A 56,702-nucleotide genomic window follows, 5' to 3' on the forward strand; every position below is an offset into this window, starting at 1 on the left:
CAGGTGCTCGGTGATGTTCGGCATGAACGTGGCGACACGTTGGCCGGTCTCCACCCCGACGACGTCGGTCAGTGCGTGGGCCAGGGCCGCGGCGCGTCCACCGACCTGGGCGAAGGTGGTGTCCTCGGGGGAGTCCCCGTAGTAGGTGCGCACCGTCGTCGTGCCGTGGACGACGCGTCCGTACTCCAGCACGGAGGCCATTGTCAGGGGGTACTCGTGCATCGTCGACACGGTCAGTGGCGCGGTGCTGGGAGCCGGACCTGATCTGGTGCGTGCGTCCATGTGGTGGGTGGCGTCCATGACCTCAAGGATAGGGGACGCACCGTGCGTCCTGCCGGACGACCTCCGCGCCGGTGCGTGGATTAGCACCACCGGTGTGCCGGGGTGGTACCATCGTCGACGAGAACCGACCACCGCCATCCCGAGGACCCCAGGAATTTACGGGGTCACCGAATCGGTCCGAGACGGTGGGCGGTCATCCGGAGTCACGGAGATCCACGCGGGTACACCGCACCGACATCTCATCCGCCGGGAGTGTTCGTCTGCCCCGGCGCCGGACCAGTTGTCCGCGCGCACCGTGACATCCATTCCACATAAACGACGACTCACTCGAGCACGTCACCTTCCATTGTCCTGCCGCCGTCTGGGACCGGTAACGCCCGTGGGGTGTGCCGGTCCGCGGGGACAGGGACCAGGCCGCGGTCACGACCGCGGGCGGGTGAGCAGGGGGAGGTGAACCGAAAGGACACCTGTGACTTTGCCGGACATCGTCTCCAGGGCACAGAACGACGGGCTTGCCTCCCTGAAACTGGCGGAACTCAAGCAGATCGCGACATCGCAGGGGTTGAAGGGGACCTCCGGGATGCGTAAGGGGGATCTGGTCTCCGCGATCGCCAGCGCCGGGATCGGCGGACAGCGTGGTCCGGCTGGCAAGGATGCCAAGGATGCCAAGGACGCCAAGCCGGCGAAGGACAAGAAGGACGCACCACAGACCCAGGAGGCGCCGATGACGCAGCAGGTTCCCGCCGAGAAGGACGCGGCACAGGCCGACAACAACGCGGCGAAGGCCGACAACACCGCGGCGGACGCGAGCGCGGGCGTCGACCAGGGCACGCAGGAGCGTGGCGACCGCAACGACCGTAACGACCGCAATGACTCCGACGAGGAGGGTGGCCGTCGTGGTCGCCGCAACCGTCGCAACCGTCGTAACCGGGGCAAGGGCGAGCAGGGCGGTGGCCAGGGGAACCAGGGTGGCAACCAGGGCGGAAACCAGGGGGGCAACCAGCAGAACTCCGACGAGCGCGGCGGTCGCAACCGCAACGACCGGAGCGAGCGTGGCAACCGGGGGAACCGCAACGACCGCAACGACCGGAACGATCGCGGCAACCGCAACAACCAGAACAACCAGAACGACGGCGGCAACGGCGGCGGCAACAACAACGGCGGCAACAACGAGCCTCCGACCCCGGTCGCCGGCATCCTCGACTTCGCCGACGCCAACACCGCCTTCATCCGCACCACCGGCTACCACGCCGGGCCGACGGACGTGTACGTGCCGATCCAGATGGTGCGCAAGTTCGGGATGCGCCACGGTGACGCGATCACCGGCACCATCCGTCCCGGCGCCAAGGCACAGCAGGCCGGTGGCGGCGGCGGACGCAACCGCAACCGTCAGAAGTACACCCCGCTCAACTCCGTCGACACCGTCAACGGACTCGCCCCGGGGCAGGCCGCACAGCGTCCGAAGTTCAACAACCTCACCCCGCTGTACCCCAACCAGCGTCTTCGCCTGGAGACCGAGCCGAAGATCCTGACCACCCGTGTCATCGACCTGATCATGCCGATCGGCAAGGGGCAGCGTGCCCTGATCGTCTCCCCGCCGAAGGCCGGCAAGACCACGATCCTGCAGGACATCGCCAACGCCATCACGGTGAACAACCCCGAGTGCTACCTCATGGTCGTCCTGGTGGACGAGCGTCCCGAGGAAGTCACCGACATGCAGCGCTCCGTGCGCGGTGAGGTCATCGCCTCCACGTTCGACCGTCCGCCGAACGAGCACACCGCCATCGCCGAGCTCGCCATCGAGCGGGCGAAGCGCCTGGTGGAGCAGGGCAAGGACGTCGTGGTGCTGCTTGACTCCATCACCCGTCTGGGCCGTGCGTACAACAACTCCTCGCCGGCGTCGGGCCGCATCCTCTCCGGTGGTGTGGACTCCAACGCCCTGTACCCGCCGAAGCGTTTCCTCGGCGCGGCCCGCAACATCGAGGACGGTGGCTCGCTGACCATCATCGCCACCGCCATGGTCGAGACCGGCTCCGCCGGCGACACCGTGATCTTCGAGGAGTTCAAGGGCACCGGCAACGCGGAGCTGAAGCTGGACCGCAAGATCGCCGAGCGTCGCATGTTCCCCGCGGTGGACGTCAACCCGTCCGGCACGCGCAAGGACGAGCTGCTGCTCGGCCCGGACGAGGCGCGCCTGCTGCACAAGCTGCGCCGCATCCTCTCCGCGCTCGACCCGCAGGCCGCGATCGAGCTGCTGAACAAGCAGCTGCGCAAGTCGAAGACGAACCGCGACTTCATGCTGCAGATCGCCTCGTCCGCACCGCTGGCCGGGGAGGACGACGATGAGTGACTTCGCCGGTTCCCCCTCCAAGGTCGACGACATCCTGTCGGAGTACCAGGGCCTGGAGATGCAGTTGGCCGACCCGGAGCTGCACAACGACGCCGCCGCGGCCCGCCGCGTGGCCAAGCGATTCAGCGAGCTGCAGCCGGTCATCCAGACCTACAACAAGCTCGTGGAGACCCGCGACGACCTCGAGGCCGCCCGCGAGATGGCCTCCGAGGACCCGGACTTCGCCGCCGAGGCCGACCGCCTCGCCGCGGACCTGCCGGGTCTCGAGGAGAAGCTCACCGACCTGCTCGCCCCGCGCGACCCCCACGACAGTGAGGACGTGGTCATGGAGATCAAGTCCGGTGCCGGTGGCGAGGAGGCCGCGCTGTTCGCCGGGGAGCTGGCACGCATGTACCAGCGCTACGGAGAGAAGCACGGCTTCACCTTCGAGGTCCTCGACGTCAACGAGACCGACCTGGGCGGCGTGAAGGACATGACCATGTCCGTGCGCGCCAAGCAGCCAGGCCGCGACGGCGCGTGGAGCGTGTTCAAGTACGAGGGCGGCGTGCACCGGGTGCAGCGTATCCCGGTGACCGAGTCGCAGGGCCGCATCCAGACCTCCGCCGCCGGCGTGCTGGTCTACCCGGAGCCCGACGAGGTCGAGGACGTGGAGATCGACGACAAGGACATCCGCGTCGACGTCTACCGTTCCTCCGGTAAGGGCGGTCAGGGCGTGAACACCACCGACTCGGCGGTGCGCATCACCCACCTGCCCACGGGCATCGTGGTGACGTGTCAGAAGGAACGTTCCCAGATCCAGAACCGTGCGCGCGCCATGCAGGTGCTCGCCGCACGCCTCCAGCAGATGAAGGAGGAGGAGGCGGACGCCGTGGCCGCGGAGGGACGCGCCGCACAGATCCGCACGATGGACCGTTCCGAGCGCATCCGGACCTACAACTTCCCAGAGTCGCGGGTCTCGGACCACCGCATCGGCTACAAGGCGAACAACCTCGACGCCGTCCTCGACGGTGACCTCGACGCGCTCTTCGGCGCGTTGAGCGAGGCGGAGCGTCAGAGCCGGCTCGAGGCGGGGGAGTAGGACCGCGGTGACGCAGGACGCTGCGAGCGTGTCGGCGGCGCTGCGGGACGCCGCCTCGGCGTTGTCCTCGGCCGGGGTGGAGTCAGCCGCACACGATGCGCGCGTGCTCATGGCCGCCGCCCTCACCCGCGAGTCGGGGGTGGACGTCGGCCCGTTGGACCTGGTCATGCGCGGCGGCGACGCCGTCCCGGCGTCCTTCGCCACGATGCTGCAGCGACGCGTTGAGCGCGAACCGCTGCAGTGGATCCTGGGGTACGGGACGGTCGCGGGCATCGACCTGGCGGTCGGCCCGGGGGTGTTCGTCCCGCGTCCCGAGACCGATCTGCTGATCGACTGGGTGGCCGGTGAGGCCCAGCGGCGTGTGGCGCTGCGCGAGGACCCGCTCTTCGCGCGCCTGCTGGAACCCACGTTGACCATCGTCGACCTGTGTTCCGGGCCGGGCACGATCGCCCTGGGGGTGGCCCACGAGCTTGGTACCCGAGGGATAGTAGATGCTGTCGACGCTGTCGACGCCGTCGGCGTCCGTGTCATCGGCCTGGAGATCACCGCGCAGGGCGTGGAACAGGCCCGTGACAACCACCGGACCTGGGTCGCCGAGGGCCACGTGGATCCGCGGATCGCCGTGGAGTTCCACCGGGCGGACGTCGCCACGCCGGAAGACGTCGTGGCGCTGGGACTCGTCGCCTCCGCCGACATCGTGGCGTCCAATCCGCCGTACGTCCCGGAGACCACCGAGGTCTCCCCGGAGGTCGCCCGTGACCCGCACGCCGCGGTCTTCTCCGGGACGGACGGCCTGGAGCTGATGCGCCCACTGGCGGAGGTCATCGACCTCGTCGCCGCCCCGAGTGCGGGCGTGGCCGTCGAACACGACGACTCCACCGGCGCGGACGTCCGTCAGATCCTGGCCGGCGTGGGCGTCACCGAGCTGGAGCAACACCGGGACTTCGCTGGCCGGGACAGGTTCGTCACCGGCCAGGTGCACCGCGATCCCGGCCACCGGCCCACACGGGGCTAGAGTGAACGGGTTAAGGTAAGCAACCAACGACACGAGAGGACGGACGGCGCGGAGCATGGCACAGACCTACGACTGCAACGAGGACGAGGGCAGGCAGAGCGGTGTCGCCGCCGCACTGAGCGCGGTGAAGGCCGGACGTCTGGTGGTCACCCCCACCGACACGGTGTACGGCATCGGTGCCGACGCCTTCGACAACGACGCCGTCGCCGCCCTGCTGCGTGCCAAGCACCGTGGCCCGGACATGCCGGTGCCCGTGCTCATCGGCTCCTGGGACACCGTCGCCGGGCTGGTCCGCGACTACAACGAGACGGTGCGCCTGCTCACCGAGGCCTTCTGGCCCGGCGGGCTGACCATCGTGACCCACCAGGCGCCCAGCCTGCCGTGGAACCTGGGGGACACCCGCGGGACCGTGGCGCTGCGCATGCCGCTGCACCCGCTGGCGATCGAACTGCTCCAGCAGACCGGGCCGATGGCGGTCTCCAGCGCGAACATCTCCGGTAGTCCGGCCGCACTCACCGCCGCCGAGGCACGCGGGCAGCTCGGCGACTCGGTGTCGGTCTACCTCGACGCCGGGGAGGCGTCCATCGGTACGGCCTCCACGATCGTTGACCTGTCCGGTCACCGTCCGCGCATCCTGCGCGACGGTGCCATCAGCGCCGACCGGGTCGGCGAGGTGCTGGGCGTGTCTGCCGAGGCCCTGCTCGCCGACGACTCCGCCCGGGGCAACTGAGGATGGAGCTGTCCGCGGCGTCCTGGTCCGGGGTGGGTGTGCCGTTCCGTGAGCTGGCGCTGATCCTGCTCGTGGGCCTGGTCACCACGTACCTGACCACCGGTGTGATCCGCATGATCATGATCCGGTTCGGACGCATGACCGCCCCGCGCTCCCGCGACGTGCACACGGTGCCGACCCCGCGGCTCGGCGGGGTGGCGATGTTCACCGGCTTCGTTGTCGCCGTGCTGGTGGCCAACCAGCTGCCCGCGTTGAACCGTGGGTTCCCCCCGGTGACCCCGGACATGGTGGCTGTCGTCGCCGCCGCCTTCGTGATCGTGATCGTGGGGGTGGTCGACGACCTCTTCGACATCTCCTGGGTGCTCAAGCTCGGCGGCCAGGTTGCCGGCTCCGTGGCGATGAGCCTGGCCGGTTTGTCGTGGTACCTGATCTACTCGCCGTTCGGCGACGGCACCACGTTGATCCTCGATCAGGTCCAGTCCACGATCTTGACGGCTCTGCTGACGGTGGCCATCATCAACGCGATGAACTTCGTGGACGGATTGGACGGTCTCGCCGCCGGCCTGGGCGCGATCGCCGCGGCGACGCTGCTGATCTACTCCCTGACGATCCTGCACGACCAGGGCGGCACGGTCAGCGCCTATCCGCCGGCGATGATCTCGGCCGGCCTGCTGGGCGTGTGCCTGGGGTTCCTGCCGCACAACTTCTCGCCGGCGCGGATATTCATGGGGGACTCCGGGTCCATGCTGATCGGGCTGCTGCTGGCCGCGGCGAGCGTCTCGGCGTCGGGTCGGATCAACATGGCGCTCTACGGCCCCGCGGACTTCCTGGCGTTGATGACCCCGGTGCTGGTGGTGATCGCCGCGCTGTTCATCCCGATGCTGGACCTGCTGATGGCGGTCGTCCGCCGGTTGAAGGCGGGCAAGAGCCCCTTCGCCCCGGACAAGCAGCACCTGCACCACCGGCTCCTGCGACTGGGTCACTCCCAGAAGCAGGTCGTGCTGGTGCTCTACACGTGGGTCGGCGTGGTCGCCCTCGGGGCCGTGGGGTCCACGGTGCTCCCGTTGCCGATCGCGGCGATCGTCTTCGGGGTGGCGATCCTGCTGGCGACGGCGTTCACGGCCGTGCCGCTGTGGCGGGGGCGTGGGGACGCCTCCGGTGACGGTGCCGGCGGGAGCAAGGCCGTCGCGACCGGGTAGGTCGTCGCCGTGGGGGACAGCTAGGCTGTACCCCGTGAATGAGCAGAACAACGAGCAGACGACCGACCCCGCCGACCTCCCGGAGATCAACGAGTCGGACGGGGACATGGCAGACCACCGGCGCCCGTTGCTGAACGCGGCGCGGTCGGGGGCGATCGGCCTCCTGGTGATCACGGTGATCTCCCTGGCGCTGTGGGGCAACTTCCGCGGCCTCGAGGGGTTGTGGGGGGTGCTCCTCGGCGCGGCGATCGGCGGTGGTTTCGTGCTGGCGACCGTGGCGGTGGTGCTGTTGACCTCCAACACCTCGCCGCAGACCACGATGATCATCACGTTGGGTTCCTGGCTGATCAAGATCGTCGTCGTCCTGTGTGTGCTCCTGGTGCTGCGTGACATGGACTTCTTCGACCACACCGCCATGGGGGTCACCGTGATCGCCTCGCTCGTGGTCGCACTGGGGGCGGAGACCATCGGCATCATTCGGACGAATGTGACGAACGTGTGACACGGGGGTGGATCCGTGCAGGGTGGGGCATAGTCTGGTCCGCTTCGGGGGATCGGGGGGAGTTGGTTCGCGCACCTGCGCGGACTGCTGGTAATATCTCCCGCGGGTAATCAGGTAGGCGGACCCACGTGCTCACGCGTGCCCGCGAGCAATCCTGGTATATCACCCCCGGTACCGTGCGGATGTGCGACGGAGTCCACGGTTCCGGGAACTCCTGACATCCTCCATCGCACCGCCTGACCCACAATCACGCGGCCCAAACCACGGGAGAGAACGCTGAGCGTTACAACCTTGGCCATGAAGGGCGAATTCCACGCGCCTTCTATGGAGCATGAATTCTTCCCGGGGGAAGTGGATCCCAGCCAGCTCTGGTTCAGCGACTTCGCGAACGGCATCTTCGCAGTAGACCGCCTGATGGTCATCCGTCTTCTGATGATCGTCATCCTGGCGGCCTTTTTTCTGTATGCCTTCCGCAAGCCGAAGCTGATCCCGAGGGGTGCGCAGAACGTTGCAGAGTATGCGGTCGACTTCGTCCGCATCCACATCGCCGAGGAGATCCTGGGGAAGAAGGAGGGGCGTCGGTTCCTGCCGATCATCGCCACCATCTTCTTCGTGGTTCTCATCGGTAACCTGCCTGCAGTCATTCCTGCACTGAACATCTCCGCCAACGCCAGGGTCGGCATGCCGATCGTGCTGGCGGCGGTGGCGTACATCGCCATGATCTACGCAGGTGCCAAGCGTTACGGTTTCGGCAAGTTCGTGAAGTCCTCCGTGGTCATCCCGAACCTGCCGCCGTTGCTGCACGTGCTGGTCGTCCCGATCGAGTTCTTCTCCACCTTCGTCCTGCGGCCGGTCACCCTGACCATCCGTCTCATGGCGAACATGCTGGCCGGCCACATTGTTCTCGTGCTGCTGTTCGGCGCCACGAACTTCTTCTTCTGGCAGCTCAACGGCTGGACGCTGTTGGCCGGAGGAACGCTCGTCGCCGCACTGGCATTCACCTTGTTCGAGATGCTGATCATCTTCCTGCAGGCCTACATCTTCAGCCTGCTGACGGCGGTCTACATCGAGCAGTCGCTGCACGCGGACGAGCACTGACCCCCGACATCCACACATAATATTTCCGCCTCGCCAACCGGGACCACGACCGTGGACCAGGGCGGGGCACCACGAAAGGGAATGGAATCCTAATGAACGACCTGCTGCTCCTCGCCCAGGACACCACCACCAAGTTCGAGGGTCTCGGCACCATCGGCTACGGCCTCGCCGCCATCGGCCCCGGTGTCGGTATCGGTATCCTGGTCGGCAAGACCGCAGAGGCAATGGCTCGTCAGCCCGAGATGGCCGGCCAGCTGCGCACCACCATGTTCCTGGGTATCGCCTTCACCGAGGCCCTGGCCCTCATCGGCCTGGTCGCCGGCTTCCTGTTCTAGTGTGCGGCGTCCCGCCCGCGGGACTCTGTGACAAGACCTTCACACTCAAGAGCGAAAGCTGGAGACTATGACGAACTACCTCATTCTGGCAGCCGACGAGCTGCCTTTGGAGGAGCAGATCAACCCTCTGCTCCCCAAGTCGTATGACATCGTCTGGTCCCTTGTCAGCTTCATCATCATCTTCGTGATCTTCTGGAAGTTCGTTCTTCCCAAGGTCAAGCAGGTCATGGCTGACCGCACCGACCAGATCGAGGGTGGCATCGCACGTGCCGAGCAGGCACAGGACGAGGCCAAGGCCGCGCTGGAGAAGTACAACGCCCAGCTGGCCGAGGCACGCACCGAAGCCTCCCAGATTCGTGACGACGCCCGCTCCCAGGGTCAGAAGATCATCGCTGACATGAAGACGCAGGCGACCGACGAATCCAACCGCATCATCGAGTCCGGCAACAAGCAGCTGCTCGCGCAGCGCGAGTCCGTCGTCTCCGATCTGCGTAAGGAGATGGGGGAGAACTCCATCAACCTCGCCGAGCGTCTGCTGGGCGACCAGCTCTCGGACGACGTCAAGCGTTCCGGTACGATCGACTCCTTCCTCGCTGATCTCGACAGCGTCGGATCGGGGAAGTGAGGCCCGTGCACGCAGCGAGCAGAACAACCCTGGACCAGCTGACTGAGTCGCTGGACGGTGCACTGTCCGGTGCAACCGACACCGCCGCAGCCGGTGCTGCGACCGGTTCCGAGCTGTTCGAGGTCGCAGACCTCCTGGACAGCGACCGGTCACTGCGCACGGCGCTGGTGGACCAGACTGTTCCGGCCGACCGTCGCGCCGCACTGGCCGACGGGCTGCTGGCGGACAAGGTCTCCACGACTACCCGCGAGACTGTCTCGCAGGTCGTCACGGGCACCTGGTCCAACACCCGGGACCTGCGCCACGGGCTGGTCGAGCTGGGCCGCCGTGCCCTGCTGCGTGCAGCCCATGAGCAGGGTCAGAGCGAGAAGGTCGCCACGGAGCTCTTCGACATTGCCCGTCTCCTCGAGCGGGAGCCGGAACTGGAGATGCTCCTGGCCGACCGTCTGGCGTCCGGAGAACGACGTCGGGAACTGCTGGCGAAGGTCCTCTACGGCCACGTCAGCGCCATCGCCGAAGCCCTCGCGCTTCAGGTGATCGGCCGTCCCGTCGCGCGTCCGGTCGAGGACCTTGACGCACTGTGCGACTTCGCAGCCGGACTGGACGGACGCCGGGTAGCCCGCGTCCGTTCCGCCTCGGCTCTGTCGGAGGCACAGGAGCAGGCACTGGGTCAGAAGCTGGAGAAGATCTACGGTTCCGCGATGTCCGTCCATTCCGAGGTTGACACCAGCCTCCTCGGTGGTGCGGTCATCCGGGTCGGCGACGAAGTGATCGACGGTAGCACGGCTGGAAAGCTGGAGCGCATGCGTCGGGCCTTCGCCTAGGCCGCCCCGGATCGAACCTCGATCGACAAGATAGTTCACGTAATGCTGGAAGACGATACCGAGAGCAGGAAGAACATGGCGGAGCTTACGATCTCCTCCGATGAGATCCGTAGCGCGATTGCGAACTACACCTCAAGCACTTCCGCGGAGGCCTCCCGTGAGGAGGTCGGCGTGGTTACGATGGCAGCGGACGGCATTGCCCAGGTTTCGGGCATGCCCTCCGTGATGACCAACGAGCTGCTTGAGTTCCCGGGCGGTCTCATCGGAGTCGCGCAGAACCTCGAGACCGATTCGATCGGTGTTGTGGTGCTGGGTAACTACGAGTCGCTGAAGGAAGGCGACGAAGTCAAGCGGACCGGCGATGTCCTGTCCGTCCCGGTGGGGGAGAACTTCCTCGGCCGGGTCATCAACCCCCTGGGTCAGCCCATCGACGGCCGCGGTGACATCGAGTCCACCGAGACCCGCGCCCTGGAGCTGCAGGCACCGTCGGTGCTGCAGCGCCAGCCGGTGCACGAGCCGATGCAGACCGGCATCAAGGCCATCGACGCGATGACCCCGATCGGCCGTGGCCAGCGTCAGCTGATCATCGGCGACCGCAAGACGGGTAAGACCTCCGTCTGCATCGACACCATCCTGAACCAGCGTGAGAACTGGGAGTCCGGGGATCCGACGAAGCAGGTGCGTTGCATCTACGTCGCGATCGGCCAGAAGGGCTCCACCATCGCCGCGCTGCGTCAGACCCTCGAGGACGAGGGTGCCCTGGACTACACGACCATCGTGGCAGCCCCGGCATCCGACTCCGCCGGCTTCAAGTGGCTCGCGCCGTTCGCCGGTGCCGCCCTGGGTCAGCAGTGGATGTACGAGGGCAAGCACGTCCTCATCATCTTCGACGACCTGACCAAGCAGGCCGAGGCCTACCGCGCGATCTCCCTGCTGCTGCGCCGCCCGCCGGGCCGCGAGGCATACCCGGGCGACGTCTTCTACCTGCACTCCCGTCTGCTGGAGCGTGCGGCGAAGCTGTCCGACGAGGAGGGCGCCGGCTCGATGACGGCACTGCCGATCATCGAGACCAAGGCCAACGACGTGGGTGCGTTCATTCCCACCAACGTCATCTCCATCACCGACGGCCAGGTCTTCCTGGAGTCCGACCTGTTCAACCAGGGCGTCCGGCCGGCCATCAACGTCGGTGTGTCCGTCTCCCGTGTCGGTGGCGACGCACAGACTAAGGGCATGAAGAAGGTCGCCGGTAACCTGCGACTGGACCTCGCCGCCTACCGTGACCTGGAGGCCTTCGCGGCCTTCGCGTCCGACCTGGACGAGTTCTCCAAGGCCCAGCTGGAGCGCGGCGAGCGTCTCGTCGAGCTGCTGAAGCAGAAGGAGACCCAGCCCCAGGCCGTCGAGGATCAGATGGTCTCCATCTTCCTCGCCGGTGAGGGTGAGTTCGACACGGTCCCCGTCGTCGACGTGCGCCGCTTCGAGTCGGAGCTGTGGGAGTACCTGCACGCCAACAACGCCGACGTCTACGAGCAGATCAACGGTGGCAAGCCGCTGTCGGACGACTCCAAGAAGGCACTGGTCGCCGCGACCGGCGACTTCAAGCGTGGCTTCCAGTCCACGGACGGCACCCCGGTCATCAACGAGCCGGAGGCCCAGGCCCTGGCTGACGAGGATCTCGACCAGTCGCAGATCAGCGTCTCCCGCAAGAAGTAGCGCGGGGAACTTAAACGATGACTGCACAGACCGAGTACACAGAAGAAGGGAGGTAGCAGCGATGGCAACACTTCGCGAACTGAGGGGACGGATCAAGTCCGTCAACTCGACGAAGAAGATCACGAAGGCCCAGGAGCTCATCGCGACCTCCAAGATCACCAAGGCGCAGGCTCGCGTGAGCGATTCTCAGCCGTACGCCGACGAGATCACTCGGGTCATCCAGCGTCTCGCATCCGCGTCCTCACTGGACCACCCGATGCTCGACGTCGAGGCCGAGGCCAAGCGCGCCGCTATCCTCGTCATCACGAGTGACCGTGGCATGTGCGGTGGATACAACCACAATGTGCTGAAGAAGACCGCCGAGCTGCGCAAGCGGCTCGAGGGCGAGGGCAAGGACGTCGTCCTGTACATCGCCGGCTCCAAGGGAGTCACCTTCTACAGCTTCCGTGGTGACGACTTCGCCGGTTCATGGACCGGGTTCTCCCAGGACCCGGACTACGCCGCGACGCACGACCTCCGCCGCCACCTCATCGACGGCTTCACCGCCGGCGACGAGGGCAGCGTGCACTGGCGCGACGGGCTGAACGTCCCGGAAGGCACCGAGCTGACCGGCTTCGGCGAGCTCCACGTGGTCTACACGCGGTTCGAGTCGATGCTCACCCAGACGCCGCGTGCCATCCGCATGCTGCCGATCGAGACCCAGCAGGACGACGAACCGCTGCAGACCGGGGACGACATGCTCTCCAATGCCAGCGACGACGTCAGCGCCGAGGTCGAATTCGAGCCGGATGCGGACACGCTCCTGACGGCACTGCTGCCGCAGTACGTCTCCCGGAGCATCTTCGCCCTGATGCTGGAAGCCGCCGCTAGTGAGTCCGCTGCCCGCCGTACCGCAATGTCCGCTGCGACGGACAACGCCACCGCGCTGGTCAACGACCTCTCCCGGGTCGCCAACCAGCTGCGTCAGGCAAAGATCACCCAGGAAATCTCAGAGATCGTCGGTGGCGTCAACGCGCTCGCCGACAGCGGAGAAAGTGACTAACTATGACTACAGCTACTGAGGTGCAGCGCGACAGCGCTGCATCGACTGCTGCCGGTCGCGTGGTCCGAGTCATCGGACCTGTCGTCGACGTGGAGTTCCCGCGTGGCGCTATGCCGGCACTGTACAACGCACTCGAGGTGGAGGTGACTCTGGAGTCGGTGGCCAAGACCATCGTCCTGGAGGTCGCCCAGCACCTCGGTGACAACATCATCCGTGGTGTCTCCATGGCCCCGACCGACGGACTCGTCCGTGGCGCCGAGGTCATCGACACCGGCCGTCCGATCTCCGTGCCCGTGGGCGACGTCGTCAAGGGCCACGTGTTCAACGCCCTCGGTGACTGCCTCGACGAGCCCGGCCTCGGCCGTGACGGCGAGCAGTGGGGCATCCACCGTGAGGCCCCGAACTTCGACCAGCTCGAAGGCCGCACGGAGCTCATGGAGACCGGCATCAAGGTCATCGACCTGCTGACCCCGTACGTCAAGGGCGGCAAGATCGGCCTGTTCGGCGGCGCCGGTGTGGGTAAGACGGTGCTCATCCAGGAGATGATCACCCGTATCGCCCGCGAGTTCTCCGGTACCTCCGTGTTCGCCGGCGTCGGCGAGCGCACCCGTGAGGGCACCGACCTCCGTCTGGAAATGGAGGAGATGGGCGTCCTCCAGGACACCGCCCTCGTCTTCGGCCAGATGGACGAGCCCCCGGGAGTCCGTATGCGCGTGGCGCTGTCCGGTCTGACCATGGCGGAGTACTTCCGCGATGTCCAGAACCAGGACGTGCTGCTGTTCATCGACAACATCTTCCGTTTCACCCAGGCCGGTTCCGAGGTCTCCACGCTGCTGGGCCGTATGCCCTCCGCCGTGGGTTACCAGCCGACCCTGGCCGACGAGATGGGTGTGCTCCAGGAGCGAATCACCTCGACCAAGGGCCGTTCGATCACGTCTCTGCAGGCCGTCTACGTGCCTGCCGACGACTACACCGACCCGGCACCGGCGACGACCTTCGCCCACCTGGATGCGACGACCGAGCTCAACCGTGCCATCGCCTCGAAGGGTATCTACCCCGCGGTGGACCCGCTGACCTCGACCTCGCGCATCCTGGAGCCCGGCATCGTCGGCGAGCGCCACTACGCGGTCGCCCAGCGTGTGATCGGTGTTCTGCAGAAGAACAAGGAACTGCAGGACATCATCGCCATCCTGGGTATGGACGAGCTGTCCGAAGAGGACAAGATCACCGTCCAGCGTGCCCGTCGTATCGAGCGCTTCCTGGGTCAGAACTTCTTCGTCGCGCAGAAGTTCACCGACATCCCCGGCTCCTTCGTGCCCCTCGAGGACACGATCGACGCCTTCGAGCGCATCTGCGACGGCGAGTTCGACGCCTACCCGGAGCAGTGCTTCGACGGTCTGGGTGGACTCGACGACGTCGAGGCCGCCTACAAGAAGCTCACCGAGAAGTAAGGGGTCACGCACATGGCTGAGATTGCCGCTGAACTGGTGGCCGTGGAGCGGATGCTGTGGTCGGGTAAGGCCACCTCCGTCACCGCACAGACCACCGAGGGCGAGATCGGCGTGCTCCCCGGTCACGAGCCGCTGCTCGGCCAGTTGGTCGACAACGGTGTCGTGGTCATCCGGACCACCGAGGGTGAGACCTTCGTCGCCGCGGTACAGGGCGGTTTCCTGTCCGTGTCCACGTCGAAGATCACCATCCTCGCCGACTCCGCGCTGTGGGCCCACGAGGTCGACACCGCCGAGGCCGAGGCGCGCGTCCGCGACGCCTCGACCGACGAGGAGCGAGAGCTGGCGCAGTCCGAACTTCGCGCCGTGAAGCGTCTGCAGGAGAGCTGACAGCCGCTCCAGCCTGCCGCCGGGCCGGCCACCTCTTCACCGAGGTGGCCGGCCCGGTTTTCGTCGTGCGTGCACCTGCGCGCCCGGACCGGCGGCTCGGCTTGCCTATTCCTTTTGGTACTGCCCCTGAACGACGGTAATATCGACGAAAAGTTCTAAGGCGCGACCCCGCCGGCCCGGATGACCACCGTGCGGAGGGATCGCGACCGAGAAGGGGCGTGACTGGTGCTGTTGAACATTCTGATTACCGTCGTGGTGATCGCACTCGCATGTGGCGTGATAATCGCCGGCGCGAGATTCCTCACCCTCCGCAGTCGGGGCATCCCCGTGGTGGTCAGAAGCCTTCCCAACCAGGACGGGCGGCACTGGCGCCACGGGGTTCTTGTATACGGCAGCGGTATCGCCCGGGTGTACAAGCTGCGCTCCGTGCGTCCGGAGTCGGACCTGCAGCTCAACCGGCACCACACCGAGATCACCGACCGGCGCATCATCACCGACCGTGAGTCGGCCTTCCTGGAGCCCGAGCTTCACGTGATGACGTTGGAGGACGGGGCCAAGACCTGGGAGGTCGCCCTGGACGATGCGGGGGACACGGCCCTGGTGTCGTGGCTGGAGTCGGCACCTTCGGAGCGGATGATTCGCTCGGACCTGCGCACGGTGAGGAAACGGGGCATACGGTAGCCTGTCCCTCATGCGTTTGGTCATCTGCCGCTGCTCCGTCGACTACGAGGGGCGCCTCGCGGCCCATCTCCCGGAAGCTGACCGTCTGGTCATGGTGAAGGCGGACGGCTCGGTGAGCATCCACGCCGACGACCGTGCCTACAAGCCGTTGAACTGGATGACGCCGCCGTGCACGCTCAGCGTCGCCGAGGGCGACGACGTCCCCGACGAGCTGTCGGAGCAGGGCGTGACGGCGGTGTGGACGGTGGAGAACCCGAAGAAGGAACGCCTGACCATCAAGATCGGCACGGTCTACTCCGACACCTCCCACGAGCTCGGTGAAGATCCGGGCCTGGTCAAGGACGGTGTGGAGTCGCACCTGCAGGAGCTGCTCGCCGAGCAGATCGACATCCTGGGGGAGGGCTACACCCTGGTGCGCCGGGAGTACCCGACCGCGATCGGGCCGATCGACATCCTCTCCCGCGACGCCGACGGTGCGGCCGTCGCCGTGGAGATCAAGCGGCGCGGTGGCATCGACGGGGTGGAGCAGCTCAGCCGGTACGTGGAGCTGCTCAACCGGGACGAGCTCCTGGCCCCGGTGCAGGGTGTCTTCGCCGCCCAGGAGATCAAGCCCCAGGCCAAGACCCTGGCCGAGGACCGTGGCTTCCGCTGCGTCACCCTGGACTACCAGGCGATGCGCGGGGTGGAGTCCGACGAGCTCCGCCTGTTCTGACGTAGGCCGGGAGCGGGTCGATGCCGAGACGCAACAGGAGGGACGCGACCCCGTCGCGCGGGCTGCCGCGCGACGGTGGGTCCTACCTGGGCACCCGGCGTGAGGACGCGCCGTCCTGGGCGGGCGGGACGTCCGGCTGGACGGAGAGTTACCTGGTTCGACGGATCGGCCCGAAGGCGGCGGTGAAGTACTACGTCTGCCCGGGCTGCAACCAGAACATCCCGCCGGGGGTGGCGCACATCGTCGCCTGGCCGGACTCGCACCGCGGTGGCGACGACCGGCGTCACTGGCACTCCGGGTGTTGGGAGCGGAGGCGTACGGGGCGGCGCTAAGATGGGGCGCCATGACGACACCGAACCATCCGGGACAGCATCAACAGGGCGGCGCGGCGGCCCCGAACCGTTTCGCGGCCGGCGCCGTGGACCTCGGGGCGGTCAAGGAGTCCGCCGACCAACGCCAGCGGGCGGCGGAAAGGTCGAGGCAGGAGGCCGAGTCGGGGGCGCGCATCGCCCGTAGTGCGGCGGTGACGCCGGAGAGTTTCGAGCAGGACCTGGTGGTGCGCTCCACCCAGGTCGCGGTGATCCTGCTGCTGGGCAGTCCGCGTGCCGAGGGGTGCGCGGAGATGTCCGCCGAATTCACCCGACTGGCTGAGGCGCAGGACGCCTCCGGCGCCCCCGTGCAGTGGGTCTTCCGCGAGGTTGACGTGGACACCACCCCGGAGATCGCCCAGGCGCTGCAGGTGCAGGCCGTGCCCACGGTGCTGGCGCTGGCCGGCGGACGTCCGTTGACGAACTTCGAGGGCGTGCAGCCCGCCGAGCAGATCGCGCAGTTCGTGGACGCCGTCGTGCGCGCCGTGGACGGTCGGCTGCCGGGGCTGCCGGAGTCCGACGGTAGCGAAGACGCCGGTGCCGGCGCTGACGGCCTTGACGCCACCGACGGGGGAGAGGACGCCGTCGACCCGCGCTTCGAGCGCGCCGGCGTCCTGCTGGACGGCGAGGACTACGCCGGGGCGGTCGCGGTCTACGACGAGATCATCGCGAACCCTGGCGCAGACCCCGCCGCGGAGCCGGAGGCCGTGCAGGAACTGGTGGCGGAGGCGCGTGCCGCCCGCGTGACGGCACTGCTGCTGGAGCGTTCGGCGCAGGGGGCGTCCGACGAGGTCGACGACCTGCTGCTGGCCGGTGAGCGGGTGCAGGCCTTCGACACCCTCATCGAGCGCATCAGGACCAGCGCCGGCGACGAGCGCGACGCCGCGCGCAGCCGGCTGCTGGAGATCTTCGCCATGTACGACACCGCCGATGCCGAGGTCATCGCGGCGCGTACCCGCATGGCCTCGGCACTGTTCTGAGGTGGGTGGGGCCGGTGGACCCCTGATCCACCACGGCGCGGCACGGTAGGGCACGATGGAGGACGTGAACGACACCATCATCTCCTCACCCGCCACCGCCGACGCCCTCGACGAGGACCTCGTCCTCGACCTGCGCGAGGTGACCATCGTCCGCGACGGACGCCATGTCCTGCACCCGGTGACCTGGCAGGTCGAGGTCGACGAGCGGTGGATCATCATCGGTCCGAACGGGGCGGGCAAGACCTCCCTGCTGACCATCGCCGGGGCGCGCCAGTACCCCTCGTCCGGCACCGCCCGGATCGTGGGGGAGACCCTGGGCAAGACGGACGTGCGCGAGCTGCGCACCGCGGTGGGCATGTCGTCGGCCGCGGTGGCCCACCAGGTGCCCGGCGGGGAGAAGGTCCTCGACCTGGTGATCTCCGCCGGCTACGACGTGATGGGCCGCTGGCGTGAACGCTACGACCGGGGTGATGAACTGCGTGCCATGGAGATCCTGGAGCAGATGGGTGCGCTGCACCTGGGGGAGCAGACCTGGGAGACGCTGAGCGAGGGCGAGCGTAAACGCGTGCTGATCGCGCGTGCCCTGATGACCGACCCTGAACTGCTGCTGCTCGACGAGCCGGGCGCAGGCCTGGACCTGGGTGGGCGTGAGGACCTGGTGCGCATGCTCGGGGAGCTGGCGGAGGACCCGGACGCCCCTGCGACGGTGATGGTGACCCACCACGTCGAGGAGATCCCCCCGGGATTCACCCACGGCATGATCCTCGACGAGGGCAGGGTGGTCGCCCAGGGGCTGCTGGAGGACGTGATGACCTCCGAGAACCTGACCCGGGCGTACCACCAGCCGATCTCGTTGTCCTTCGACGACGGGCGCTACTTCGCGCGCAGGGCACGCACCGGGGGAAGCCACCGGGCACGCTGAGGGCCAGGAACCGGCCCACACGACTATGGTGGAGGACATGGTGGACGGCAGTGTGAACGGCAGTGAGCGTGACGGCGCACGTGACGGGGCACCTGACAGGGCACGTGACGGGGCACCTGACAGGGCACGTGACGGGGCCCCGGGGGCGGTCGTGCCGGCCCGGCACGCCTCGACGCTGATGCTGCTGCGAGATACGCTCAGCGGCCCGGAGGTGTACGTCCAGGAGCGTGCGAGCACGATGCGTTTCTGCGCGGAGATGACGGTCTTCCCCGGTGGCGGGGTGGACGCCCGGGACCTGCCCGGCGACGGCGACGGCGACGGCCACGACTCCCCGGAGATCGGCTGGCAGGGCCCCTCGCCGCAGTGGTGGGGCGAGCGGCTGGGGACCTCGCCGGAACTGGCGCGCGCCCTGGTGTGCGCGGCGGTGCGCGAGACTTTCGAGGAGACCGGCACCCTGCTGGCCGGCTATGCCGGTGAGGCAGGGGAGAACGGTTCCGGGCCGGTGCGCGACACGGTTCCCTACCTGCCGTTCCGGCAGGAGCTCGAGCAGCACCGGCTGGCCTTCTCCGACTTCCTGAGCATGCACGACCTGGTGCTGCGCGGCGACCTGCTGCGCCCGTGGGCGAACTGGGTGACCCCGGAGTCGCAGCCGATCCGGTACGACACGGCGTTCTTCGTCGCCGCGATGCCCGAGGGGCAAGAGACGCACGGGGACACCCGTGAGGCCAGTTCGACGGGCTGGTTCCGTCCGGCCACGCTGCTCGACGGCTGGCGCAACCGCAAGATCAACCTCATGCCGCCGACGTGGTCGCAGCTGAAGATGCTCGACACCTTCCGCAGTGTCGGGGAGATCCTGGACTTCGCCGAGACGCTGCGGGTGGACCCGGTGCGTTCCGAGCCGGTCGACGAGCCCTACATGGCCGAGTACTACCTGCTGGAGACCCGGATGTACGGCTACCCCGAGCGGGTGTTCGCCCCCGGCATGAAGTTCGCCGTCGACCCGGGGGAGCTGCCCCCGTCCCCGTTCGCGTGAGTTTCACGCTGGAGGAGGTCGACTGGCTCGTGGCGCACCCGGACGCCGTGGCCGGGGCGGAGAACCTCGCGCTGACGAAGTCGAGCCGGGTCGCTGACACCGCGACGCTGCGCCGGGAACACGGCGAGCACGCCCGCGCCCTGATGGAGCTGGTCGCCGCCCGGCGTTCGGCCGTGGCCGGCGGCAAGGTGCCCGGTGACTGGCTGGTGTGCGGGGACTCCGCCCAGCAGGCGACACCGGCGGTGGTGGCCGCCGAGCGGGCGGACCACATCGCCACCATGCTCGGGGCCGGCACCGGCGGGCAGGCGGGCGGGGGGCTCGTCGTCGCCGACGTGACCTGCTCGGTCGGTACCGAGCTGCCGCATCTCGCCGGACGCTTCGGCACGGTGCTCGGCGGCGACCTGGATCCGTCCCGGCTGGCGATGGCGCGCCACAACATGACGGTCACAGGACAGGACGCAGGACGCGTCGCGCTGGTGCGTGCCGACGCGGTGCGTCCCGTCTTCGCCCCCGGTGCCGTGGACGTGGTGGTCGCGGACCCGGCCCGCCGGACGGCCCGCGGGCGGATCCGCGACCCGAAGGACCTGCTTCCGCCGCTGCCGGACCTGCTCGAGGCGCACCGGGGGTCCGCGGTGGCGGTGAAGTGCGCCCCGGGCATCGACTACGGCGAGTGGGAGGGCCAGGTCGACGTGGTCAGCGTGGACGGCGGGGTGAAGGAGGCGTGCCTCTACACCCCGGAGCTCGCGGCGCACGAGCGTCGGGCCGTGGTCTTCCGCGACGGTCGACGCCGCGTCCTGACCTCCGACGACCCGGAGTCCGAGGAGGTGGGCCGCGTGGGGCGCTACATCCTTGACCCGGACGGTGCGGTGGTGCGCGCCGGGCTGGTCCGTCAGTACGCCGCCGCCCTGGGCTGGTGGCGGGTGGACCCGCACATCGCCTACCTCAGCGGCGACTCCCTGGAGGACCTGTCGGCGAGGGGGACGGGGACGGGGACGGAGGGGGCCTTCCTGCCCGGCCAGCGCGTCTTCGAGGTGATCGAGGAGGTCCAGCTGAAGAAACTGCGTCCGGCGTTGGCGGCGTTGGACTGCGGACGTCTGGAGATCCTGGTGCGTGGGGTCGACGTCGACCCGGACCAGTTGCGCCGCAAGATGAAGCTCAAGGGCGGGCGGGAGCTGACGGTCGTGCTCACCCGGATCGGCGACGCCTCTGTAGCGGTCATCACCGAGGAACTACACCTGCGGGGGTAGTTCTAAATAAATGATTTCTGCGACAGTTGGCCTCGTCGTCGCAGGTGACGCGCTTACGCCGGTGACGTGACCCGGGGGGAAATCCCAATGTGGGGTACATCACGGTGATTCGCAGGTAGACTTCGGACCGAAGAAAAGCACCCCAAGCAGGAAGGCCTATGAATGTCGAACATCGTGGTTCTGGTCAAGCAGGTGCCGGACACCTATTCCGAGCGCAAGCTGACCGATGACGACTTCACCCTCGATAGGGAGAGCGCTGACGCGGTCCTCGACGAGATCAACGAGAACGCCGTCGAGGCTGCGCTCCAGCTCAAGGAAGCTGGCGGCGACCGCAACGTCGTCGTTCTCTCCGTCGGCCCGGCCAGCGCTAAGGACGCGCTGCGCAAGGCGCTGTCCCTCGGTGCTGACGAGGCGATCCTCGTCACCGACGACGCACTCGCCGGTTCCGACGCGCTCGGCACGGCCTGGACCCTGTCCAACGCGCTGAACCTCGTCGACGACATCGAGCTGATCATCGCGGGCAACGCCTCGACCGACGGCGTCGCCGGCGCGGTCCCGGGTCTGCTCAGCGAGTACCGCCAGATCCCCGCCCTGACCCACCTCCGCACCCTCGAGGTCAGCGGCGACAAGGTCTCCGGCGAGCGTGTCACCGAGGACGGCATCTACACCGTCGAGGCCCCGAAGCCGGCCATCGTCTCGGTGACGGAGAAGGCCAACACCCCGCGTTTCGCCGTCTTCAAGGGCATCATGGCCGCCAAGAAGAAGAAGATCCAGGAAGTCGGCCTCGCCGACATCGGAGTGGCTCCGGAGAACGTCGGCCTGGCCGCCGCCTCCACCTCCGTGACCACCGCTGCCCCGAAGCCGGAGAAGACCGCGGGCGAGATCATCACCGACGAGGGCGACGGCGGCAACAAGCTCGTCGAGTACCTCGTGTCGAAGAAGCTCGTCTAGTTCACCCACCGGTTCAGCGCGAACGAAACTGTCGAAAGGACATACACAACCATGACCAACGTCCTGGTACTTGTCGAGCACACTCAGGGTGAACTGAAGAACTCCACCCTGGAGCTCATCACCGCGGCCCGCGCGTTCGGCACCGTCGGTGCCATCGTCGTCGGCGCCCCCGGCACCGCCGAGAAGCTGCAGGAGGGTCTGGCCGCCGGTGGCGCCGAGACCATCTACGCCGCGGAGTCCGACGACGCCGAGAAGTACGTCGTCACCCCCTCCGTGGACGCCGTCTCCGGCCTCGCCGCCCAGCTGCAGGTCCCGGTGATCATCGCCGCCGGTGCCGCCGGCAACGAGATCGCCGGACGTGTCGGTGCCCGCGTGGCCTCCGGCGTCCTGTACGACCAGATCGCCGTCAACGCCGACCGTTCCTCCAAGGGTTCGATCTTCGGTGGCGACTTCACCGTGGACTCCACCGCCGGTGGCGCCTCGCCGGTCTACACCCTGCGTGCCGGAGCCGTCGACCCGGAGCCGCAGGCGGCCTCCGGTACGGTCCAGCCCGTCGAGCTGCCGGCCGCCGGCCCCACGGCCGTGACCATCACCTCCTTCTCCCCGGCGGAGAAGGCTGACCGTCCCGAGCTCACCGAGGCGAAGATCGTCGTCTCCGGTGGCCGTGGTGTCGCCGGCCCGGACGGCTTCCGCGACGTCATCGAGCCGCTGGCCGACGTCCTCGGTGCCGCCGTCGGTGCGTCCCGCGCCGCGGTCGACGCCGACTACTACCCGGGCAAGTTCCAGGTCGGCCAGACGGGCAAGACCGTCTCCCCGAACCTGTACCTGGCCCTGGGCATCTCCGGTGCGATCCAGCACAAGGCCGGCATGCAGACCTCGAAGACCATCGTCGCGGTCAACAAGGACGACGAGGCGGGCATCTTCGAGATCGCCGACTTCGGTGTCGTCGGCGACCTCTTCAAGGTCGCCCCGCAGGCCACCGAGGCCCTCAAGGCCCGCGGCTAGCCAGCCACCCCCGCATCCCCCCGGGGCCGGAGAGTAGACTCTCCGGTGAACCGGTGAGGTGCACCGTGCACGGCACGACGACGACCCGCACTCACCGAGTGCGGGTCGTCGTCGTTGCGCGTCGGGCCCTCACACCACACCCCGAAGTGCTCCCACGCGGGCGCCCCCGATAAGGACAACTCCTCCGTGACCACCCTCTTCGTCATCATGTGCCTGATGCTCGCCACCGTCCTCACGGTGGGTGTGGGTGACCGGATCGGGCTACCGTGGCCGGTCCTGCTGCTGCTGGTGACCACGGCGGTGATGTTCATCCCCGGCACCCCCACCATCGAGATCGAGCCGGAACTCATCCTCCCGCTGTTCCTGCCGCCACTGCTGTGGGCGCTGGCCAGACGCACCTCCTGGGGCATGTTCCGCGACCAGTGGCGCACCATCCTCAGCCTGTCGGTCGGCCTTGTCTTCATCACCGTGGCCGCGGTCACCGGTGTGACCATGCTGATCATCCCCGGGGTGGGGCTGGTCTCGGCCATGGCGGTGGGGGCCGCGGTGGCACCACCGGACCCCGTCGCGGTGGAGGCTGTCGCCGAGCCCGCGGGCATCCCGCGAAGGATCATCGGCTCGCTGCAGTCCGAGGGGCTGTTCAACGACGCCGCCTCCCTGGTCATCTTCAGTGCGGCGATCACCGCCGCGGAGTTCCACCACGACATCCACTGGTTCGAGGCCGGGGGAACGTTCATCTACAGCGCCCTGGGAGCCGTGGCGTCGGGCTGGCTGGTCGGCCGCGGTTCGGCCCTGGTGCTCGGGTGGGTGGACTCGCCGGTGGCCGGCAACGCCTTCACCTGGGTGCTGCCGTTCATGGTGTACCTGGCGGCGGAGGAGATCGGCGTGTCCGGGGTCATCGCCGTGGTCGTCGCCGCGGTGGAGCTGACCTCCCGCGCCGACGCCACCGCCGCCGACGCCCGGCTGACCGGCTCGGCCTTCTGGGAGGTCACCGAACTGCTCGTCACGGGCCTGGCCTTCGGGCTGATGGGCATGAACGTGCGCGACGCGATCATGGACGACGACACCGACCACCTCAACCCGGTGTGGTGGGGCCTGGTGATCTCCGTGGTGCTGATCCTGGTGCGGTTCCTCTGGATGTGCTGGCTGCTGCGGGTCAACCGCCGTAAGGGCGGACGCTACCGCGCGCCCATCCGGTTCACCGACGTGATCCTGCTCAGCTGGTCCGGCATGCGCGGGCTGGTGACGCTGGCCCTGGTGCTGTCGCTGAACCCGGTCGACTTCCCGATGCGCGACGAGTTCATCATCGTGGCCTTCGTGGTCCTGCTGTGCACCATGGTGATCCCGGGCCTCACGCTGCCCGCGCTGACGAACTACCTCCGCGAGCACCACGATCTCCAGGACCTGGACGACAAGCTGACCGAGGAGGCCCTCGACGAGGCCTACCGGGCGGCGATGAGCGTGGTCCGCCAGCAGATGGGCGAGGGGCTGTCCCCGGAGCAGGCGGCGAGGATCGAGGAACGCCTGGGCATCGTGCGCTCGGTCTCCAGCCTCGACGACAGCTCCGACGACACCTCCGAGGAGGTCAACGACGGTGGCACCGGGGCCATCCGCACCGGCTCGACCGGTGGGAGCGAGACAGAGGCGCTGCGCCGGCGCCGCGAGCACCGCCAGGAACTCGCGCGACGTGCCGTGGAGGTGCGCCGTGAGTCGATGTACGCCGCCCAGCGCAGCCTCGCCGCGGCGAAGTTCCGCAAGGGTGTCGACCCGGAGGTCATCGCCGAGAAGATGCGTGAGCTCGACCGACGCCTGCTGGCGTTCCCCGGGGAGAAGTGAGCATGGCACCTGTGACACGGAGGATCTTCGCCGACCACGCGGCCACCGCGCCGTTGCGTCCCGAGGCGGTGGACGCCGCCACGGCGGCCGCCGGCCTGCTCAACCCGGCCGGGCAGTACGCCTCGGGCCGTGAGGCCCAGCGCGTGCTGGAGGACGCCCGTGAGCAGGTGGCGGAACTGCTCGGCGCCGACCGCGCGGAGGTACTCTTCACCGCCTCCGGCACCGAGTCCGACAACCTCGCCGTCCAGGGGCTCGCCTTCGGTGCGCGGACGGCCCGCGGGCCCGGTGCCCGGCGCATCCACTCCGCGGCCACCGAGCACCCGGCGGTCGTGGAGACCGTCGACTGGCTGTGCGGCGACCTGCTCGGGGGCGGGGAACCGCTGTTCGAGCACGTCGAACTGGCGGTGGACGGCCACGGGCGTGTGGGCGCCGGGAACGTCCCGGCGCTGGATCCGTCCACCGACGCGCTGGTGACCTGCATGTGGGCCAACAACGAGACCGGCAACCTGCAGCCCGTCGCCGAACTGGCGGACCTCGCGGCAGGGTCGGGTGTGCCCTTCCACGTCGACGCCGTCCAGGCCGTCGGTCACGTCCCGGTGGACTTCCACGCCCTGGGCTGCACCACGCTCGCGGCGAGCGCGCACAAGTTCGGCGGACCGAAGGCCACCGGGATCCTGCTGGCACGTCGCGACGCCGGACTCGTCAGCCCACTGCGCGGCGGCGGGCAGGAACGTAAGGTCCGCTCCGGCACCGCCGACCCGCAGGGGGCGGCTGCCACCGCCGCCGCACTCGCCGCGGCCGTGGCGGAGACCGCCCGTGAACACGAACGTCTCAGCGTCCTGCAGGAGCGTCTGCTGGCGACCGTGCGCCAGATCCCGGACGCACGCACCTACACCGACCCGTCCGGCGGCGCCCTGCCCGGCCACGTGCACGTGGGGTTCCCGGGGGCGGAGGGCGACAGCCTGATCATGCTGCTCGACGTCGCCGGGGTCGACGCCTCCACCGGCTCGGCCTGCTCGGCCGGGGTCAACCGGGCCAGCCACGTGCTCACCGCGATGGGCGTTCCGGTGGACGTGGCCCGTGGTGCACTGCGGCTCACCCTGGGCACCGCCACCACCGCCGCCGACGTGGACCGGCTGTGCACCCTGCTGCCCGGGGTGGTCGACCAGGCCCGTGCGGCAGGCATGGCCTAGCAGGTGAGAGGCCGCGTACCCACCGTGTAGGGTGAAGGGCTGACTGCAGGGCCCCACACGTGGGGCGGAGAAGAGAGCACGAGAGGAACGGGTACACACGATGCGGGTTGTCGCGGCGATGAGCGGTGGGGTGGACTCCTCCGTGGCTGCAGCACGGGCACTGGAGGCCGGACACGAGGTCATCGGCGTGCACCTGGCGTTGAGCCAGTCGCCGGAGGCCGTGCGGGCGGGTTCGCGTGGCTGCTGCTCGCTGGAGGACTCCGCCGACGCCCGCCGGGTCAGCGACTCCCTGGGCATCCCGTTCTACGTGTGGGACTTCTCCGACCGTTTCAAGGCCGACGTCATCGACAACTTCGTGGAGTCCTACGAGATCGGCGAGACCCCCAACCCCTGCCTGCGCTGCAACGAGAAGATCAAGTTCGAGGCGCTGCTGGACCGCTCCATCGCCCTGGGGTTCGACGCGGTGGTCACCGGGCACTACGCCCGCCTGCACGACGGGGTCATGCGCCGCGGCATCGACGACAACAAGGACCAGTCCTACGTGCTCGGCGTGCTCGACGACGAGCAGCTGGCTCACTGCCTCTTCCCAGTCGGCGACACGGTCAAGCCCGAGATCCGTGAGGAGGCCGCCGGGCTGGGCATGGGTGTGGCCTCCAAGCCGGACAGCCACGACATCTGCTTCATCCCCGACGGCAACACCCAGGCGTTCCTGGGCAACCAGATCGGTCTGCGCCCCGGCATGGTCAAGTCCGTGGAGGGCGAGACCCTCGCCGAGCACGACGGCGTCTACGGCTTCACCATCGGCCAGCGTAAGGGCCTCGGCGTGGCAGGTCCCGCCGCCGACGGCCAGCCGCGCTACGTCACCGACATCGACGCCTCCACCGGCACGGTGACCGTGGGTGGGCGTGAGGACCTGCGTGTCGGCCACATCACCGCCGACCGGCTCAAGCGTCTGGACCCGGCCAAGCACGGCAGCACCTTCGAGTGCGACGTGCAGGTCCGCGCCCACGGCGGCGTGGTCCCGGCCACCGCCACCCTCGGCGGGGGATCGGTGGAGCTGGAGCTGCACGAACCGTTGCGCGGGGTCGCCCGCGGCCAGGCCGCGGTGGTCTACCTGCCGGACGCCGAGGGCGACATCCTGCTCGGGTCCGGCACGATCTGCCGGACGCAGCCCTGGTCCGAGACGGTGCCTACATCACAGGCGTCGCAGGCACGGACCGCGTGAACGAGACGATGACTCGTTTCGCCTGGTGGGAGGACATCCGCACCGACCACGTCGACCTCCGTGCCGCCCTGGCCGCGGCGTCCCGGCGCACCCGCGACGTGGACGAGGACGTTGGCGTGGTTCCCCCGCTGAGTCTGCCGCAGGGTGACCTTCTGCCCGCCAGCGCGGCGATGGGCGTGCTCGTCGGTGGGCCCTACCTGCGCTCCCACGCCCGCGGCTGGGAGATCGCCCCGGGCCGGACGCTGGACGCCCGGCACTTCCTGGGGCGGCTGCACGAGATCACCGACATCGTCGCCGAGGTCATGCCGGGCACCGACCGGCTGATGGTGCACGTCACCGGCCCGTGGACCTTCGGGGCGGACGTGGAGTACCGCGGGCACCCGCTGTGCTTCGACCGTCCGGCGTTCCGGGACGTGGCGCTGTCGCTGGGCGAGGGCGTCCGGGAGTTCTGCGACGCGGTGGGAGCGTCGGTGGTGCACGTGCATGAACGACGCCTCGGCGAGGTCACCTCACACCTGCAGGGCGCGACGGAGTTCGAGACGATGCAGGTCGACCGCGAGGTCGCGCTGAACGTGGAGCGCAGGTTCATCGACCAGGTGCGTGGTGGGACCGCGCGCCGGGTGGTCCTGGACACCGGGCTGGTGTGGCCGGAACTGCTGCACACCGGCGCCGACGCGCTGGTCGTCGACGAGATCTCCGGGGAGCGCACCGACGACGTGGCCGGGCTGATCGACGCCGGGGCACAGGTCGCCTGGCGGGTCGACGACGCCCGGTCGAGCGAGGACATCGCCCGCGAGGTCATCGGCACGTGGCGGCTCTGGACCTTCGACGCGGCCACCCCCGAACCCCAGATCGACCTCGTCGCCGTGGGGGACGGGGTACTGAAACCGGGCCCGGCGGCCGAGCTCGCCCGGACCGTGCGCGGGGCCGCGGCGCTGCTGCACAGCAACTAGGCGCGGTGCCCCGGGGTCGGGAGGGGACTACTCGGAGCCGAGGTCCACGACCTCGAACTCCAGCAGCGAGGCGCCCGTGGCGACGGGCTTCTTGCCCTCGCCGCCGTGCGGGCCGCTGTGGGCGGCCTTCGCCGGGCCGTCCGCCCACGCCTGGAAGTCCTCCTCGGTCGCCCAGGTGGTGACCACGAAGTAGCGGGTCTCGCCGGCGGTGGGGCGCAGCAGCTGGAAGCCCTCGAAGCCGGGGGAGCCGTCGACGGTGTGTGCGCGGGCGGCGAAACGGGCCTCGAGCTCGGGGCCGGCGCCCTCGGGGACGTCGATGGCGTTGATCTTCACGACGGACATGTTGCTCCTTGCTTCGGGGTGAGAGTGTGTTTCCACCAGCGAGTCTACCGCCGTCCAGCCCCCTCGTCGTAGACGTCCTCGACGGCCGCGAACAACCAGGCGGGCTCGATACCGGAGTTGTCCGCCAGCCGGCGAATGGAGCACAGCACGCTCATCACCGGTAGTCCGAACTCCCAGGACCAGTCCTCGTCGGTGAAGGTACCGGACGTGATCGTCACGGTCGGCAGCTGCGCCCCCTCAGGTACTGGGGGACGGAACCCCGCAGTCGTGGATCCTCGACACGGTGGAGTCAGCGAAGATGAATCCGGGAGCGTGGCCAGGTTCAGGAACGTCGGCCCGGCTCAGCGTCATCACCGTGGACCACCAGCGTGCCATCGCCCAGCGCGTCGTGAATCTCGGTGTCGGTGAGCTGGGAGTCGAGGGCGAACCCGCGGAACCGGTCGAGTACGTCAGTGAAGGCCATCAGTGAAGGCCGCGAGGCTGATAGTAGTCCTGACGTCACTACAGTCGACTGTAGTGACGTCAGGACTACTTCGGTCGGTCGAAGTCCATTTGCGGGCGGTCAGCGCACCGCGTCCGGCCCTTCGGCCAGCAGTAGCTTGAAGCCGTCCTCGTCGAGGACCGGGACACCCAGGTCCTCGGCCTTCTTCAGCTTCGAGCCCGCCTTCTCCCCGGCGACGACGAAGTCGGTCTTCTTTGACACGGAGCCGGACGCCTTGCCCCCGTGGGCCTCCACGACCTCCTTGGCCTCGGTGCGGTCGAAGTCGACGAGCGATCCGGTGACCACCAGGGTCAATCCCTCCAGGGTCTGCTCCGGGCGCTCGGAGGCCTCGATGATCTGCTCCATGCGCACCCCGGCGGCGGCCCAGGCGTCGACGATCTCGCGGTGCCAGTCCACGGCGAACCAGTCCTTCACCGACTGGGCGATGATGCCGCCGACCCCGTCGATGTCGGCCATCTCCTCGACAGAGGCTTCGTCGATGGCGGGGATGGACTGCAGCTTCGCGGCGAGCGCCTTGGCCGCGGTGGGGCCGACGTGGCGGATCGACAGGGCGGTGATCACCCGCCACAGGTCCACACCCTTGGCCTCCTCGAGGTTGGCCAGCAGCACCTCGCCCTGCTTGTTCAGCGCGCCTGCCTTTGTGGTGTACGCACTGGTGGTGGCCAGCTTCTCCGGGGTGAGGGAGAACAGGTGGCCCTCGTCGGGCAGGACACCGGAGTCGATGAGGTCGTGGGCGGCGCGCTCGCCGAGCGCGTCGATGTCGAAGGCGCCACGTCCGGCGAGGTAGTTCAGGCGGTTCTGCAGCTGGCCGGGGCAGTAGCGGGTGTTGGGGCAGCGCCAGTCGGCGTCGCCGTCGCGGGTCGGCGACAGCGGCGTGCCGCACTCCGGACACAACGACGGGTAGAGGTACTCGCGTTCCTCCCCGGTGCGCGCGCTCTCCACGGGGCCGAGGACCTCGGGGATGACCTCGCCGGCCTTGCGGATCATGGCACGGTCGCCGAGCCGGACGCCCTTGCGGTGCGCCTCGGTGGCGTTGTGCAGCGTGGCCATGGTGACGGTGGACCCGGCGACGTAGGTCGGCGTCATGACCGCGTACGGGGTGGCGCGCCCGGTGCGTCCGATGCCCACGCGGATGGACTCCACGGTGGTCACCGCCTCCTCCGGCGGGTACTTGTAGGCGATGGCCCAGCGCGGTGCGCGGCTGGTGGCACCCAGGTCCTGCTGCTCGGAGACGTCGTCGATCTTCACGACGAGCCCGTCCATCTCGTGGGCGGCGTCGTGACGGTGCTCGCCCCAGTAGGTGACCGCGTCCAGCACCTCGGCCACGGTGCGCACCTGCCGGGTGTAGGGGCTCACGGGCAGCCCCCAGGCCTCGATCGCCCGGTAGCCGTCGTGCTGGCTGGCCGGCTCGAAGCCTTCGCGGGCGCCGATGCCGTGGCAGATCAGACGCAATGGACGCTTGGCCGTCTCCTCCGGGTTCTTCTGCCGCATCGCCCCGGCGGCGGCGTTGCGGGGGTTGGCGAACATCTTCTTGCCCTCGGCCTGCCGGTCGGCGTTCATCGTGGCGAAGTCCTCAACGGTGATGAAGATTTCGCCGCGGATCTCCACCAGGGCGGGCACGGGGAACTCGTCGGTGCCGGTGAGCACGTCCGGGATGTCGTCGAGGGTGCGGGCGTTGTGGGTGACGTCCTCGCCGGTGACGCCGTCACCGCGGGTGAGGGCGAGGTCGAGCCGGCCGTCGATGTAGAGCAGGTCGATCGAGGCACCGTCGATCTTCAGTTCGGTGAGGTAGGTCGGCGCGGGGGTGCGTTCGAGCCACTCACGCATCTCGTCGAGGCTGAAGACGTTGTCGAGACTGAGCATCTGCTCACGGTGGTCGACGTTGCGGAACGGTGAGTTCTCCGGCGACGGGGCGACCTCCTGGGTGGGGCTGGTGCCCTGCACCACCTCCGGGTGGGACGCCTCGAGCTCCTGGAGCTCACGCATCATCGCGTCGAAGTCGGCGTCGGAGATCTCGGGCGCCTCGTAGTAGTACAGCTCCCGGTGGCGGCGGATGTCGGACGCCAGCGTGGTCCACCGGTCTTCGGGTGTCTGCTCGGGAGTGTGCTCAGTTGTGTGCTCGGGTGTCTCAGTCACCTGGGCCAGTGTAGTGAGCGCGGTGCCGCCGGGGGAGCCGCACCTGGCGGCAACCGGATGGTTCTACGGACAGATGAGTGCCTGTTCACAGGGGACGGCACTCCTGTGGTGTGCATCACTACCGGTGGGGGTGGTGGTATCTGCGGTGGTCATAACTAGGTGGAGGTGGCGTCCGTGCCGTGCCCTGCGGTGATGGCGGGAATGTGATGTGGGTATCGGGGTGGTCGGAAGTTCGTGGGGGTAGATCTGTTCACCTGGGAAAACCTAGCGTTGTCGGTGTCAAGGAGCCCCACAGGGAACACCACACACGCAGACCAGCACTGAAATCCGATGGCTGCACCTCCAGAAAGGACGATCACATGTTCAACCTGCTCAGCCGTGAAGAGATCAACGAGATGACCGCCGGCGCCAACTACTTCCTGTTCGGTGACGACGAGGCCATCGCCGTGGACACCCCGGAGCACGACGACTTCCTCGTCTAGCCCCACCTGGTTCCCGTCGCCCGGGTGCACGATCACCATGATCGTGCACCCGGGCGACGTCGTTGGGCGGCGTTGGACGTCGCTGTTCGACCACGCCCGGGGTTTCATGTCCGGGGTGCGTTATAGAGTGGCTGCCATGACCACCGCCGAGCACTTCGACCCGACCCACCTCCTCAGCTTCGACCTGGAGACCACCGGAACGGATCCCTTGACCGCACGGATCGTGACCAGCGCGCTGATCACCATCAACGGCCGTGAACGCGACGACCTGGAGATGCTCGCGGACCCGGGGATCCCGATCCCCGAGGGGGCGTCGAAGGTGCACGGCATCTCCACGGAGTACGCGCAGGAGCACGGCCGCCCGCACGCCGAGGTGTTGTCCGAGACCATCGAACGCATCCGTGCCGGCTGGCGCGCCGGGGCTACCCTGGTCGTCTACAACGCCGCCTACGACCTCACCGTCCTGCGCAGCCTGGAACCGTCCTTCACCGTGGACGGCCCCGTCATCGACCCGCTCGTCATCGACAAGGCCAAGGACCAGTACCGCAAGGGGAACCGGCGGTTGGAGACCGTCTGCGAGCACTGGGGCGTCACCCTCGGCAACGCCCACGAGGCGACGGCGGACGCACTGGCGGCCGCCCGCGTGGCCTGGAAGCTGTCACGTGCCTACCCGGAGATCACCGAGGTGACCGCGGACGAGCTGATGCTTCAGCAGGCCACCTGGCACTACGAGTCGCAGTCGGGGCTGAAGAAGTACTTCGAGAACAAGGGGCAGACCGACCGCGCGGCCACGGTGAACACCTCCTGGCCCCTCCAGGCATAGCTGTTCAGTAGGATTGACGACCATGGCTAATTCCGCACCCAAGACCTCGGCCGAGTACCTCCGCGACATCGTTGCCGCGCCGGTCTACCGGGCGGCACGGCACACCCCGCTTGAGACCATGGACGCGCTGTCGGCACGCACCGGCAACCGGGTGCTGGTCAAACGTGAGGATCTGCAGCCGGTCCACAGCTTCAAGCTGCGAGGGGCCTTCAACCGCATGTCCCAGCTCACCGGCTGCGCCGGTGTGATCACCGCCTCAGCCGGCAACCACGCCCAGGGTGTGGCCCTGTCCGGCCGCGAACTGGGGATTCGCTCGGTCATCGTGATGCCCGTGACCACCCCGTCGATCAAGGTGGACGCCGTGCGCGGATTCGGCGGTGAGGTCGTGCTGCACGGGGAGAACTTCGACGCCGCGCAGGGCAAGGCCAAGGAACTCTCCGAGGTCGAGGGCCTGGTGTACGTACCTCCGTTCGACAACGAGGCAGTGATTGCCGGACAGGGAACCATAGGGCTGGAGATCTTCCAGTCCGCCGCCGTCGACCGGGTCTTCGTGCCCGTCGGTGGTGGTGGCCTCGCCGCCGGAGTGGCGGTACTGCTCAAGGAACTCAACCCGCAGATCAAGGTCATCGGTGTCGAGCCCGAGGAGTCTGCCTGCCTCACCGCCGCCCTGTGGGCAGGGGAGCCCGTGGAGCTCGAGCACGTCAGCCTCTTCGCCGAGGGTGTGGCCGTGCGCAAGATCGGTGCCGAGACCTTCCGGTTGTGCCAGCAGTACCTCGACGAGGTCGTGACCGTGAGCTCCGACGAGATCAGCGCGGCGATCAAGGACCTCTTCGACGACACCCGCGCGATCGCCGAGCCGGCCGGCGCGGTGTCCCTGGCCGGGCTGAAGAAGTACGCCACCGCCAACGACCTCCAGGACGAGACCCTCGTCAACGTGCTGTCCGGGGCGAACCTGAACTTCCACACCCTGCGCTACATCTCCGAGCGCGCCGAACTCGGTGAAGGTGGCGAAGCGATCTTCGCCGTCACCATCCCCGAGGAACAGGGCGCCTTCGTGAAGTTCTGCGAGGTGCTCAACGGCCGTATGGTCACGGAGTTCAACTACCGCGTCGGCGAGCGCGACGACGACCGGCGTGCCCGGATCTTCGTCGGTGTCCAGCTCAAGGAGGGCGCCGCCGAACGCACCGCCATCGCCGACGCACTGGACACCGCCGGTTACGATGTCGTCGACCTCTCCGACGACGAGGTCGCCAAGGAGCACGTGCGCTACATGATCGGCGGGGTGCCGCCGGCCTTCGTCGACGAGCGGATGTTCACCTTCGAATTCCCGGAGCACCCCGGTGCCCTGGTCCACTTCCTCGACGTGCTCGGCGCGAACTGGAACGTCACCGCATTCCATTACCGCAGCCAGGGAATGGACTACGGACGGATCCTCGCCGCCTTCGAGGACGCCCGTTCCGCCGACTTCGAGGCCCACCTCAGCGAGCTGGGTTACCCGTTCACCGAGGTGACGGACAACCCGTCCTACCAGCTGTTCCTGGCACCTGCGGGGGAGTAGACGACGAGGCCCGGGTCGAGGCGGAGGCCGCTCAGTCCAGCAGAGCGCCGAGGATCTCGCCGACCTCGCCGAGGTGCTCGATCTCGGAGAGCAGGAAATCCGGTCCGCCCGGACGGCCCAGGATCAGGATGTAGTCCGTGCCGGTCAACGGGGTCGCGGCCAGGGCGGAGTCCATCACCGTCCAACTCGACGGCACCCAGGTGTCCCGGTCAGTCAGGGCGCGTGCCTCGGTCACCGGGGTTTCCGACAGCACCCGGCCGTCGTCCTCCGGGGCGGCGGCGGACGCCGTCACACGGCGGGTGTTCTCCCCGGACTCCAGGATCACGGCCCACTGCACCGACATCGACTTCGGCAGCCGGTCGATCAGCTTCTGGACGCTGCCCAACGCCCGACGGCGGTGCCGGGCGACCTCGGCGAGCAGGCTGATCTGGCCGCGACGGTCCACCGTCCCGGAGAACGGGCGGATCGAGTCGACGTAGACCCCGTCGACCTCCTGGGCGGCGCTGATCAGGGCGTCCGCCAGGCGGCCGTTCGGCAGGTCGACGACGATGTCGTCGACGACCGAGCCGTCCGGATCATGCTCGACGACGTCCACGCTCCTGATGTCGGCGTCGATGGTGCCCATCGTGGCAGCGATGAGCCCGAGGGTGCCGGGGACGTCGGGAAGCCGGACGCGCATCAGATAGGACAAGGTGAACCTCAGTGTAGATAGGGCAGGGTAAATAAAGCGGAAACAATGCGTTGCGCCACGATTGTAGCGAACCGGGGCGGACGCACGCGCGGACACGGCGTCCTACTAGAGTGGTGCGGGTAAACCCTGCGACAGCACATGTACCGCACGAACGATGAAAAGGGGACCCACCTGTGTCCGAGATCTCCCGTGACGAGGTCGCGCACCTCGCCAGGCTTTCCCGCCTCGACCTGACCGAGGACGAGCTCACCAACTACGCCGCACAGATCGACGGCATCGTCGAGACCGTCGCCGCCGTGCGCGAGGTCGACACCGAGGGTGTCGAACCGCTGAGCCACCCCACCCAGAACGTCGACGGCGCGGTGTCGGTCATGCGTGAGGACGTCCCCCAGGAGTCCCTGACCGCCGAGCAGGCCCTGGACCAGGCCCCCAAGCAGGACCAGCAGCGCTTCCAGGTTCCCCGGATCCTGGGCGAGTAGAGGGCGAGACGACAGCGAAATGAGTGAAGTGAACAACACGACCTACACCGTCGGAACCCGGGACGACTCGGACCTGACGACCTGGACCGCCGCCGAACTCGCGGAGAAGATCCACGCCGGCGACGTCAGCTCCGTCGACGCCACCCGTGCCCACCTCGACCGGATCTCCTCGGTGGACACCGATGTCCACGCCTTCCTGCACGTGGGGGAGAAGGAGGCGCTCGCCGCCGCCGAGCAGGCGGACAAGGACATCGCCGCCGGCACCGTCGCGTCCTCCCTCGCCGGCGTCCCGCTGGCGCTGAAGGACGTCTTCGTCACCACCGACGCGCCGACGACCTGTGCCTCGAAGATGCTCGAGGGCTACATGAGCCCCTACGATGCGACGGTCACCCGCCGCATCCGTGAGGCCGGCATCCCGATCCTCGGCAAGACCAACATGGACGAGTTCGCCATGGGTTCCTCCACCGAGAACTCCGCCTACGGCCCCACCCACAACCCCTGGGACCTCAGCCGCACCGCCGGCGGTTCCGGCGGCGGCTCCTCCGCGGCCCTGGCCGCCGGCATGGCCCCGCTGGCCATCGGCACCGACACCGGCGGATCCATCCGCCAGCCGGCCGCCCTGACCAACACCGTCGGCGTGAAGCCCACCTACGGCACGGTCTCCCGCTACGGCCTGGTCGCCTGCGCGTCCTCCCTGGACCAGGGTGGGCCCACCGGCCGCACCGTGCTCGACACCGCCCTGCTGCACGAGGTCATCGCCGGCCACGACGCCAACGACTCGACGTCGTCCGAGCGTCCCGTCGCCCCCGTCGTGGAGGCCGCCCGCCAGGGCGCCAACGGCGACCTGACCGGCGTGACCGTCGGCGTGGTCAAGCAGCTCGAGAGCGTGCAGGGCCTGCAGGCCGGTGTGGCGGAGAGCTACCGGGCCTCCCTGGAGCAGCTCAAGAGCCAGGGCGCGACCATCGTCGAGGTGGACTGCCCGAGCTTCGAGTACGCGCTGAACGCCTACTACCTCATCCTGCCCTGCGAGGTCAGCTCCAACCTGGCCCGCTTCGACGGGATGCGCTACGGCCAGCGTCAGCTCGACGACGGCCAGCACTCCGCCGACCAGGTGATGTCCGCGACCCGCGCCGCAGGGTTCGGCCCCGAGGTTAAGCGTCGTATCATCCTGGGCACCTACGCGCTGTCCGTCGGCTACTACGACGCCTACTACCTGCAAGCACAGCGCGTGCGTAACCTCATCGCCCAGGACTTCGCCAAGGCCTTCGCCGACGTCGACGTGCTGGTCTCCCCGGTTACCCCGACCACCGCCTTCGAGCTGGGGGAGAAGGCGGACGACCCGCTGGCGATGTACCTGTTCGACCTGTGCACCCTGCCGCTGAACCTCGCCGGGGTGTGCGGCATGTCCGTGCCCGGCCCGCTGTCCAGCGACACCGGCCTGCCCGTCGGCCTGCAGATCATGGGCCCCGCACACGGCGACGACCGGCTCTACCGCGTGGGCGCCGCCTACGAGGCGGGGCGGCGCTAGACTGGCCGCAACCATCGCCGAGGCAGGAGGAGAGGCCAGTGAGCACTGAGGACGACGTCCGGCGCCTGGCCACCGCCCTGCCCGAGGTGGCTGAGCGTACGTGCTACGGGACGCCCGCGTTCTACGTGGCGGGCACGATCTTCGCACGCGTCCACGAAGAACCGGACGTGCTGGTGTGCTGGCGGGAGAGCCTGGAGGACCGTGAGTTCCTGCTGGCGGCAGACCCGGGGAAGTTCTTCACCACGGACCACTACGCAGGGCACGCCAGTGTCCTGGTCCGCCTCGATCAGGTCGACGTCGGTGAGCTTTCCGAGCTCCTCGCCGAGGCATGGGACGCCCGTGCCCCGAAAAGACTGGGGCGAGCGGCCGAATAGGCCCTGCCCTTCACACCTCCGGCCAGTTCCGTTCCAGGCCCTCGACGATGAAGTCCACCTTCACGTCCATGAATCCACGACCCGACCACGACTCGTCGGGCTGGAAGAGGTGCTCCTCGCCGATGCGCTGCCGCACCTTCTCCAGCCCCGAGACACCGGCGGTGTCGGTGGCGCGCATCATCTCCACCCCGAGCCGGGTGGCCATCACGGTGTCCCCGATGAAGTCCAGGGCGAAGGCCGCCTGCATCCTCGACCTGCCGTGCGACTCGATCACCCGGACGTAACCACGCAACGGATCCTCGATGTGGTCGAACGCCGCCGGGTATGAGAACAGGGTCCGGGCCAGCCCGGGTAACTCCTCACACATGCGCCAGCACTCGTCGGCCCAGAGACGCAGCGCGTCCTGCCAGCCGGCGTCATCCCCGGGAGGCTGGATCGTGGCGGCGACGCGGGCCAGGCAGGCCTCCAGCACCGCGTCCCGGGAGGGGAACACCCGGTACAACGCCGGGGTGACGACCTCGATCCGGCGGGCGACCGCGGACAGGGTGAAGTCGGCGATGCCCAACCCCAGCGCGGCGTCCACCACGTTCTCACGGGTGAACGTGGGCTTCGGCCCCGTCTTGCGTCCCGCCTGTCCAGGTGTGCTGCTCATGGTGCCAGCGTAGTGGGGGAGCGCGTCATCTACTCCACCAGCCTCCAGCCCTGCGCATCGTGCAGGTGGCTCCAGTAACGGGCGTACGTCCCACCGAGTGCCAGCAGCTCCGCGTGGGACCCCTGCGCCTCCACCCGGCCCTGCTCGTCGAGCTGCACGATGACGTCGGCGCGGGCGATGGTGTCCAGGCGGTGGGCGATGGCGAGCACGGTGGAGTGGGTGCGTAGTTCCTCCACCGCCGCGACGATGTTGGACTCGTTCTCCACGTCCAGGGCACTCGTCGCCTCGTCCAGCAGGACGACAGGCGCCTGCTTGAGCAGGGCACGGGCGAACGACACCCGCTGGCGTTCACCACCGGACAGTGCACGACCACCCTCGCCGACCCGGCTGTGCCACCCGTCGGCGAGCCGGGCGGCGACGGAATCCACCCCGGCCACGGATGCGGCGGCGACGACGTCGGCGTCCGAGGCGTCCTCCCGACCCACCCGCACGTTCTCCAGCAGGGTGTCGTCGAAGAGGTACACGTCCTGGAAGACCATGGACAGCTGCGACATCAGCTGTGTGGTGGTCTGCTCGGTGACAGGCGCACCGCCGACGTTGACGACGCCACTACCGGCATCGTAGAAACGGCTGATCAGGCGGGCCACCGTCGTCTTCCCTGACCCGGACGGGCCGACGAGTGCCACCATCCGCCCGGCGGGTATGTGGAGGTCCACGTCGCGCAGCACCGGGGAGTCCGGCGAGTAACCGAAGGTGACGTGCTCCAACGACACCGAACCGGGGGCGGTCAACTCCGCCGGACGGGACGGCTCCGGCAAGGGTGTGGCCGTGAGGACCTCGTCGATCCCGTCGAGCACGGCGCGCCGGCTCTCGATGCCCATCGCGCTCTCCGTGATCGCCGACAACGTGCTGGTGAAGCGGATCGCCAGGCCGATGAAGGCCAGTGCGGGAACCGGGTCCAGCGTGCCGGCGACCGCGAGTGAACTGGTCACGCTGATCAACGCCACGACCACGCCCTGGGTCGCCGCGCCGCCGAGCACCAGGCCGACGGTCTCCAGGCCCAGCGCACGCAGCTTCGTCGACCGGGCCCGCTCCATCGACTCGGTCAGGGGAGTGAAGTCACCGCTTCTGCCGCAGGACCGCAGCGCCCCCTGGCACTGGGCGAATTCCACGATCCGGTCGGCGAGATCGTCCTGGGCCGGGGCGGTCCGCCGGGTCGCCCGCCGCATCAGGGCGGTGGAGGCCACGGTCAGCAGCGCGAACACCGGGACAGAGACGGTGAGGACCAGCCCGAGCAGCGGGTCCCAGAACCAGGAGACCACGACGATGACCCCGGCCGCTGTCGTCCGGCTGATCAACGGGACGATCATGTGCGCGATGATCTCCCCGGTGGTCATCAACTCCGTGGACACGATGCGCGACAAACGGCCCGCCCGCGACCGGGCGAACCACCCCAGCGGCTGACGGGTCACCTGGTCGCCGACGAGCCGGTGGATGTTGCGCAGGAAGTCCAGGGCCATGGCGTACCCCCACCTGTTGGAGAGGTAGTTCGCCACGAACGTGGCCAGGGCGAGTCCGGCCAGGACCCACATCCACCCGCCGAATCCGATGCCCCACACCGGGTCCCCGGTGGCCAGGGCGGTCACTGCGGGCAGGAGGGCGCCCAGCGCCGCACCCTCGAGGAGTCCGACGAGGACGGCGATGGACACCACACGCCGCATCGCACCCGGGTCGGCGAGCATCCGGCGACAGCGGGGGATTATGTCGGTCAGGGGGAGGTTCATGACTGGAGTCCTTCGGTGTTGTCCCAGAGACGCGCGTACCCCGGATGGGCGAGCATCTCTGCGTGCTTTCCGGCGGCGACGACCCTGCCGTTGTCGGTGAGGATGATCTGGTCGACCCCGGTGATGACCTCGGGGCGGTGCGCGATGAGAAGCACGGTCCTGCCCCGCACGAGGGTGCTCAGCGCCTCCTGGATCTGGTGCTGGGACTCCGGGTCGGTCAGGGCGGTCGCCTCGTCGAGGATGAGCACGGGGGCGTCGACCAGCAGCGCCCGGGCGATGGCGATGCGCTGGGCCTGGCCGCCGGACAGGCCGGCCTGCGACCCGTAGACCGTCTCGAGCCCGTGGGGCAGCGCCTCGATCTCGTCGAGCACGTGGGCCGCCCGCGCGGCCCCGCGTACCTCGTCGTCGGTGGCGTCGGGACGTCCCAACGCGATGTTGTCCCGGATGCTGACCCCCAGCAGCTGCGGATCCTGCAGGACGAATCCGACGTGGGAGTACAGGTCCGGTACCCGGGAGACGGGGACACCACCGATTCTCACGGTGCCGGAGTCCGGGTCCGCGAAGCGGGCGAGCAGGGTGGCGATGGTGGACTTTCCGGACCCGGACGGCCCGACGAGCGCGGTGACGGTGCCCTGCGGCAGGGTGAAGCTGACGTCGTCGACGGCGGCAACGTCCGATCCCTCGTAGGAGTACGTCACCTGGTCGAAGACGACGTCGTTGCCGGCGGGGGAGGACGCGGCGTCCGCGCCTGTGTCCGTACCGTCCGGCAGGGTCGGGGTCTGCAGGAGCCGCACGAGACGCAGCGCGGCCTGCCCGGCGAGCTGGTGCGACCACATCGAACTCATCCCGACCTCGATGGCGAACGGCACCAGCAGGGCGATCAGGGATGTCGCGGTGACGTCGGCGACGCTGACGTAGTCGTGGTGGACCAACCACGCGCCACCGCCGAGATTGACCAGCAGGACCAGCGGTACGGCGAGAGTCGACTGGCCCAGGGCCGCCATGCGGATCAACGGCTGGCACCAGGCGCGGTAGAAGGCGTAGAAGTCGTCGGCGGCCTGCTGGTAGCGGCCGTGGGCCTTGCCGACCTGACCGAACGCCTTGACCACCGTGATGCCGGTGACGAACTCCACCATCCGGGCCGAAACGTCGGCGAGCTTGCGGTCCATCTTGACCGTGTTCTCACCCATGCCCCGCATCATCACCAGGTTCGCCGTCAGGTACAGCGGAACGGTCGCGATGGACAGCAGACCGAGACGCCAGTCGATGACGAAGGCGTAGGCCATCAGCGCGACGGGCATGACCAGCGCGTTCGTCCCTTCGACCGGTTGATGGGCGATGAGCTGGTGCACGGTGGTGATGTCGTCCTGCAGGGCCTTGCGAACCCGGCCCGAGTTCGTGGAGGTGAACCAGGACAGCGGGACACGGGCCAGGCGGGCGACGAGGTCACCGCGGATCCGGTGGCCGAGGCTGACGTCGGCCACATGGGCGAGTGTCAGGGCGATGAAGTAGACGAAGAGCCGGGCGGTGAAGGCGGTGAGCAGGATGAACAGCCACCGTCGGACGGCTGCGCCGTCGACCGCCTCGCCGTCGGCCGAGGCGCGGAGGAGGATCTCCCCGATCTGCACCAGCGCGACATAGGGGACGACGGCCAGGACCGCGGAGACCGCGGCGAGGAGGCGTCCGACCGCGAGCGGACCGGCGACCGGGGACAGCAGCTCCCGGAGCGCGGCAGCGCCGGCCTTCTGGTCGGCGCGACCGGAGGACCCCGAGTCGGTCGCCGGGTCCGTCCCCGGTTCTGCGTGTGGTGTGGTCATGTCTCTCCTGAGGTTTGGCAACCGTAACCATGAATGGGCTTCATGGTAGATCCGACGGGGCCTCCGCACAAGAGGGCCCCGGCGAAGTGGCGTACCCTCGTCGGCATGACCCAACAGGCACTGCACGGTGACGGGTGGGCCGTCGGCACCGACGGCACCCGACGGTGGGGCACGCTCGGTGCGGCGGGCCTCTTCCTCACCACCAGGGAAAACGACACGACCCTTCTCCTCGTCCAGCACCGCGCGAGCTGGACCAACTTCGGCGGCACCTGGGGGATCCCCGGCGGGGCGGTCGAGCCGGGGGAGTCCGCGGTCGAGGCCGCGCTGCGCGAGACGCAGGAGGAGACCGGCGTCGAACCGTCCGACGTCCACGTCTCCGACCACCTCGTCACCTCGCGCGCCGACCTCACCCACGTGCTGGTGCGGCTGCCGCTCGCCCCGGAGGACATGGTGCTTGCCGCACCGGTCACCGCGGCGGTGGAGGACGGGGCGACGCTGCTGGAGGCCGTGCGCTCCCACCGCATCACCCAGCCCGGCACCGGCTACCCGCTGACGATGACGATCTCCGGGCAGCTGTGCTGGGAGGTCCCGGACGACAGCATCGAGGAGTGGACGTACACCACGGTGCTGGCGACCTGCGACTCCGCGCTGGAGCTGTTCCCGTCGGCGGAGAGCGCCGACCTGGCGTGGTGCCCCATCGACGAGGTCGCCGAACTCCCGCTGATCCCGCCCTTCCGCGAGGCCCTGCCCGGGCTGCGGGAGATGCTGGAGGCCTAGGACCGCCTCTTCGTGGCAGACTGGTCCGTCGTGACCGAAAAGAACGCCTCGACGTACCCCACGATGCCGTTGCCGGCGAAGGACGCGTGGCCCGCGCTCTTCGCGTTGTGCACCGGTTTCTTCATGATCCTGCTCGACCAGACGATCGTCGCGGTGGCGACGCCGGAGTTCCAGCGTCAGCTCGGCGCCGACTACAACCAGGTCATCTGGGTGACCTCGGCCTACCTGCTGACCTTCGCCGTCCCGCTGCTCGTCACCGGACGTCTCGGCGACCGCTTCGGCCCCCGCAACGTGTACGTGGTCGGCATGACGGTGTTCACGCTGTCCTCGCTGTGGTGCGGGCTGGCGGGCAGCGTGGAGGAGCTGATCGCCGCGCGCGCCGTCCAGGGCCTGGGGGCGGCGCTGCTGACCCCGCAGACCATGGCGGTGATCAACCGCATCTTCCCGCGGGACAAGCGTGGCTCCGCACTGGGGGTGTGGGGCGCGACCGCCGGTCTGTCCACCCTGTGCGGACCGATCCTCGGCGGACTGATCACCGGCACCGTGGGCTGGGAGTGGGTCTTCTTCATCAACGTGCCCATCGGGGTGCTGTCGATCATCGCGGTCATGATGTGGGTGCCGCGGTTCCCGCCGGCGGCGCGGCGCATCGACCCGTGGTCCATCGTGCTGTCCGTTCTGGCCGTCTTCCTGCTGGTGTTCGGGCTGCAGGAGGGCGAGACGATGGACTGGGCCTGGTGGATCTGGGTGATGATCGTGGTGTCCCTCGTCCTGTTCGTCCTGTTCGTGCGCCAGCAGGTCGTCGCCGAGAAGCGGGGACGCGACCCGCTGATGCCGCTGAGCCTGTTCAAGGTGCGAAACTTCTCCCTGGGCAACATCGGCATCGTGGCCATGGGCTTCACCGTGGCCAGCGTGCCGCTGCCGTTCACGCTCTACTACCAGCAGGTGCACGGACTGACGCCGCTGGAGGCCGGCATGATGCTGGTCCCGCAGGCGGCGACGTCCCTGGTGCTGTCGCCCGTCGTCGGACGCATGACCGACCGCTACAGCCCGCGCGGGCTGGGTGCGTCCGGCTTCGCGGTGATGGGGCTGTCGATCGTGGGCATGACCGTGGTGATGTCCACCGACGTGAGCCACTACTGGACGGTGATCCCGTTGATCGGTCTGGGTGTGGGCAACTCGCTGGTGTGGGCGCCGAACTCCGCTTCGACGATGCGCGACCTGGAGCTCAGCCAGATGGGTGCCGGATCCGGCGTGTACAACCAGACCCGCCAGCTCGGCTCGGTGCTCGGCGTGGCGGCGGTAGGGGCCATGATGCAGTGGCGGCTCACCGTCGACGACCCCGGCGTGGCCTTCGGTCTGGCCGTGCTCCTGCCCGCCGCGACCATGCTCGTGGGGGTGGCGTCGTCCCTGTTGTCCAGGAACAACCTGCACCGGAGCTCGACAGTCGCAGCCGGGCCGTCGGCTGACTAGGATCAGTGGCATGCGCATCGCAACCTTGACCAGTGGAGGGGACTGCCCCGGACTCAACGCCGTCATCCGTGGCGTGGTCCGAACGGCGGCAGGCCGTGGAGCAACCGTCGTGGGATACCAGGACGGTTGGCAGGGGCTGGTCGAGGACCGCCGCATCCAGCTCTACGACGATGAGGACATCGACCGGATCCTCACCCGTGGTGGCACGATCCTGGGCACCGGCCGGCTCAAGACCGCCGACTTCAAGGCGTCGATCGACAAGATCCGCGAGAACCTCGACGACGCGGGCATCGACGTGCTCATCGCCATCGGTGGCGAGGGCACGCTCAAGGGTGCGCAGTGGCTGCACCAGCAGGGCCTACCGGTGATCGGTGTGCCCAAGACCATCGACAACGACGTCAACGCCACCGACTACACCTTCGGTTTCGACACGGCGGTGGCCGTGGCAACCGACGCCATCGACCGGCTCCACACCACCGCCGAGTCGCACAACCGTGTGATGATCGTGCAGGTCATGGGCCGGCACGTGGGCTGGATCGCCCTGCACGCCGGCATGGCCGGTGGTGCCCACGACATCCTGATCCCGGAGGTGCCCTTCGACATCGACGAGGTGTGCAAGCGCATGTCGCGTCGCTTCGAGCTGGGTGAGAAGTACGGCATCATCGTGGTGGCCGAGGGGGCGGTGCCCAAGGAGGGCACGTTCGACATCGGTGACCGGGCGGTGGACCAGTTCGGTCACCAGAAGTTCGACGACATCGGTGCGAAGATCGCCCACGAGATCGAGAACCGTCTGGACACCGACGTGCGTTCCACGGTGCTGGGTCACATCCAGCGTGGTGGTACCCCCACGGCGTTCGACCGGGTGCTGGCGACCCGGTACGCGGTGCATGCCACGAAGGCGGCGTTGCGTGGGGAGACCGGCAAGGTCGTCGCGTTGCACGGTGAGCGTATCGAGCTGGTGTCCTTCGACGAGGCGGTCGGCAACCTGAAGGTGGTGCCGCAGCAGCGTATCGACTCCGTCGGCGCGCTGATCGGGTAGCCACCCGGCCCGTCCTGCATGTATGTTTCCGCGGTGAACGACGTGCATCCGGCCCCTGCCGGACAGGGGAGGGGGTACCCGCTTGTAGGGTGACCCTCACCGCATCAGGCATCCCGCGTTCATCCCCGTCCTCGCGCGGCCGACCACCCCCGGCCCACGGAGATGACGCGCACTCACGGCTCCTTTCCGAAAGTGACCTGACCTCCCCGTGTCTTCTGTGTCTTCCGGGTCCTCCGCACCCTCCACGTCAACATCCGCGTCCTCCTCCGCCACCCAGGACCGTAGCGCCTACATCGCCTCGCTGGGCTTCCCCGTCCTGGTGATCATCGGCGGAGTCATCGGTTTCCTCGGCGGCGACGACCTGTCTGCCGCGACGTCCGGGTGGACCAACTGGCTGCTCGGGCTGATCATGTTCGGCATGGGGCTGACCCTGAAGCCCGGCGACTTCGTCCTCGTGGTCAAGCGGCCCCTGCCCGTGGTCGTGGGGGTCGTCGCACAGTTCGTGATCATGCCCCTGGCCGCCCTGCTGGTGGTGTGGGTCCTCGGGCTGCCGTCCGCCATCGCCGCCGGCGTGGTCCTCGTGGGCTGCGCCCCGGGCGGCACGGCGTCCAACGTGGTGTCCTACCTCGCCCGCGGTGACCTGGCCCTGTCCGTGGCGATGACGTCGGTCTCGACCCTGCTCGCCCCGCTGCTGACGCCGCTGCTCACCCTGTGGCTGGCCGGGCAGTACATGCCCTTGGACGCCGGCTCCATGGCGGTGTCGATCGTGCAGGTCGTGCTCGTGCCGGTCATCGCCGGGCTCCTGTTCCGTTTCCTGCTGCCCCGGCTGATCGAGAAGATCCTGCCGGCACTGCCGTGGATCTCGGTCGTCGCCATCGCCGCCGTGGTGGCGATCGTCGTCTCCGGAAACCGCGACAACCTCCTGGAGGCAGGTCTCCTGGTGCTGGTGGCCGTCGTGCTGCACAACACCCTCGGCCTGGCGCTGGGCTACGGTGCGGGCAAGGTCACCGGCCGGCCCGTCCCGGTGCGTCGCACCATGGCCATCGAGGTCGGGATGCAGAACTCCGGGCTGGCAGCCGGGCTCGCCGCACAGCACATGGAGCCGATGTCCGCGCTGCCCGGTGCCATCTTCTCCGTGTGGCACAACCTGTCCGGTGCGGTCTTCGCGGCCCTGTGCCGTGCGTCGGACCGTCGTGCGGCACAACGAACCGACCACAGAGCGGACCACGCCAGCGACGCCGCGGACGCCATCCACTAGACTGAATCACCATGACAGCCGTGGTGAACGATTACTCCGATGACGTGATGGACTTCGACGAGGTGCTCGAGCGCTTCGACCCCGTGATGGGGATGGAGGTCCACGTTGAACTCGCGACGCGGACGAAGATGTTCTCCGCGTCCTCGGCGGAGTTCGGTGACGCACCGAACACCAACGTCGACCCCTGCAGCCTCGGCCTCCCCGGAGCGCTGCCCGTGGTCAACCGCCAGGGCGTCGAGTGGGCCATCAAGATCGGCCTCGCCCTGAACTGCGACATCGCGCCCTACTCGCGCTTCGCCCGGAAGAACTACTTCTACCCGGACCAGCCGAAGAACTACCAGATCTCCCAGTACGACGAGCCCATCGCCCACGACGGCTACCTCGACATCGTGCTGGACGACGGCACCCCGTGGCGCATCGAGATCGAGCGCGCGCACATGGAGGAGGACACCGGCAAGCTCACCCACCTGGGTGGTGCCACCGGACGCATCCACGGCGCGACGGCGTCGCTGGTGGACTGCAACCGTGCCGGTATCCCGCTGATCGAGATCGTCACCAAGCCCATCGAGGGCGTGGGGGAGCGCGCCCCGGAGATCGCGCGCGCCTACGTCACCGCCCTGCGTGACCTGGTCAAGGCACTCGAGGTCTCCGACGCACGTATGGACCAGGGGTCGATGCGCGTGGACTCCAACCTGTCCCTGCGTCCGGTGGGGACCACGGAGTTCGGTACCCGTACCGAGACCAAGAACATCAACTCGCTGAAGTCGGTCGAGCAGGCCGTGCGTTTCGAGATGCAGCGCCAGGCGGCCTGCATCGTCAACGACGTGGAGATCATCCAGGAGACCCGCCACTACCAGGAGGCCGACGGCACGACCTCCCGCGGGCGCGTCAAGGAGACCATGGCGGACTACCGCTACTTCAACGACCCCGACCTGCCCCCGGTGCTCGCACCGTCCGAGTGGGTCGAGTCGATCCGCGAGACGCTGCCGGAGATGCCCTGGATCCGCCGCGCCCGCATCCAGGAGGAGTGGGACCTCAAGGACGAGGAGATGCGCGACCTGGTCAACGCCGGTGCCCTCGACCTGATCATCGCCACCGTCGAGGCCGGGGCCACCCCGTCCGAGGCGCGCAGCTGGTGGGTCGCCTACCTGTCCCAGAAGGCCAAGGAGGCCGGCGTCGAGCTCGAGGGCCTGGAGATCACCCCGGTCCAGGTCGCCCGCGTCGCTGCACTGGTCAAGGAGGGCAAGCTGACCAACAAGCTCGCCCGCAAGGCCGTCGACGGCGTGCTCGCCGGCGAGGGTGACGTCGACGAGGTCGTCGCCGCCCGCGGCCTGGAGGTCGTCCGTGACGACGGTGCGATCGAGAAGGCCGTGGACGACGCCCTCGCCGCCAACCCCGACATCGTCGAGAAGTACAAGGCGGGCAACAAGAAGGTCACCGGTGCCATCGTCGGTGAGGTCATGAAGGCCACCCGCGGCAAGGCCGACCCCGCTCAGGTGAACAAGCTCATCGCCACGAAGCTGGGCTGAGACCGGTCCACGTCGTAGAAACACCGACCCCCGGGGTGCCCACCCCGGGGGTCGATGCGTGGGGTGGGGACCCTACACGGGGGAGGTTTCGTTATCCGCAGAAACGTTAAATAGGTCCCCTCGGACGGTGTCGGGGGCACCGCATCCGGGAAAACGGGGGTGGTTGGCTGCCCTGCGCGGGAAGATCCGGACAATATCACGGAACCTCTGTTGGCGAGTCAGCTACATGTGCATAATAAACCGGACGTTAACATACGTGTACCCAATGACTGGGTCGACGTCCGGGCGCGCTCGCGACCTCCACCCACACCTATGGTGGGCATGCCGCGGCCCCGGAAAGCTCGACCACGCACCAGAGGAGCCCTCCGTTGCTCATAGGTATCCCCCGGGAACCGCAAACCTTGGTCTCTGCGACACCTGACACCGTCGGCAAGCTGATCAAGCTCGGCTACGACGTAGCCGTTCAGTCCGGCGCAGGTGACAAGGCGAACTTCCCCGACAGCCAGTTCGAGGCCGTCGGTGCCACGATCGTCGGCGAGGACGTCTGGTCCTCCGACATCGTCACCACCCTCGACACCCCGACCGCCGACCAGCGTGGAGCCCTGAAGTCCGGTGCCACCCTGATCTCCCGGCTCGCACCGGGACGCAACGACGAGCTCGTCCGGGAGCTGGCGGAGAAGAACGTGACCGCCATCGCCATGGACACCGTCCCGCGTATCAGCCGCGCACAGTCCATGGACGTGCTCAGCTCCCAGGCGAACATCGCCGGCTACCGTGCGGTCATCGAGGCCGCCAACACCTTCGGCCGGCTGTTCACCGGTCAGGTGACCGCGGCGGGCAAGGTTCCCCCGGCCACCGTGTACGTCATCGGCACCGGCGTCGCCGGGCTGGCGGCGATCGGCACGGCCAACTCGATGGGCGCGGTGGTCAAGGCCACCGACCTGCGTCCGGAGACCGCCGAGCAGGTGGAGTCGATGGGTGCGGAGTTCGTGGCCATCCCCACCGCCTCGGAGAAGTCCGACGACGGCTACGCCAAGGAGATGACCCAGGACCAGGCCGCCGCGGCGGCGAAGCTCTACGCAGAGCAGTCCGCGGCGTCCGACATCGTCATCACGACGGCCAACATCCCGGGACGTACCTCCCCGGTGCTGCTGACCGCGGCGGACGTGGCGAAGATGAAGCCGGGTTCGGTCATCGTGGACATGGCTGCCGCCAACGGCGGCAACTGCGAGCTCACCGTCGCCGGCGAGGTCACGACCACCGACAACGGTGTGAAGATCATCGGCTACACCGATCTCGCCGGACGCCTGCCGGCGCAGTCCTCGCAGCTCTACGGCCAGAACGTGGTGAACCTGTTCAAGTTGGTCACCCCGGGCAAGGACGGCCAGACCGTCCTGGACCTCGACGACGAGATCGTCCGCGGCATCACCGTGACCAAGGCTCAGGACGGTGCGCACGCCGCGCAGGACGCCCAGGCCGAGATCCTGTGGCCACCGCCACCGGTGAAGGTCTCCGCCGCCCCGGCGCCCGCGCCGAAGGCTGAGGCGGCCCCGGCCGCCGAGGAGGAGGCGCCGGCGAAGTCCACCCTGCCGTGGAAGATCCTCGCCGGGATCCTCGGCATCGCCCTGGTGCTGGTCAGCCCCCTGGAGGTCGCCGACGAGTACATGGTGCTCCTGCTGGCCGTCGTGGTCGGTTTCTACGTGATCACCGCGGTGACCCACAAGCTGCACACCCCGCTGATGAGCGAGACGAACGCGATCTCGGGCATCATCCTGGTCGGAGCGATCCTCCAGGTCGGATCGTCGAACATCGCCGTGGCAGTCCTGGCATTCATCGCCATCGTCGTCGCCTCGATCAACATCTTCGGTGGCTTCTTCGTCACCAGGCGCATGCTCACCATGTTCGAGGGAGGCAACTGACATGACCCTGACCAACCAGCTCATTCTCGCCAACGGTCCGAGTGAGTCCGTCCTGGAGTGGACGGACAAGGTCACCAACCTGGCCTATATCATCGCCGCCCTGCTGTTCATCCTGGCTCTCGCGGGCCTGGCCAAGCAGCAGTCCGCCTCCCGCGGCAACCGCTTCGGCATGGCGGGCATGGCGATCGCCCTGATCGCCACCATCGTCAAGGCCGTCGTGGCCTCCGCCGACGACTCCGAGAACTACAACAGCCCGTTCGTCACCCTGATCCTCATCGCCATCGCGATGATCATCGGTGCGGCTATCGGCATCCCGCGTGCCCGCAAGGTCGAGATGACCGGCATGCCCGAGCTCATCGCGATGCTGCACAGCTTCGTGGGTCTGGCCGCCGTGCTCATCGGCGTCAACTCCTTCATCCAGCGTTCGGAGTCCGACGAGCACGTCGCCGGCTTCAACCTGGGCGAGATCTACCTGGGCATCTTCATCGGTGCGGTGACGCTCACCGGCTCGATCGTGGCCTACCTGAAGCTGTCGGGGAAGATCAGCGGTTCGCCGCTGATGCTGCCCGGCCGCAACCTGCTCAACATCGGCGTGATCCTGGTGTCGCTGGTCGGCATGGGCGTGTTCATCGCCGCCGGCACCGACAACCCGGCACTGTCCTGGACCGTCCTGGGCGTGATGCTCGTGCTGGCCCTGGCCCTCGGCGTGCACCTGGTCGCCGCCATCGGCGGTGGCGACATGCCCGTCGTGGTCTCGATGCTGAACTCCTACTCGGGCTGGGCCGCCGCGGCCGCCGGCTTCATGCTGGCCAACCCGCTGCTGATCATCACCGGTTCGCTGGTGGGTTCCTCCGGTGCGTACCTGTCCTACGTGATGTGCAAGGCGATGAACCGGTCGTTCATCTCGGTGATCCTCGGTGGCTTCGGCGCCGACTCCTCCGGTGGCGACGACCGCGACTACGGCGAGCACACCGAGGTCTCCGCCGAGGACACCGCCGAGCTGCTCAAGGGTGCGAAGTCGGTCATGATCACCCCGGGCTACGGCATGGCCGTCGCCCAGGCGCAGTACCCGGTCGCCTCGCTGGTCGCCAAGCTGCGCGACCAGGGCATCGACGTGACCTTCGGCATCCACCCGGTTGCGGGCCGTCTGCCCGGCCACATGAACGTGCTGCTGGCCGAGGCCAAGGTACCCTACGACATCGTCCTGGAGCTCGACGAGGTCAACGACGACTTCGGCGACGTGGACGTGGTGCTGGTCATCGGTGCCAACGACACGGTCAACCCCATCGCCGAGGAGCCGGGTTCCCCGATCGCCGGCATGCCGGTGCTCAAGGTGTGGGAGGCCGACAAGGTCATCGTGTTCAAGCGGTCCATGGGCTCCGGCTACGCCGGCGTGCAGAACCCGCTGTTCTTCAACGACAACACCGACATGCTGCTCGGCGACGCCAAGCAGTCCGTCGAGGCGATCACCTCCGCCCTCTAGGAGGACGCCCGATCACGCACTGTCAGGCACCGTCAGGCACCGTCACCGTCCCGGACGTCCTCCGGACGCGGTGCCGCCGGTGCCGTACCGTCACCGAACGGTGATCCGCCCAGCCGCCCCCTGTCGTGGGCGGTGGTGAACCCCACCGGGTCCGGCCCCACGGCCACGACCCCGGTGGGGTTCACGTCTGTGTGGACGATGTAGTAGTGGTCCTTGATCTGCCCGAAGTTGGTGGTGTCGCCGAAGCCGGGGGTCTGGAACAGGTCACGCAGGTAGCCCCACAGGTTCGGCCTGCTGGAGATCGTGTAGCGGTTGCACTTGAAGTGCCCGTGGTAGACCATGTCGAACCTGACCAGGGTGACGTAGAGGTAGATATCCGCCAGGGTGATGTGCTCGCCGACGAGGTAGCGGCGGGTCGCCAGGCGCTCCTCGAGCACGTCGAGGGTGTCGAAGAGTTCGCCGAAGGCCTTCTCGTAGGCGTCCTGTGACCCGGCGAAGCCGCACTTGTAGACGCCGTTGTTGACGGTGCGGAACACCCGGTCGGCGATCTCGTCGATCTCCTCGCGGAGCTCGGTGGGGTAGAGGTCCGGGGCACCGTCGCGGTGCAGCGGGGTCCACTCGGTGACGAAGTCACGCACCATGGTGCGGAAGTCGTTGGTGACCACGGCCTTCGAGTCGACGTCCACCAGCGCCGGGACGGTGATGCCCTTGGGGTAGTCGGCGTAGCGGTGCAGGTAGCAGTCGCGCAGGCGTCCGACGCCGAGCACCGGGTCCACGGAGTTCGGGTCGAGGTCGAAGGTCCACGATTTCCAGTCGTGGGTGGGGCCGGTCAGCCCCAGGCTCAGTGGGGCGGGCGACTCGGGGGTGTCGGCCCCGTCGAGGCCGAGCAGGCGCCGGACGATCACCGCGCGGTGCGCCCACGGGCACGCGCGCGCCGCAACGAGGCGGTAGCGTCCTGCCGTCACGGGCCAGGCGACGCCCTTGCCGGACGCGGTGCTCGCCGCGTCGAACCCGTCGGTGTCGGCGACGACGCGGTCGTCGATGTAGCTCATGTCCCGGTCGAAGCCCTCGGCCCCGCTGGCGACGTATCCCATGGTGTCCTCCATTTTGTGTGTTCGTGGGTGCGGTGGTGCGACATACCGTGTCGTCCTCCGCTGTGACGCGTGGGTTCTAGCCTAGGCTTGACGCACGTATCCATGCGGAGACGAGCACACGGACCAGCACGAGACCAGCACGAGATCGCCGCGCCAGAGGTCACCACGCCGGCGGCGCAGAAGGTGGGAGACCATGGGATTGTTTGACCGGAATCCGGCGAAACCGGACGGCACCGGTGACACGGGTAAGACGGGTGGCAGCGACGTCAACGATGCCGCGAACGACACCACGAACGACGACGACCTCTTCGAGGCGATCGACTCGGTGGACGCCATCGACGTGCCGGACGCGACGCGTCCGCTGTCGGTGAACACGGCGCCGGCCGAGCAGGCCGAGCAGGCCGAGCCGACTGAGCCGACGAGGCCGACCGAGCACACCGAGGCACAGGGCGAGTCGTCCGCCCCGGCCGCCGAGTCGGACAACGCTGACGAGGCCCCCGAGGCCCCCGAGGCGACCGAAGCAATCGACGGCGCTGACGAGACGGCTGACGAGACGCCGCGTCCGAAGCGTGACATCTACGCGGTGTCCGGTCGCGCGCGGCCGCAGAAGATCGAGCCGCGGGGCGACGACTCGCGGACCGAGGTCTTCACCGCCGCTGCCGCCGACCCGGCCTACGGGACGAAGACGGGGGAGGAGGCCGCCGACTCCGGGGAGAACGGCCACGAGACCCTGGCCTTCGGTGGCGGAATCGGTGCAGCGGGTGCAGCGGGTGCAGCCGGCGCCGCGGCGACCCCGCGTCGCTCAGCGGTCCCGGAGTCGACCGAGACCCAGGCGCAGTACTCCGGCGAATACCCGGGCGCCGGCACGGAGGGCGAGACCTCCGTCTTCGCACCGGGTGCTGCAGGCGCGGCAGGCGCAGCCGGTACCGCCGGCGTCGCGGCGTCCGGTGAGGACGACGCGGCCGTGGCCGTCGACGAGAACGGCGAGGAGGCTGCGGCCGTGCCGGGTGAGGTCGAGGCCAAGCGAGGCACGCTGGACCTCGGACTGTTCATCCTGCGCGTCGTCGTCGGTGCGCTGCTGATCGTGCGCGGTCTGCAGACCCTCTTCGCCTTCGGCGGGGACCCGGGAATCAGCGCCTTCGAGCAGACCCTGTCGGCCTACAACTTCGCCGACATCCTGGCCGTCGCCCTGCCGGTCGCGGAGATCGTCGCCGGTGGTCTGCTGGTCTTCGGCCTGCTCACCCCGGTGGGCAGCGCTCTGGCGCTGGTGGTCGCCGGTTTCCTCACCCTGCACAACTTCTCCCTGTGGGACTCCGGGTACTGGCCGTACACGTTGAGCCCGCACGTGCAGTTCTGGGGCATGGTGTCGCTCGTCGGCCTGGTGCTCACGTTCACCGGCCCGGGCCGTTACTCCGCGGACATCTCGCGCGGGTGGGCGACGAGGCCGTTGGCGTCGTCGTGGCTGTTCGCGATCATCGGCCTGGCCGGCGTCGCCGGTCTGTGGCTGGCGGTCTCGGGCGGCAACCCGTTCTGACGGTCCCGGCTGCACCGGCCACACTGGCTCAGCCCAGCGCGAGCCGGGCGGCCATGCCGATCATCAGCAGTCCGATGCCCAGGTTGATCCAGCGCCACACCCCGGGGCTGGACAACGGGCGGCTGAGCAGGCGGGCCCCGTAGCCCACCACCACGAAGAACAGGACGGACCCGACCAAGGCCCCGGCAGTGAAGACCCACTTGCCGGGGTCGTACTGGTTGGCCATCGTGCCGAACACCACGATGCCGTCGACGTAGGCCGCCGGGTTGAGGAACGTCACCGCCAGGGCGGTGGGCAGGGCGGAGACCGCGCGCGGACGGTGCAGCCGCAGCAACCGCCGCGGGGCGTCCTGCCGGGTGGGGACGGGACGCGTCTTGGTGGCCACCTGCCCGCCGCCGGTGGGCAGGACGTCGCCGGGCAGCGCGCTCCCGGCGTCCTGCGCTTCGTCCTGCATGCTGCCGGACGGCGGCTCGACGCCCTCGATGGCGGTGGGGTGACGCACGTCGCGCAGGCACGTCGAGGCGAACCAGAGCAGGTAGGCGACGCCGCCCCAGCGCAGGATCTCGATGAGCACCGGAAGCCTGTCGGTCACCACGGCGACGCCGGCGGTGCCCGCAGGCAGCAGAATGAGGTCGCCCACGATGAACACGCTGATCACCAGGCCCACGCCCCAGCGTTTCACACCCTGTTTGAGCAGCACGATGTTCTGCGGGCCGACGGCGGCGATCACGGAGAGCTGGAAGACCATGCCGGCGAGGGCGATCCTGAGTGCGGGGAGGAGGGAATCGTAGGTCACCCGCCGGAGCCTAGGAACCGGGGCGAGTGAAGACAAGCAAGCAGAACTGGGCACAGTTAAGATGTGCTTCATGATCCCACGTCACCTGGATACACTGCTGCTCGTCGTCGACGAGGGGAGCTTCGAGGCCGCCGCATCGCGTCTGGGGGTGAGTCCGTCGGCGGTGAGTCAGCGCATCAAGGCACTGGAATCGGACGTGGGACGCGTGGTGGTGCGCCGGACGTCGCCGGTCGGGGTGACCGACGCCGGGGAGGTGCTGGTGCAGAGCGCGCGGCAGATGCGGCTGCTCGAGCTCGAGACCGACGACCGTCTGCGCGGGCAGATCAGTGAACGTCCCGTGAGCGTGGGCGTCAACGCCGACTCGCTGGGGACGTGGTTCCGGCCCGTGCTCGGGCACGTCGCGGCGTCTGGTGGGATCTCTCTGGAACTCACCGTGGAAGACGAGCAACGCTCCCTGGCGATGCTGCGCCGCGGAGACTGCATGGGCGTGGTCACCGCCGAGGCGGAACCCGTCGCCGGGTGCGTGGTCGAGGAGCTCGGGGTGCTGCACTACTGGCCGGTGGGCTCCCCGGGGCTCGCCGAGACCCTGCACCGCGGCCTGGCCGAGCAGGGAGACTCCGCCTGGGCGGGCCTCCCGCTGCTGGTCATCGGACCGCACGACCGGATGACCGACGGTGTTCTCGTGCCCCGCGAGGTCACCCCGCGTGCCGACCGTCGGGTCTCCCGGATCCCCAGCTTCGAAGGGCTCAACGACGCCGTCGTCGCCGGGCTCGGGTGGACGCTCGTACCGGTGTCCGCCGCGCGGCCCTATGTGTCGGCCGGCACCATGGCCCGGCTCACCGAGGACGTCATCGAGGTGCCCCTGTACTGGCAGCACTGGCGCCTGGAGTCCGACACCCTCGGCGTGCTCACCGACGCCGTGCACGCCGCCGCGGCTGCGGGGCTGAGGTAGCGGTGCTGGGGTAGTGGGCCTGGGGTAGTGGGGCTGGGGCCATGCCTTCCTGAAACCCCACGCAGATGGTGGTCCGGATCCCGAAGACCGACAAGATCGCGGGGTTTCAGGATCAGCGCCTCAGCCGACGGTACGCGCGGGCCGACAGGGGGAGGAACACCGCCACGAGTACCAAGGGCCACAACAACGCCGCCAGCACGGCATGGTCGGCCAGAGCCCCGCCGGTGAGGCCGGTGGGGTTGCCGAAGAGCTCGCGGGCGGCGGTGGCCGTGGCGGACACCGGGTTCCAGGTGGCCAGGGGTTCCAGCCAGGACGGCATGAACTCCGGGGACACGAAGGCGGTGGACAGGAACCCGATCGGCCAGACCAGGACCTGCACCGCCATGGCAGCTCCCTCGTTCCTGCCCAGGGTCAGGCCGAGGAAGATGCCGATCCACAGCACGGCGAAGCGGAACCACAGCAGCAGCGCGATCGCCAGTATCGCCTCGGGGAGGCTGCCGGTGATCCGCCACCCCAGCAGGAGTCCGCCGACGACCAGGACGACGAGTTCCACCGCCGAGGTGATCATGTCCGCGCCGGCGCGACCGAGCGCGACGGAGGCGTCCCCGATCGGCAGTGAGCGGAAGCGGTCGGTGATGCCCTTCTTCGCGTCGTTGGCCATGGCGGTGGTGGTCGCCTCGACACCGAACATCATGGACAGGGCCATCATGCCGGGCAGCAGGTAGTCGATGTAGTCCCCGCCGCCGGGCAGTTCGATCGACCCGCCGAAGAGCAGGGCGAACATCAGCAGGAGCATCACGGTGAACAGGATGCTGAACACCGGGGTCAGGGGTTGGCGGCGCCAGTGCTGCAGTTCCCTCGTGGTGAGGATCATGCCGCTGGTGATGCTGTTCATCGGTTCTCCTCGGGGTTCGGGACGGTCGGGTCGGACGGGGTCTCGGTGACGGAGAGGAAGACCTCGTCGAGGGTCGGGCGGCGCAGTGCGACGTCGGTGGGCGACAGGTTCGCCTCGTCGAGTCGTCGGACGAGATCGACCATGTCGGCGGTGCCGCGTGGTGCGGGCACGCTGGCGTGGATCCCGTCCGGGGTCTCGGTCAGCGACTGCCATCCGGCGGGCACGGCGGCCTCGACCTCGGCCCGGGTGGTGGTGGAGGGGAAGGTGACGTCGACGCGGTCGCCGCCGCGGCTGCGTTTGAGTTCGTCCGGTGTTCCCTTGGCGATCACCCGTCCGTCCTTCATGATCGAGATGCGGTCGGCGAGCTGGTCAGCCTCCTCGAGGTACTGGGTTGTCAGCAGCACGGGGCTGTCTGCAGGACGGCGTCCCACACGTCGACGCGTCCGCGGGGGTCGAGTCCGGTGGTGGGTTCGTCGAGGAAGAGGACGTCCGGCTCGCGGATGAGTGAGACCGCGATGTCGAGGCGTCGGCGCATGCCGCCGGAGTAGCCGGACACCGCCTGGTCGGCGGCGTCGGTCAGGGAGAACTGCTCCAGGAGCTCGTCGGCGCGGCGCCGGGCGTCGCGGCGACGTAGTCCGAGCAATCGGGCGAACATGACGAGGTTCTCACGACCTCCGATGACCTCGTCGAGGGCGGCGTACTGGCCGACCAGGCCGATGCGTGAGCGCAGGGCGTTTCCGTCACGGACGTCGGTGCCGGCGATCCGGGCGGTCCCGCTGTCGAGGGTGGTCAGTGTGGTGAGGACGCCGACGGCGGTCGTCTTGCCGGCGCCGTTGGGGCCGAGCAGTCCGTGGATGGTGCCGGTGGGAACGGTGAGGGTGAAGTTGTCGAGCGCGCGGTGGTCGCCGTAGGTCTTGACCAGTGATTCAGCGTGGATGGCGGGCGGGGAGGCCGAGGGCACAATAAACTCCAAACAGTGTACGAAGTTGCGAGGGTGTTTTAACGTACGCCGTTCGGAGTAAGCTGTCAACATGGATTCCGAGAGCCACAACGA

At 68.6% G+C, this 56,702-nt stretch carries 57 protein-coding genes (2 of these 57 cut by a window edge); 43 read left to right on the plus strand and 14 right to left on the minus strand.

All coding sequences use genetic code 11. The features are described 5' to 3' along the window. On the minus strand, positions 1-282 hold the beginning of the coding sequence (locus tag ACT3S3_RS05145; RefSeq protein ID WP_301441834.1) for a long-chain fatty-acid--CoA ligase. Its footprint begins 1,536 nt before the window's first position; only the first 282 of its 1,818 coding nucleotides appear in the window; it begins with the start codon at positions 280-282; its stop codon lies off the left edge, out of view. Positions 283-751: 469 nt separating this feature from the next. On the opposite strand from ACT3S3_RS05145, the gene rho reads away from it, so the two are divergent. The 27 genes from rho (at position 752) to ACT3S3_RS05280 (ending at position 27,734) form a co-directional block, all read left to right on the plus strand. Further along, positions 752-2,632, plus strand: coding sequence for a transcription termination factor Rho (gene rho, locus ACT3S3_RS05150; RefSeq protein WP_444626391.1), 1,881 nt, complete (start codon positions 752-754; stop codon positions 2,630-2,632). Continuing rightward, on the plus strand, positions 2,625-3,710 hold the full coding sequence (gene prfA / locus ACT3S3_RS05155) for a peptide chain release factor 1 (RefSeq protein ID WP_301441830.1): 1,086 nt from the start codon (positions 2,625-2,627) through the stop codon (positions 3,708-3,710). Before rho ends, prfA begins: the two co-directional genes overlap by 8 nt. Positions 3,711-3,717: 7 nt before the next feature. Further along, on the plus strand, positions 3,718-4,725 hold the full coding sequence (locus ACT3S3_RS05160; RefSeq protein WP_301441831.1) for a N5-glutamine methyltransferase family protein: 1,008 nt from the start codon (positions 3,718-3,720) through the stop codon (positions 4,723-4,725). Positions 4,726-4,780: 55 nt separating this feature from the next. Further along, positions 4,781-5,455, plus strand: coding sequence for an L-threonylcarbamoyladenylate synthase (locus ACT3S3_RS05165; RefSeq protein ID WP_301441832.1), 675 nt, complete (start codon positions 4,781-4,783; stop codon positions 5,453-5,455). A 2-nt stretch (positions 5,456-5,457) separates the two neighbouring features. After that, entirely contained in the window at positions 5,458-6,654 is a 1,197-nt protein-coding gene (locus ACT3S3_RS05170; protein WP_301441833.1) for an MraY family glycosyltransferase, read from the plus strand. A 34-nt stretch (positions 6,655-6,688) separates the two neighbouring features. Beyond that, positions 6,689-7,156 (plus strand): hypothetical protein, encoded by a 468-nt coding sequence (locus tag ACT3S3_RS05175; protein ID WP_441579540.1) that lies wholly within the window; start codon positions 6,689-6,691, stop codon positions 7,154-7,156. Positions 7,157-7,453: 297 nt separating this feature from the next. Then, positions 7,454-8,254 (plus strand): F0F1 ATP synthase subunit A, encoded by an 801-nt coding sequence (atpB, locus tag ACT3S3_RS05180; RefSeq protein WP_301443192.1) that lies wholly within the window; start codon positions 7,454-7,456, stop codon positions 8,252-8,254. 92 nt (positions 8,255-8,346) lie between these two features. Beyond that, positions 8,347-8,589, plus strand: coding sequence for an ATP synthase F0 subunit C (locus ACT3S3_RS05185; protein ID WP_038547733.1), 243 nt, complete (start codon positions 8,347-8,349; stop codon positions 8,587-8,589). Positions 8,590-8,656: 67 nt separating this feature from the next. Beyond that, positions 8,657-9,214, plus strand: a complete 558-nt coding sequence (locus tag ACT3S3_RS05190; protein ID WP_301443191.1) for a F0F1 ATP synthase subunit B — start codon at positions 8,657-8,659, stop codon at positions 9,212-9,214. Between the two features lie 5 nt (positions 9,215-9,219). Continuing rightward, on the plus strand, positions 9,220-10,038 hold the full coding sequence (locus ACT3S3_RS05195) for a F0F1 ATP synthase subunit delta (RefSeq protein ID WP_301443190.1): 819 nt from the start codon (positions 9,220-9,222) through the stop codon (positions 10,036-10,038). A 75-nt stretch (positions 10,039-10,113) separates the two neighbouring features. Continuing rightward, positions 10,114-11,748 (plus strand): F0F1 ATP synthase subunit alpha, encoded by a 1,635-nt coding sequence (gene atpA, locus ACT3S3_RS05200; RefSeq protein ID WP_301443193.1) that lies wholly within the window; start codon positions 10,114-10,116, stop codon positions 11,746-11,748. Positions 11,749-11,809: 61 nt separating this feature from the next. Further along, positions 11,810-12,790, plus strand: a complete 981-nt coding sequence (locus ACT3S3_RS05205; RefSeq protein WP_301443189.1) for a F0F1 ATP synthase subunit gamma — start codon at positions 11,810-11,812, stop codon at positions 12,788-12,790. 2 nt (positions 12,791-12,792) lie between these two features. Continuing rightward, a complete protein-coding gene (gene atpD, locus ACT3S3_RS05210) occupies positions 12,793-14,241 on the plus strand; it encodes a F0F1 ATP synthase subunit beta (protein WP_301443188.1) in 1,449 nt (482 codons plus the stop codon). A gap of 12 nt (positions 14,242-14,253) precedes the next feature. After that, positions 14,254-14,628, plus strand: a complete 375-nt coding sequence (locus ACT3S3_RS05215) for a F0F1 ATP synthase subunit epsilon (RefSeq protein WP_301443187.1) — start codon at positions 14,254-14,256, stop codon at positions 14,626-14,628. Positions 14,629-14,883: 255 nt separating this feature from the next. After that, the gene (locus tag ACT3S3_RS05220) at positions 14,884-15,309 is read left to right on the plus strand and encodes a DUF2550 domain-containing protein (protein WP_444626430.1); all 426 of its coding nucleotides are present in this window, start codon (positions 14,884-14,886) and stop codon (positions 15,307-15,309) included. Between the two features lie 10 nt (positions 15,310-15,319). Further along, positions 15,320-16,021: an endonuclease NucS gene (gene nucS / locus ACT3S3_RS05225; RefSeq protein ID WP_301443185.1), complete on the plus strand. Its 702-nt coding sequence runs from the start codon at positions 15,320-15,322 to the stop codon at positions 16,019-16,021. A 20-nt stretch (positions 16,022-16,041) separates the two neighbouring features. Continuing rightward, the gene (locus ACT3S3_RS05230) at positions 16,042-16,353 is read left to right on the plus strand and encodes a hypothetical protein (RefSeq protein WP_441579534.1); all 312 of its coding nucleotides are present in this window, start codon (positions 16,042-16,044) and stop codon (positions 16,351-16,353) included. A gap of 11 nt (positions 16,354-16,364) precedes the next feature. Next, the gene (locus tag ACT3S3_RS05235) at positions 16,365-17,369 is read left to right on the plus strand and encodes a tetratricopeptide repeat protein (RefSeq protein WP_444626393.1); all 1,005 of its coding nucleotides are present in this window, start codon (positions 16,365-16,367) and stop codon (positions 17,367-17,369) included. Between the two features lie 55 nt (positions 17,370-17,424). Further along, entirely contained in the window at positions 17,425-18,291 is an 867-nt protein-coding gene (locus ACT3S3_RS05240) for an ABC transporter ATP-binding protein (RefSeq protein WP_301443937.1), read from the plus strand. A gap of 178 nt (positions 18,292-18,469) precedes the next feature. Continuing rightward, positions 18,470-19,324, plus strand: a complete 855-nt coding sequence (locus tag ACT3S3_RS05245; protein ID WP_301443939.1) for an NUDIX hydrolase — start codon at positions 18,470-18,472, stop codon at positions 19,322-19,324. Then, positions 19,321-20,571, plus strand: a complete 1,251-nt coding sequence (locus tag ACT3S3_RS05250; protein ID WP_444626395.1) for a class I SAM-dependent methyltransferase — start codon at positions 19,321-19,323, stop codon at positions 20,569-20,571. Before ACT3S3_RS05245 ends, ACT3S3_RS05250 begins: the two co-directional genes overlap by 4 nt. 162 nt (positions 20,572-20,733) lie before the next feature. Beyond that, the gene (locus tag ACT3S3_RS05255; RefSeq protein WP_301444252.1) at positions 20,734-21,522 is read left to right on the plus strand and encodes an electron transfer flavoprotein subunit beta/FixA family protein; all 789 of its coding nucleotides are present in this window, start codon (positions 20,734-20,736) and stop codon (positions 21,520-21,522) included. 51 nt (positions 21,523-21,573) lie between these two features. Beyond that, complete coding sequence (locus ACT3S3_RS05260) at positions 21,574-22,527, plus strand: electron transfer flavoprotein subunit alpha/FixB family protein (RefSeq protein WP_441578888.1); 954 nt, start codon at positions 21,574-21,576, stop codon at positions 22,525-22,527. A gap of 186 nt (positions 22,528-22,713) precedes the next feature. Continuing rightward, a complete protein-coding gene (locus ACT3S3_RS05265; protein ID WP_301442059.1) occupies positions 22,714-24,363 on the plus strand; it encodes a cation:proton antiporter in 1,650 nt (549 codons plus the stop codon). A gap of 2 nt (positions 24,364-24,365) precedes the next feature. Beyond that, the gene (locus ACT3S3_RS05270; protein ID WP_301442060.1) at positions 24,366-25,556 is read left to right on the plus strand and encodes a cysteine desulfurase family protein; all 1,191 of its coding nucleotides are present in this window, start codon (positions 24,366-24,368) and stop codon (positions 25,554-25,556) included. 100 nt (positions 25,557-25,656) lie between these two features. Next, the gene (gene mnmA / locus ACT3S3_RS05275) at positions 25,657-26,781 is read left to right on the plus strand and encodes a tRNA 2-thiouridine(34) synthase MnmA (protein ID WP_301442061.1); all 1,125 of its coding nucleotides are present in this window, start codon (positions 25,657-25,659) and stop codon (positions 26,779-26,781) included. Next, a complete protein-coding gene (locus ACT3S3_RS05280) occupies positions 26,778-27,734 on the plus strand; it encodes a hypothetical protein (protein ID WP_444626397.1) in 957 nt (318 codons plus the stop codon). The genes mnmA and ACT3S3_RS05280 overlap by 4 nt, the downstream gene beginning before the upstream one ends. Before the next feature lie 27 nt (positions 27,735-27,761). On the opposite strand, the gene ACT3S3_RS05285 is transcribed toward ACT3S3_RS05280, so the two are convergent. The 4 genes from ACT3S3_RS05285 to ligA form a co-directional block, all read right to left on the minus strand. Beyond that, positions 27,762-28,076, minus strand: a complete 315-nt coding sequence (locus tag ACT3S3_RS05285) for an antibiotic biosynthesis monooxygenase family protein (RefSeq protein WP_301442063.1) — start codon at positions 28,074-28,076, stop codon at positions 27,762-27,764. Positions 28,077-28,120: 44 nt separating this feature from the next. Next, positions 28,121-28,294, minus strand: coding sequence for a hypothetical protein (locus tag ACT3S3_RS05290; protein WP_301442064.1), 174 nt, complete (start codon positions 28,292-28,294; stop codon positions 28,121-28,123). A 104-nt stretch (positions 28,295-28,398) separates the two neighbouring features. Continuing rightward, on the minus strand, positions 28,399-28,539 hold the full coding sequence (locus tag ACT3S3_RS05295; RefSeq protein ID WP_301442065.1) for a hypothetical protein: 141 nt from the start codon (positions 28,537-28,539) through the stop codon (positions 28,399-28,401). A 99-nt stretch (positions 28,540-28,638) separates the two neighbouring features. Further along, a complete protein-coding gene (gene ligA / locus ACT3S3_RS05300) occupies positions 28,639-30,723 on the minus strand; it encodes an NAD-dependent DNA ligase LigA (protein WP_441578900.1) in 2,085 nt (694 codons plus the stop codon). A gap of 350 nt (positions 30,724-31,073) precedes the next feature. On the opposite strand from ligA, the gene ACT3S3_RS05305 reads away from it, so the two are divergent. From ACT3S3_RS05305 to ilvA, 3 genes are all read left to right on the plus strand, one after another. After that, positions 31,074-31,196 carry a hypothetical protein gene (locus ACT3S3_RS05305; RefSeq protein ID WP_301442067.1) on the plus strand — a complete coding sequence of 41 codons (123 nt, stop codon included), beginning with the start codon at positions 31,074-31,076 and terminating at the stop codon, positions 31,194-31,196. Positions 31,197-31,332: 136 nt separating this feature from the next. After that, positions 31,333-32,019, plus strand: a complete 687-nt coding sequence (locus tag ACT3S3_RS05310) for a 3'-5' exonuclease (RefSeq protein ID WP_301442068.1) — start codon at positions 31,333-31,335, stop codon at positions 32,017-32,019. 22 nt (positions 32,020-32,041) lie between these two features. Further along, the gene (ilvA, locus tag ACT3S3_RS05315; RefSeq protein WP_444626399.1) at positions 32,042-33,577 is read left to right on the plus strand and encodes a threonine ammonia-lyase, biosynthetic; all 1,536 of its coding nucleotides are present in this window, start codon (positions 32,042-32,044) and stop codon (positions 33,575-33,577) included. 31 nt (positions 33,578-33,608) lie between these two features. Here the strand turns inward: ilvA and ACT3S3_RS05320 are convergent, their stop codons facing one another. Then, positions 33,609-34,268, minus strand: a complete 660-nt coding sequence (locus tag ACT3S3_RS05320) for an amino acid-binding ACT domain protein (protein WP_301442070.1) — start codon at positions 34,266-34,268, stop codon at positions 33,609-33,611. Between the two features lie 173 nt (positions 34,269-34,441). Here ACT3S3_RS05320 and gatC point away from each other — a divergent pair, with 173 nt between their 5' ends. Genes gatC through ACT3S3_RS05335 form a run of 3 tightly spaced genes read left to right on the plus strand, consistent with a single transcriptional unit; the run spans position 34,442 to position 36,649 of the window. Then, positions 34,442-34,747 carry an Asp-tRNA(Asn)/Glu-tRNA(Gln) amidotransferase subunit GatC gene (gatC, locus tag ACT3S3_RS05325; protein ID WP_301442071.1) on the plus strand — a complete coding sequence of 102 codons (306 nt, stop codon included), beginning with the start codon at positions 34,442-34,444 and terminating at the stop codon, positions 34,745-34,747. Positions 34,748-34,775: 28 nt separating this feature from the next. Next, on the plus strand, positions 34,776-36,275 hold the full coding sequence (gene gatA / locus ACT3S3_RS05330; protein WP_441578889.1) for an Asp-tRNA(Asn)/Glu-tRNA(Gln) amidotransferase subunit GatA: 1,500 nt from the start codon (positions 34,776-34,778) through the stop codon (positions 36,273-36,275). A gap of 38 nt (positions 36,276-36,313) precedes the next feature. Continuing rightward, complete coding sequence (locus ACT3S3_RS05335; protein WP_301442073.1) at positions 36,314-36,649, plus strand: MmcQ/YjbR family DNA-binding protein; 336 nt, start codon at positions 36,314-36,316, stop codon at positions 36,647-36,649. A 10-nt stretch (positions 36,650-36,659) separates the two neighbouring features. On the opposite strand, the gene ACT3S3_RS05340 is transcribed toward ACT3S3_RS05335, so the two are convergent. From ACT3S3_RS05340 to ACT3S3_RS05350, 3 genes are read right to left on the minus strand one after another with little or no spacing between them, the layout of a single operon-like run. Further along, positions 36,660-37,301, minus strand: coding sequence for a TetR/AcrR family transcriptional regulator (locus ACT3S3_RS05340; protein WP_444626400.1), 642 nt, complete (start codon positions 37,299-37,301; stop codon positions 36,660-36,662). Between the two features lie 29 nt (positions 37,302-37,330). After that, complete coding sequence (locus tag ACT3S3_RS05345) at positions 37,331-39,085, minus strand: ABC transporter ATP-binding protein (protein ID WP_301442075.1); 1,755 nt, start codon at positions 39,083-39,085, stop codon at positions 37,331-37,333. Continuing rightward, complete coding sequence (locus ACT3S3_RS05350) at positions 39,082-40,902, minus strand: ABC transporter ATP-binding protein (protein WP_301442076.1); 1,821 nt, start codon at positions 40,900-40,902, stop codon at positions 39,082-39,084. The genes ACT3S3_RS05345 and ACT3S3_RS05350 overlap by 4 nt, the downstream gene beginning before the upstream one ends. 105 nt (positions 40,903-41,007) lie before the next feature. Between ACT3S3_RS05350 and ACT3S3_RS05355 the strand changes: the two genes are divergently transcribed. The 7 genes from ACT3S3_RS05355 (at position 41,008) to pntB (ending at position 50,377) form a co-directional block, all read left to right on the plus strand. Further along, positions 41,008-41,679 (plus strand): NUDIX domain-containing protein, encoded by a 672-nt coding sequence (locus tag ACT3S3_RS05355; RefSeq protein WP_301442077.1) that lies wholly within the window; start codon positions 41,008-41,010, stop codon positions 41,677-41,679. A gap of 63 nt (positions 41,680-41,742) precedes the next feature. After that, a complete protein-coding gene (locus ACT3S3_RS05360; RefSeq protein WP_301442079.1) occupies positions 41,743-43,149 on the plus strand; it encodes a DHA2 family efflux MFS transporter permease subunit in 1,407 nt (468 codons plus the stop codon). 10 nt (positions 43,150-43,159) lie between these two features. After that, positions 43,160-44,188 (plus strand): ATP-dependent 6-phosphofructokinase, encoded by a 1,029-nt coding sequence (locus ACT3S3_RS05365; protein WP_301442078.1) that lies wholly within the window; start codon positions 43,160-43,162, stop codon positions 44,186-44,188. A gap of 217 nt (positions 44,189-44,405) precedes the next feature. Beyond that, a complete protein-coding gene (locus ACT3S3_RS05370) occupies positions 44,406-45,446 on the plus strand; it encodes a bile acid:sodium symporter family protein (RefSeq protein WP_301442080.1) in 1,041 nt (346 codons plus the stop codon). Positions 45,447-45,457: 11 nt separating this feature from the next. Next, positions 45,458-46,975, plus strand: coding sequence for an Asp-tRNA(Asn)/Glu-tRNA(Gln) amidotransferase subunit GatB (gene gatB / locus ACT3S3_RS05375; protein WP_441582060.1), 1,518 nt, complete (start codon positions 45,458-45,460; stop codon positions 46,973-46,975). A gap of 368 nt (positions 46,976-47,343) precedes the next feature. Beyond that, complete coding sequence (locus ACT3S3_RS05380; protein WP_301443940.1) at positions 47,344-48,894, plus strand: Re/Si-specific NAD(P)(+) transhydrogenase subunit alpha; 1,551 nt, start codon at positions 47,344-47,346, stop codon at positions 48,892-48,894. Position 48,895: 1 nt separating this feature from the next. Then, the gene (pntB, locus tag ACT3S3_RS05385; RefSeq protein WP_301443941.1) at positions 48,896-50,377 is read left to right on the plus strand and encodes a Re/Si-specific NAD(P)(+) transhydrogenase subunit beta; all 1,482 of its coding nucleotides are present in this window, start codon (positions 48,896-48,898) and stop codon (positions 50,375-50,377) included. 32 nt (positions 50,378-50,409) lie between these two features. Here pntB and ACT3S3_RS05390 read toward each other — a convergent pair whose 3' ends face one another. Continuing rightward, positions 50,410-51,471: a glutathione S-transferase family protein gene (locus ACT3S3_RS05390; RefSeq protein ID WP_441582061.1), complete on the minus strand. Its 1,062-nt coding sequence runs from the start codon at positions 51,469-51,471 to the stop codon at positions 50,410-50,412. 193 nt (positions 51,472-51,664) lie between these two features. Here ACT3S3_RS05390 and ACT3S3_RS05395 point away from each other — a divergent pair, with 193 nt between their 5' ends. After that, complete coding sequence (locus ACT3S3_RS05395) at positions 51,665-53,005, plus strand: DoxX family membrane protein (protein WP_441588159.1); 1,341 nt, start codon at positions 51,665-51,667, stop codon at positions 53,003-53,005. 28 nt (positions 53,006-53,033) lie between these two features. Here ACT3S3_RS05395 and ACT3S3_RS05400 read toward each other — a convergent pair whose 3' ends face one another. Continuing rightward, positions 53,034-53,801: a LysE/ArgO family amino acid transporter gene (locus ACT3S3_RS05400; protein ID WP_301444002.1), complete on the minus strand. Its 768-nt coding sequence runs from the start codon at positions 53,799-53,801 to the stop codon at positions 53,034-53,036. Positions 53,802-53,871: 70 nt separating this feature from the next. On the opposite strand from ACT3S3_RS05400, the gene ACT3S3_RS05405 reads away from it, so the two are divergent. After that, on the plus strand, positions 53,872-54,753 hold the full coding sequence (locus ACT3S3_RS05405) for an ArgP/LysG family DNA-binding transcriptional regulator (RefSeq protein ID WP_444626402.1): 882 nt from the start codon (positions 53,872-53,874) through the stop codon (positions 54,751-54,753). A gap of 112 nt (positions 54,754-54,865) precedes the next feature. On the opposite strand, the gene ACT3S3_RS05410 is transcribed toward ACT3S3_RS05405, so the two are convergent. Genes ACT3S3_RS05410 through ACT3S3_RS05420 form a run of 3 tightly spaced genes read right to left on the minus strand, consistent with a single transcriptional unit; the run spans position 54,866 to position 56,609 of the window. After that, positions 54,866-55,648, minus strand: a complete 783-nt coding sequence (locus tag ACT3S3_RS05410; protein WP_301444113.1) for an ABC transporter permease — start codon at positions 55,646-55,648, stop codon at positions 54,866-54,868. Then, the gene (locus ACT3S3_RS05415; RefSeq protein WP_444626403.1) at positions 55,645-56,052 is read right to left on the minus strand and encodes an ATP-binding protein DrrA1-3 family domain-containing protein; all 408 of its coding nucleotides are present in this window, start codon (positions 56,050-56,052) and stop codon (positions 55,645-55,647) included. Before ACT3S3_RS05415 ends, ACT3S3_RS05410 begins: the two co-directional genes overlap by 4 nt. Next, positions 56,043-56,609, minus strand: coding sequence for an ABC transporter ATP-binding protein (locus ACT3S3_RS05420; RefSeq protein ID WP_444626405.1), 567 nt, complete (start codon positions 56,607-56,609; stop codon positions 56,043-56,045). Before ACT3S3_RS05420 ends, ACT3S3_RS05415 begins: the two co-directional genes overlap by 10 nt. A 70-nt stretch (positions 56,610-56,679) precedes the next feature. Between ACT3S3_RS05420 and ACT3S3_RS05425 the strand changes: the two genes are divergently transcribed. Further along, positions 56,680-56,702, plus strand: partial view of a TetR/AcrR family transcriptional regulator gene (locus ACT3S3_RS05425; protein WP_301444111.1) — the 5' portion only. 772 nt of this gene lie beyond the right edge of the window; only the first 23 of its 795 coding nucleotides appear in the window; the start codon lies at positions 56,680-56,682; its stop codon lies off the right edge, out of view.

Origin of the sequence: Corynebacterium sp. AOP40-4SA-5 (genome assembly GCF_052377355.1) — a bacterium.
GTDB lineage: Bacteria > Actinomycetota > Actinomycetes > Mycobacteriales > Mycobacteriaceae > Corynebacterium.

Excerpts from the sequence above, each read along its gene's own strand:
- prfA (WP_301441830.1), top strand. The coding sequence starts at position 2,625 with ATGAGTGACTTCGCCGGTTCCCCCTCCAAGGTCGACGACATCCTGTCG.
- ACT3S3_RS05165 (WP_301441832.1), top strand. The coding sequence starts at position 4,781 with ATGGCACAGACCTACGACTGCAACGAGGACGAGGGCAGGCAGAGCGGT.
- ACT3S3_RS05170 (WP_301441833.1), top strand. The coding sequence starts at position 5,458 with ATGGAGCTGTCCGCGGCGTCCTGGTCCGGGGTGGGTGTGCCGTTCCGT.
- atpB (WP_301443192.1), top strand. The coding sequence starts at position 7,454 with ATGAAGGGCGAATTCCACGCGCCTTCTATGGAGCATGAATTCTTCCCG.
- ACT3S3_RS05185 (WP_038547733.1), top strand. The coding sequence starts at position 8,347 with ATGAACGACCTGCTGCTCCTCGCCCAGGACACCACCACCAAGTTCGAG.
- ACT3S3_RS05190 (WP_301443191.1), top strand. The coding sequence starts at position 8,657 with ATGACGAACTACCTCATTCTGGCAGCCGACGAGCTGCCTTTGGAGGAG.
- atpA (WP_301443193.1), top strand. The coding sequence starts at position 10,114 with ATGGCGGAGCTTACGATCTCCTCCGATGAGATCCGTAGCGCGATTGCG.
- ACT3S3_RS05205 (WP_301443189.1), top strand. The coding sequence starts at position 11,810 with ATGGCAACACTTCGCGAACTGAGGGGACGGATCAAGTCCGTCAACTCG.
- atpD (WP_301443188.1), top strand. The coding sequence starts at position 12,793 with ATGACTACAGCTACTGAGGTGCAGCGCGACAGCGCTGCATCGACTGCT.
- ACT3S3_RS05215 (WP_301443187.1), top strand. The coding sequence starts at position 14,254 with ATGGCTGAGATTGCCGCTGAACTGGTGGCCGTGGAGCGGATGCTGTGG.
- nucS (WP_301443185.1), top strand. The coding sequence starts at position 15,320 with ATGCGTTTGGTCATCTGCCGCTGCTCCGTCGACTACGAGGGGCGCCTC.
- ACT3S3_RS05230 (WP_441579534.1), top strand. The coding sequence starts at position 16,042 with ATGCCGAGACGCAACAGGAGGGACGCGACCCCGTCGCGCGGGCTGCCG.
- ACT3S3_RS05235 (WP_444626393.1), top strand. The coding sequence starts at position 16,365 with ATGACGACACCGAACCATCCGGGACAGCATCAACAGGGCGGCGCGGCG.
- ACT3S3_RS05240 (WP_301443937.1), top strand. The coding sequence starts at position 17,425 with ATGGAGGACGTGAACGACACCATCATCTCCTCACCCGCCACCGCCGAC.
- ACT3S3_RS05245 (WP_301443939.1), top strand. The coding sequence starts at position 18,470 with ATGCTGCTGCGAGATACGCTCAGCGGCCCGGAGGTGTACGTCCAGGAG.
- ACT3S3_RS05255 (WP_301444252.1), top strand. The coding sequence starts at position 20,734 with ATGTCGAACATCGTGGTTCTGGTCAAGCAGGTGCCGGACACCTATTCC.
- ACT3S3_RS05260 (WP_441578888.1), top strand. The coding sequence starts at position 21,574 with ATGACCAACGTCCTGGTACTTGTCGAGCACACTCAGGGTGAACTGAAG.
- ACT3S3_RS05270 (WP_301442060.1), top strand. The coding sequence starts at position 24,366 with ATGGCACCTGTGACACGGAGGATCTTCGCCGACCACGCGGCCACCGCG.
- mnmA (WP_301442061.1), top strand. The coding sequence starts at position 25,657 with ATGCGGGTTGTCGCGGCGATGAGCGGTGGGGTGGACTCCTCCGTGGCT.
- ACT3S3_RS05285 (WP_301442063.1), bottom strand. The coding sequence starts at position 28,076 with ATGTCCGTCGTGAAGATCAACGCCATCGACGTCCCCGAGGGCGCCGGC.
- ACT3S3_RS05295 (WP_301442065.1), bottom strand. The coding sequence starts at position 28,539 with ATGGCCTTCACTGACGTACTCGACCGGTTCCGCGGGTTCGCCCTCGAC.
- ACT3S3_RS05305 (WP_301442067.1), top strand. The coding sequence starts at position 31,074 with ATGTTCAACCTGCTCAGCCGTGAAGAGATCAACGAGATGACCGCCGGC.
- ACT3S3_RS05310 (WP_301442068.1), top strand. The coding sequence starts at position 31,333 with ATGACCACCGCCGAGCACTTCGACCCGACCCACCTCCTCAGCTTCGAC.
- ilvA (WP_444626399.1), top strand. The coding sequence starts at position 32,042 with ATGGCTAATTCCGCACCCAAGACCTCGGCCGAGTACCTCCGCGACATC.
- ACT3S3_RS05340 (WP_444626400.1), bottom strand. The coding sequence starts at position 37,301 with ATGAGCAGCACACCTGGACAGGCGGGACGCAAGACGGGGCCGAAGCCC.
- ACT3S3_RS05345 (WP_301442075.1), bottom strand. The coding sequence starts at position 39,085 with ATGAACCTCCCCCTGACCGACATAATCCCCCGCTGTCGCCGGATGCTC.
- ACT3S3_RS05350 (WP_301442076.1), bottom strand. The coding sequence starts at position 40,902 with ATGACCACACCACACGCAGAACCGGGGACGGACCCGGCGACCGACTCG.
- ACT3S3_RS05355 (WP_301442077.1), top strand. The coding sequence starts at position 41,008 with ATGACCCAACAGGCACTGCACGGTGACGGGTGGGCCGTCGGCACCGAC.
- ACT3S3_RS05360 (WP_301442079.1), top strand. The coding sequence starts at position 41,743 with ATGCCGTTGCCGGCGAAGGACGCGTGGCCCGCGCTCTTCGCGTTGTGC.
- ACT3S3_RS05365 (WP_301442078.1), top strand. The coding sequence starts at position 43,160 with ATGCGCATCGCAACCTTGACCAGTGGAGGGGACTGCCCCGGACTCAAC.
- gatB (WP_441582060.1), top strand. The coding sequence starts at position 45,458 with ATGACAGCCGTGGTGAACGATTACTCCGATGACGTGATGGACTTCGAC.
- pntB (WP_301443941.1), top strand. The coding sequence starts at position 48,896 with ATGACCCTGACCAACCAGCTCATTCTCGCCAACGGTCCGAGTGAGTCC.
- ACT3S3_RS05390 (WP_441582061.1), bottom strand. The coding sequence starts at position 51,471 with ATGGGATACGTCGCCAGCGGGGCCGAGGGCTTCGACCGGGACATGAGC.
- ACT3S3_RS05395 (WP_441588159.1), top strand. The coding sequence starts at position 51,665 with ATGGGATTGTTTGACCGGAATCCGGCGAAACCGGACGGCACCGGTGAC.
- ACT3S3_RS05405 (WP_444626402.1), top strand. The coding sequence starts at position 53,872 with ATGATCCCACGTCACCTGGATACACTGCTGCTCGTCGTCGACGAGGGG.
- ACT3S3_RS05410 (WP_301444113.1), bottom strand. The coding sequence starts at position 55,648 with ATGAACAGCATCACCAGCGGCATGATCCTCACCACGAGGGAACTGCAG.